This is a genomic window from Nocardiopsis synnemataformans, from assembly GCF_965343085.1.
Classification (GTDB): domain Bacteria; phylum Actinomycetota; class Actinomycetes; order Streptosporangiales; family Streptosporangiaceae; genus Nocardiopsis; species Nocardiopsis alborubida.
Window position 1 is genome coordinate 1 of sequence record NZ_CBDRFA010000069.1, and the last position, 44,395, is coordinate 44,395.

Here is a 44,395-nt window from a genome sequence, read left to right on the forward strand (position 1 = left end):
GGGGGGGGAGGGGGGGCGCTCCCCCCCCCCCCCCCCCCCCGCCGAGCAGGAGAGGGGGCGCGCCGCCCCCTACGTGAAGATGACTACCCACTGGGTATAAGTCTGGACGGCCATCGGCCCACCCAGATGGGCCTTGACCTGCACTGATAACGCCACGGGCATGGGCCACCCAAGAGTGGCCCACCCGGTGGCCAGGGCGTTGGCCCAGGCGTTGGCCAGGGTTCAGTGCAGGTTCACTGCCCCTGCGGCACCTGCGGCTCGCAGGCGGGAACCGGCCGCACAGCCCTCACCCGCGCCCCTACCGCCCCGTTCTGCTCACACCTTCGACGATCTCCTTGCTGGCGGCTGAGGGCTTTTCCCCGATGAGGGAGAGCTTGTCTTTCAGTGACCGATAGACCTGGTGTGCTATCTCAGGGCGACCACGGGATACGTGTATTTCCATGATGCGCCGATAAAGCGGTTCATTGAATTCATCGAAGAGACAAGAACGTTCCAGGAGAGCCACCTTCTCGTCTTCGCTTCGGGTCTCATCCACGATCTCCAGAAGAGATTCCACCACCACCCGAATACAGGATTTCCGCGTGGGCTCTACCCACACCTCTTCCATCCCGCTGAGGAGCTTCTCAGGATGTGCTTTGACGGCTTCGCGAAGCAGGTCGACCCGAGGCTCTCCGGATAGACTTCGTGCTTCTTTGCATACTCGCGAGAATGACCACAGGTCCACTGAGAAAAGCTCGGGGTCCAGAGCGTAACGGCCGTTGCTGTGCACGATGACGTGGTGGTCGGGATCCTCAATGGCAGCCCGCAGGGATGAGCGTATGCTGGCGATCGCGTTCTTGCGCGCGGAAACGGCCTGGGGTGAGTCCATGGCGCCGAAGCACGTCTGAACGATCTCCTCCCCGCTCGCTCCGTGCGGGTGCAGGGCCAGGTAGGCGAGGAGGGTACGGCCCACCGTGCGCAGGCCCGGCACCTCCTGTCCCTCTACCTCGACTACGAGCTGCTCGGAGAACAGGCGCAGCTCCACTCGGGAGCGCGTTCGCTCGGAGCCGGGCGATACGGGCGGCGTAGGCACAGGGGTTGCCGGTTCGTCCTCCTCCGGGCGGTCTCCGCGCTGACCGGGGACAGAGGCGTCCTTGCGGTCCTCCTGCGGCGCCTTCGCCGGGCCTCGATAGCGCAGTCGCGCACCGTTGCGGACTGCCTCGGCATCGGCGGTCACCACCCGCACCCGGTCGAGGTCCTCGCAGCAGAGGGCGGTCCCCGCCTGTGTCTGGTCGACGCGGTTTTCGAGCACGAGCACCACCGCACCGGGAACCGCAGCCACCGTTTCCCGCAGGTCCTGGCCCTGCTCCAGGTCGCTGGCCTCGCACACCACCAGTACCCGTAGGAGAGACGTTTCCCGCTCCACGACTTCCGCCGCTTCGTCCTCGTCAGCGGCACTGCGAGCGGCGGTCAGCAGCGCCGACTCCGACGCGATCCGCGCACCGTGCAGGTCGGCGGCCTCCTGTACTTCCCGGAACGCCGTATCCGTTCCGCCCAAGGCGGCCAGAAGCGCCCGGGTGGCGATGACCGGTCCTGTGCCGTGGTCGGCGACTGCGGCACGGAGCACTCCGGCGGCGTGGGTTCCGGTGAAGGAGAGCCCGTCACGGCCGTCCACCCGGACCGTGTCCGCCACGAGCACGTAGCCGTCCTGGTCGATGACGCCGTTGGCCAGCCCTCCCGGGTCGTCCCGCAGCAGACCTTCCGCAACGGGTCCCTCCAGAGTCTCAACAGCCGGGGCGTCGTCGGCTTCCGGTACGGACGCCGAGGCCGCGATCCGTGCGCGGCCACCGCCAGCGCGCCGCCGTCCTGCCGCGTATCCCGCTCCCAGACCGGCTGCTCCGGCCACGGCACCGACCAGGACGGGGTCCGGCCCGGTCTCCTGCTCGCTCGCGGTGGTCACGTCCAGTCGCACCCGCTCCGGCTCCGCCGCAGTCCCGGTGGCCTCCTCCGGTTGGGCTTGCGCGGACGGTGCTGGCTCGCTCGCGGCGGCGGGAGGTTGCAGCGTGTAGGCGATCTCGACGCGCCGGTGCTCCCCGTAGGGCGCCCGGAGAGCGGGAGGAGGCTGGGCGGACCCCACACCTTGGACCCGGAACTCGACTTCCTCCCCCAGGTGCTGGACAAGGTAGTCGGCGACCTCTTGGGCTCGACGCTCGGACAGGGCCAGGTTGTAGTCGGGGTCGCCGACCGGGTCAGTGTGCCCGGTGACCGTCACCGGAGCTCCGGGAAGGCCGAAGTCGCTGATGAGACCGACCGTGGACTCCAGCGACCGCTTCATCTCAGGGGTGAGGGCAGCCGAGTCGAACCCGAAGTAGGCGAGGTTGCGCGCGCGGTCGACCACGTCGTTCCGGCCGTCCTCCTGCTCACGCGGTATGTCCGTGCCCTGCGTGTCGGCTGCGTTCTCCGACTGCACCGGAACCTGGACCGGGACGTCCGTCTGCGCAGCGACAGCCGCTGTGTGGCTGCTGGTCGCCGTGGCACCCCCGGCGACCAGCACCCACACCAGCCGTACCAGTCCCACCCGTGGAACCAGGCCGCGCAGCAGGGCGATGACGTCGAGGGCGACCACGGCAAGGTGGACTGCCCACACCGCCCACAAGGCCACCGCCAGCGCGGCGATCACGGCTTCGTCAGGGACTCTGCCTCCGCGCAGGTACTGCCACAGCCACGTCCAGTCGGTGTGCTCATCCAGCGGCCAGCCCAGCGAGGTCGCCAGGACAGCCGGTCCCACCATCAGCACCACCGTGACCAGCGCTTCGCCCGCCATGGACCAGGGACTTCGCGGCATACCTCTTCGCTTTCCTTCTCGTCGGACTGCTTCGGGGAAGGGGAGTCCACTGCTTCACGGAGCGTCACCCCGCCGAGGGCTGGAGCACGGTGGCCGTCGCCTCGGCCTCGATCGTGCGCTCTCCGATCGGCAGCAGGACCGGGGTGTAGGCGGTGCGGGCCAGTACGACCACCCGGTCCTGCTCGACCGCCACCCGGCCGCCCATGCCCACCGATCGCAGGTGGTCGGCAGCGGCCCGGCGGGCGCCGTCGGTGTCCAGGACCGGTGCGCCCTCGTCCACGGTCGCGACCGTGTCGAGCTGGTGAGTCCCCGCCCGTGCGGCCGAGTGCGCCACGGCCAGGAGTTCGGACTTGGTGACCAGCATCTGCCCGGCCTCCCAGACCAGCGCGAACACCGCCATGACGACGGGGACGAGCATGATGAGGAACACCGAGGCGTGTCCGTCGTCCCGGTGCTGCAAGGCCCTTCGGCGTACTCGGGTCATGGCTCCTGCCCTCGGTAGGGGTCGACCGGGGAGAGCGCGGTGGCGGTCAGGGTGCGCTGGCCTCCGAACCCGCCCAGGTCGATGACAGTGACCGTGCACGCCACCCTCACCCCGACCGTTCCGCCCGGCTCGAACCCGGAGGCATCCACCACGGCGGCGAACGGGGAGCAGACCACGCCCCGGTCGGCCAGCTCCCGCTCGGCTGCCTGATGGGCCTGGATGCGTGCGGCAGAGGAGCCTCGTTGCAGGGAGGCCGCCCGGGCCGCCGCTGCGGCGGCGTCCTGGGTGATCAGCGCGGCGGAGACCTGGCGTCCGGCGATCACCATCAGCACCAGGGCCACGACGAGGACCGGAACGAGCAGGATCAGCTCCACCGACGCACTCCCCCGGTCGTCGCGTCGACAGCGCTTCCGCAGCAGTGCGTTCATGGCGCGAGGCGTTCGACGGGCCCGGACACCTCCGAGACCACGGGCAGGGCGACGCCCGGGAGAAGGCTCACCGTCCGCGCCTCCACCCTCACCCGCGCCTGGGCTGCTCCCCGACGCACGTCGACCTCCATCTGACGGAGCATCCCGCCGCCCAGCTGCTCCCGTGCTTGTCCGGCCTGCTCGTACGCCGATGCCGCCGAACCGTCGTAGGCACGGGCTGCGGCCAGGGCTTGGGAGGCGATGGCCTGGGCGCGGTGCTGGGCGTGCGCCCACAACCCTGTCTGGACCACGCCCATCAGCATCACGAACACCAGCGGCAGGATGAACAGCGGCTCGGCGCTGCCCCGGTCGCTCCCGGAAGACCTCGGACCGGGACGGTCCCGGACAGGCGTGCTCACCGGTTCACGCCCAGGTCGATGGACTCGGCCGCCGTGGTGAACTCCCCGACGAGGATCCCCCCGACCACGGTGGCGATGGTGATGGACACCATGATGACCAGAATCCAGTCCGTGGTCGCCGACCCGGCATCGGCGGTCGCCTTCCGTGGTGGAGCGGTCCAGGCGCGTACACGGTTCCGGGCATGCCGGAGAAACCCCTTCATGAAGACCTCCTCGGTCAGAATCCCGCGGTCACGTGGGCGAGGGCGACGAAACAGATCAGCAGCAGGAACCCGGCCACCAGGCCCATGGTGGGCAGGGTCATGCGCTCGGTGGCCGCGTGCGCGGCGGCCTCGGCCTCCGCGAGTCCGCGGGCTCTCAGCGAGGCGGCCTTGGCAGCCACGGATGTGCGGGTACGTGCTCCCGAGGTGCCACCCAACCGCAGCGACGCGGCCAGCTCGGCGAGCTCCCGCACCCCGGTCTCCTCGGCGAGGGCTTCGAGCCCCTCCCACGGGGGCCGGTGCCGCAGGGTCGCGGTGTGCACCGCGTTGCGGAGCCGCTCCGGGGTACGCCCTCTGCCGTGGTGCAGGGCTGTGGTGAGCGCACTGGTGGTTCCCGCTCCGGCCGCCAGCCCCATCACCACCAGGTCCGCCAGCGCGGAGGTGGCCGCACGCAGCTCGGCGCGGTACTCGGCCGCGGCGCCTCGGGCGGCCAAGTCAGGGGCCAGGAAGCAGCCGCCCGCGACCAGGGCGGCGAACAGCCACGCCACCGCAGGGCTGGGAAAGAACGCGCTGCCCACAATGGCCAGCACCGCTGCCAGCAGGATCCCGACGCCGGTCGCGGCCGCTTTCTCCGCCCGATAGGCCTCCACCGGCGTACCCGCCGCCGTCAGCGTGCGGGCCGTGGCCGGACCCGGGATACCGGCACGGACCAACAGGTGCCCTGCTCGGCGGCCTGCCCGTTGCGCCCGTCCGCCCTCGAAGGCGGGACGGGGAGCCGGTGCGTGGCGCGGCGTGAGGCGCTCGGTCAGGCTGGGGCGGCGCAGGGCGTAGGCGGCGGCGCACGCCCCGGCTCCCAACAGACTTCCGGCCGCACCCAGAACCACGGCGCTCACCGGGCACCGCCGACCGTTGGACCCGCTCCAGCCGGAACGGGGGCGAAGGGTCGCGGTCGCTCGGGCGGCGACGCGAGGCGGGCCAGCCAGAAGAACGAGACCGCCCACAGGCTCCCCACGACTCCGAGGACGAGCTGTCCGGAGAGCGTGCCGAGCGGTTCGAGGAACGCGGGGTTGAACGCGGCCATCCCCACCAGCATGAGAGTCGTGGCGGCGGCGATGATGCGCACCGAGGAACGGACTCTGGCCCGGGACGCCGAGACCCGTGCCACCGTCGTCGCCCTGTCCCGGGCGGCCTCCGCCAGGCGTGACAGCGCTCCGGCGACGTCCCCGCTCTGGCGCGAGGAGCCCATGGACAGGGTGATCGCGATCAGGTCCGCCAGGTCGGAGTCGGTCTCACACGCGAAAGCCTGCGCTGCCTGCCCCAAGGGCTGCCCGGCACGCAGCCGCGCATCCAGGGCAGCGACCTGGTCCCGGATCGGCACCGGGGCGACGGGCACGGTCGCGGTGACGGCCTGGTGCAACCCGGAGGCACCCGTGATCATGTCCCTGAGCTGCTCGGCCCAGGAGGCCAGTGCCTCGGCCAGGTCGGCCTCGGCGCGGTGGGCGGTGTCGGGCCCGAGCAGGGCGGGCATCCACCACCCGGCCGCTGCGGCGAGCGCCGCCCCCACGGGCCACCCCGTCACCAGTCCGATCACCGCACCCGCTCCTGCGGCACCGGCCGCGCGCAGCCAGGTCCCGCGTTGGCGCAGGAGTGCCGTCCAACGGCGCGGAGAGGGTCCGGCGGGGACCGTAGGCCCGGGGAGGAGGCTGATCATGTAGATGGCGCAGGCGGCCCCCGCCCCCGCCAGCGTGCCGCCGAGGGCGAGTCCGGCCACGGTCCAGTCCGGCATCACGCCCACCCCCGCACCGCGTACCCGGCACGGGCCAGGCGCTGGCCGACCGCACCGCTCGGGGCGCACACGACCGCTCCGGCGGGCTGGTCGGTCTCCCGGGTGTACAACTCGTTCGAGACGACCTGCTCCCCTTCGGACCCGGCGACCTCCCGGATGCTGGTGACCACCCGTTCCCCGCTCTGAGCGGTGTCGATGTGCACCACCAGGTGCACCGCCGCCCCGACCAGCAGCGCGGTCGCCGAGGCGCTCAACCGCTCCGGGGACTGGGCACAGTACGCGGCCAGTTTGGCGAACACCTGCTGGCTGGACGAGGCGTGGATCGTGGACATCGACCCGTCCGTGCCCATGCTCATGGCGTTCAACAGCGCGATCGTCTCCGGTCCCCGGGTCTCCCCGACGATCACCCGGTCCGGGCACATCCGCAGCGCCGCGCGCACCAGCTCCGCGAGGGTCACCTCGCCCAGGCCCTCGATGTTGGCCGGACGGCCCTGCAACGCGACCACGTCGGCACCCCGCAGATGGCGGTGCAGCCCCAGTTCGAGGGAGTCCTCTACGGTGATGATCCGCTCGGCTTCCACCGTGCCCAGCAGGGCGCGGAGTAGGGTGGTCTTGCCCGCGTTCGTGGCTCCCGAGACGATGACGTTCAGGCGTGACCTCACCGCAGCGACCAGCAGGTCGCGGGCGTTCTGGTCGACCATCCCCGACCTGGCCAGGTTCCCCAGGGTGAGGTACTCGGCGGGGTGGCGGCGGATGGTCACGGTCGGGCGGGCCGCGACCCCCGACATGACCGCTGACAGCCTCTCCCCGCCCGGCAGCTCCATGGACAGGATCGGCGCGGCCGTGTCGAAACGGCGCTCCCCGCCCGGTGCGCGGACAGCGGCCCGCTGCACCAGCGCCACGAGGTCGGTGTCCGCGTCCACCACGGCCGGACGGCGCTCGCGCCGCCCTCCGCCGAAATCGACCACGGCTTCGTCGTTCCCGGTGATGTGGATGTTCTGCACCCCCGGCTCGGCCAGCAGCTCCTCCAGAGGCCCCAGGCCCAGGATGTGGTCCAGCACGAGCTGGCGCAGCCGTACCTCCTCGTGCGGAGCGAGTGCTCCCTGCCCGCGAACCAGGGCCGTGCGGGCGCGCTCCTCCAGGAGCGCGTCCACGAGCCGCCCCACGTACTCGGCGTCCGCGGCCCCGTGGGGATGGGTGACGAGCTGTTCGGTGATCCGGTCCGCCAGGGCTACTGCCGTGCCGCGCAGGAAGTCCTCGCCGCTGCCGCTATCGGGTGCGAGAACCGGGCGCGGAAGTTCGGGAGCCGCCGTCATGCCGCGCTCACCTCCACCACGTTCCGCGCTCCGGACGCCATACCGATGCCGGAGAAGTCGTCGCACAACTCCGCCAGTGCTTTGGCAGCCCTGATCAACGGCATCCACTCCAGGCCGTCGGGGTCCCGGTGCTGGGAGCGCCACGCGGCCACGCGGTCCCGCAGGCGGGTGGGCGGACGGTGCTCTCCCCGCACCAGCGCGGCCCCCACCGCGTCGCGGGGGACGCGTGCCCACACGGGCAGCGCTGAGGCGACCCGGGACACCTCGCTGTCGGCGTGCGGGCAGGCACCGGCGACGGCCAGCCCCACACGCACCCCCTCCTGTCGCAGTGAGGCCAGCACCGGGGCGCACACCCGCAGGCGGGCCGCACTGCCCACGTCCCCCGGTTCGGTGAGGACCACGGCCGCGTCGGCGTGGCGGAGCAGGGCCGCCCCCGCGGACCCCGGCACCGCACGCCCCACGTCGACCACGGTCGCCCTCCCCGACTTCAACAGGTGGGGGTTGCGGGCGAGCGCGTCCACCGCGCGCCCCGCCTCCAGCGGATCGGCGGGAGCGGGCACCGCCTGGAGCCCTCCGGGAAGCTCCACCGCGTGGCGCAGCAGCGGCACACCGGCCGAGACCGCGTCCCGCACACCGGCCTGCGCCCAGGCCTCGGCGGAGGCCGGAGCCGGAGCCGAGGCGCGGGAGGCGGCGGCCAACGACACCAGACCCGCATCACCGTCGAGGCCGATACCGTGCCAGGAGGCGATGTCCCCGCCGGATGCGTCGGCTTCGACCAGCACCGGCACCGTCAGGGGAGTCGAGGGCCAGCAGGCCGCGAGCGCGGTGGCCAGGCTCGTCACCCCCGGAGCCCCGCTCAGTGAGCACACCGCGACGATCATTCCGCACCTTCTTCCGCGTGGGTGTTCTCGTGCGGGTTCACCACCGCGATCTGGACCTCCTGGCCTGCCGCTGCCCGGGAGAAGCGCGCGGCCTCGTCCCGGGGCAGGACCACCTCCACCACCTGCTGTCCACCCCCGAGACCGTCCTCGGCCGCAGTCACACGGTGGACCAGCCCCGTCACCACACCGGAGAGGTCTTCAGCGCCGTCGCCCCCGGTCTCCTCCCCGGGTGCGGCCAGGGTGACCAGGTCCACGGTCGTTCCCTCCGCCAGGTCGGCCGGGGCCGTGGTCACGGGCACCGCGACCACGGCCTGCCCTGGTTCCGGCCACAGGGCGCTGTCGGAGACCGAGCCCGCCACCAGCGGGGACCCTGCGGGCACAGGCCGCGTCAGCACCATTCCCTCGGCCACCTCAGGGGTGAGCAGCCGGAGCCCTTCAACCTCAGCCAGGTCCACCGAGGCCACGTCCGCAGCCGTGATCAGGTGTCCGGCGGGAAGGTCTGCGGTGAGGACCGCGACCGTGCGCGTCTCCTCTCCGGCCAGTCCGGCCCAGGCCCCCGCCACCCCTCCCGCCGTGATCAGCGCCCCGGCCAGCAGCCCCCACTTCCACCGGCGGCGCGAGGCCGCGGCCAACCGCACCGACTCCCATTCCCCGGAGCCACCTCCGGCTCGGGATTCCGAGCTTTTCTGGTGGGTTTGCTGGGGTTTTGCGAGTGCGACCATCCCTCCTCCTCCCTCTTCCATGCCTGTTCCGTACTGTCAGCGGGTGCGGGTGACCACCGAGTGGATCTCGCTCACGGGCACCGCGACGGAGGAGGAGGTCGTCAGGTCCTCCAGACCGCCGCCCCGCCCGTCAGTGGTGGACCAGGACACCCCCCACTCCCACACCGCCGTCACGTCCACCGCTGTCCCGGCCCCGCCCGGCGGCAGGACGGTGTAGGTGTGGCCGCAGTCCGGCGACCCGCCCTCCCCGGCGGTGGCGCGGGAGAAGACCGTGCCCGGTCCGGCGCACACCACCTCGTGGCCGTCCCCGGTGTCCCAGACCACGCGCTCCGGCGTCGCGACCACGGTCACCGACCCGGCGCTGACCGACGCGGTGACCGACACCGGGCTCCAGTCCTCCCCGGCGACCCACAGCCAGGTGGGCAGATTCACGAACCGGGGCTTGTCCGGCGCCGGAGCGGTACCGATCGCGGGCTCGGGCAGGCGCATGACCGCGCGCGCCTGCTCGGCCAGCACCTCGGGGGAGAAAATCTCCGACGCACCCCCACCGGCTGCCGCCCCCTCACACCTGGCCATCCCCTGCGGAAGCAGCAGAGGCCCCTCCTTGCCGGACTCCAGGAACTCGGCGCTGGTGAACACGCACGGCTCCCCTTCCTCCTCCGTTTCCCCGGCCACGCTCTCCAGGACGCTCCGCCCGCCCGAGCTGGAAGGTGCGGGCGAAGAGCTCGCGCCCACCCGGCACTCACCGCCTGAGCAATCGGTCGTGGCGAAGAAGCCGTCGGCTGCCGCTTCTCCCGCTGCGGAAGCAGCGACCAACGCGGTCAGCGCGCCGACAAGGCACACGCGCCAAGGGCGTCGGGGCCTGCGGGTCAACACGACCCGTAGTCCTCAAGCCAGAGCTCCTCGACCAGCCAGCGCTCCCCGTCGGAGACGGCGGTCGCGGTAACCGACCTCCGCCCGCTTCTGTCCTCGGAACCCGTCGCCTCCTCAGAGACGGTCCACTCCGAGTCGTCGATGCAGTCCTCGATGGACACCGAAGGCGGGTTCCCGGACTCCTCCGCCGCCTCCGGAGCCATCCGGGGCTCCCCCGTGGCGTGTACGCCGCGCAGCATGGCCGTGGTGAGTTCGAGTGCCTGCCCCGTGGCGTACTCGTCCAGGTCCGGATGGCCCGCTGCCCCCTCGTGCGAGCCCTCGACCACCACGTCCCACATACCGCGATAGGCGTCGAGCGCCAACTCCTCCGGCGACGGGCTGGCGGGCGCGGCCACAACCGGAGGCGTGCGCGCCGGAGTCTCCGCCGGACCGCTCCCCTGGGCCGCGCATCCTGTCAGCACCGCCGACGCTGCGACAGCCATCCAACGCGCCACAGGCGTACGCATACCCTCACCGCCGTTTCCACACCGGGCACGACTCCATGCCGTGCTTTCGAAAGGTGACACTAGCCATACTCAGAGTGACAACACAACCGCGCGTCGAGTACTCACAGTGATGAAAACTGTGAAGAGAACCACCGGGTTTCGATGTCGCACGTTCTACCTGCGGAAACACGAAAGGCTGCCTCCCTGAGGAGACAGCCCCGCACCCCTTGCCCGAGGTCAGGCCACCGGCACCCGCTCCCTCTGCGCCTTCCACTGGCGCACCAGGGACGTCAGCTCATCCCACTCCCCGGTGCCCTCCGGACCCCCCGCAGCCAGAACGTCCGCCCCCTGCGGCTCCTGGGAAGGAACGCGCCCGGGAGCCCTCCGCCGCTGCCGCTGCTCGTGTGCGACGAGGTAAGGGCGTACCGCGCGTATCCCCTCGTCGTCCACACACCACCCCAGCTCCGGCAGCCGCTGCGCCACACGGTTCCGCTGCGCCTCCCCGGTGCCTGCGAGGAGGTCGTCCGTCCGGGGTTTCCGTGTCCGCCCCGCCTCGTCGTAGCGCCTGACCCGCTCGGGTTCCCGATGCGCCGCCGCCGACGGACCCCGCGACTTCAGAGGTGGAGGTGACACCGCCTGTCCGCTGGCTACTCCCCGGGGAGGCCCTGCTCCGATGACGGCGGCGAGGACTGCGCCCACTGCCCACCGCACGCTTTCGGCCCATCCCCGTCGACGCCTTCGGTGTCGGCCCGTACCATGGCTCACTGATCTTCCTCCTGCTACTTCAGGTGGTGGATCACGCCCCGGGCGGTGTTCCCGCACCGCCCGGGGCGCCTTCTCTTCTCGTATTGCTTTTTCTGGTTCTGTGCCGACAGCGAACGAATCGGGACGGGTGTCATTGGCTTCGATGCCGTACGTCCTCGAAGCTGCGCTTCCTCGTCCGAACCGACGTTGTCCAGCCAGCCCTGCTACCCGGAGGTGAGGCCCTCCACCTCCGCCTCGCCTGGGGTTTTCCTCATGACGGATTCAGGCATGACAAAGAAGCCCATTTCAGGCATGAAAATCAACCAGGACAAAAAGGAACGACCGCGTTCACCCGGACTGAACGCGTTCGCGATGTTTCCCCATACTCGCGAGAAGTTTCAACCCGTTCCGTTCGGAAAAGTCATAAGCGCAGAAAAAAGGGCCGCCGGATGACAGCGCCCCAGCGGCCCGCGTGCCCGCGCTGCCCGCCGGGGCGGCCCCGACCCCCGTCCGGCGGGCGTCCGTGCCCGAGCGGGCGTCTCAGCGCCGGTCAACCGGGTCGGACGGCCGCCACGAACCGGCTGCTGTAGTAGTCGCCGCCGACCGGCTCAACGCGGATCGACTGCCCCGACCGGGGCGCGTTCACCATCCGCCCGCCTCCGACGTACATGGTCACGTGTGAGGGGGACGCACCGGTCCCGGTGTCGTAGAAGAGCAGGTCGCCCGGTTGGAGCTCAGCGAGCCCGACCCGGACACCGGCCTCTACCTGGTCGGTGGTCACCCGCGGGATCGGCACCCCCGCCACCGCCCACGCCTGCATCGTCAGCCCGGAGCAGTCGAAGGCGTGCGGCCCCGTTCCGCCCCACAGATAGGGTTTGCCGACCTGGGCCAGCGCCCACTCGGCTGCCGCCCGGCCCTGCTCGCTGGACGCTCCGGAGCCCACCGCGAGGACGTGCTCGGTCTGAGCGGCGATTTCGGCGTAGTGCCCGATGTGCTCGCGCACCTCTTCCACATAGGACTCCGAGTGGTTGTAGCGCAGCAGCGCCTTCTCCAGGTCGTCCTCGTCGGCGAAGTCGACCCCGCCTGCCCCGGGGCTGCTGACGCACAGGTACACCGCCGCGCTCCAGGCCGCGTCGAAGACGTTGTGCGGGTCGACGGTTCCGTCCCCGGTCGCGTCCAGGCCGTGGGAGGCCCACGTGGCGGGGATGAACTGCATCAGCCCCACCGCACGGTCGAACTCGGCGTCCCCGTCCCACTCCCCTGCGTCGCTGTCCCGGTGGGGTGAGGTGTTGCCCCCGGCCCCGCTGCCGTCCAGGCGCGGACCGACGATCGGCGGATCCACGGCCCCCGAGGGGGAGATCTGCCTCCCGGCCGCGTGGTTGGACTCGACCCTCCCGATCCCGGCCAGCACCGGCCAGGTCATCCCCCGGCACCCCCGGTACTCCGGTTCCAGGCGCGCGGCGGCCTGGACGTAGGCGGACAGCACCGCAGCGGGTATGCCCTCCACTTCGCGGGGGACCCCGGAAAGCCCCTGCTCGCTGGCCGCCAGCGCACCGACGAACACCGGCACCAGCAGCAGGAACGCGCCCGCGCCGACCGCGATCCGGATCACCCCTCTCCCCCGGCCCGGGCCGTGTGGCGAAGGGCGATGTCCACCGGCCGCAGCCGGTCCGGGGAGTCCACGGTCCGCCACACCGCCGCAGCAGGACCCAGCGCCCCCAGCCGGGCGTGGGTGGTGACGTACACGCCCACCCGGTCGGAGACGTCACCGGCCAGCTTCGCGGCGAGGTTGTCCTCCCGCTGGTCGGAGTGGACCGCGAACAGCACGATCGACGGCAGTCGGCTCTCCCTCGCCAGGCGCGTGTACCCCCTCATCTTGCGCTGCACCTTCGTCAGCGGCTCACTGCCGGTGTCGTACTCCCAGAACGCGTCCAGCGCGAGCCCGTCCTGGTGCCAGCACATGTAGGCGTCGGGACGGATGTGGCGGCCCCACCGGCGCGCGCACTCGCGCTCGTTGTCCCAGCGCACCAGGCGCGCTTCGGAAGTGCTCCGAGCCGACTCGGTGGTCAGGGCGAGGCACTCGACCAGGCCGAGTATGTGCCCGAGCCGCCCCGAGTGCGCCCAGGCCAGTACCCGGTCCTGCCGGAATCCCAGCTCTCTGGCCTCCATGCCACGGTTCTCGGCGACCAGCGCAGCACCGGTCTGGGTGAGTACCCAGTGGTCGGGCACCCGCGCCTGAGCGAAGAAGGGACGGAACCGGTCCAGGAGCCCGTACCGGTGGAGCATGAGCAGCCTCCTGCGCGCGCGGCGGGGCTCAGAGCCCGGGAAGTAGAGCCTGTGGATGTGGTGGGTGGTCATGACGTGGTGGTCGTACAACCCGCCGAGGATCTCCCGGTCCCTGGGCGTCACCCGGCGAGCCAGCCACACCAGAGCGCTCGCGTACTTGGTGCGCTCGGGGCCGTGCCCCACCCGTCCAGAGGCGGTCATGCGGTCCTCCCCTGCTCTCCTCGGACCTCGGAAGGAGGTGCCCCGTCCTTCGCCCCGTGGCACCGCGCCGACTCCCGTGCCTGGGTGGCCCGTCCCGCGAGCCCGGGCGGCAGCGGGCGGGTGCGCACCGTGGCCGCTCCCTGTTCCTTGGCACCCACCAGCGGGCGGACCACGGCCTGGTAGGCGCCCAGATGGGTCAGGTCATAGGCCCCCAGCACGGGCAGGGTGTGCTGTTGCAGGCTCACCGCATCGTCGGGCGAGGCGGAGAAGTACACCTTCGTGCGCGCGTTGGCCGAGACCGCCTTGCGCAGGTCGGCGGGGAGCTGGCCCAGCTCTTGGTGGGCCAGGGTCAATCCGAGCCGGTAGCCGCGGGCCTCGGCCAGCATGTCCTCCAACGAGCCCGGAAGGTTGAGGAAGTTCTGGCACTCGTCCACGTACGCGCACAGGTCCTTGCGCTGGTGCTCGGGGGTGTGGATGCGGGCGGTCACCGCCTGCCAGGTCGCCGCCAAGGCGAACGAGCCGATCAACGAGCTGGTGTCCTCGCCCAGGCGCCCCTTCGGCAGCCGGAGCAGGACCAGGTGGCCGGTGTCGAACAGGGTCGGCAGGTCCACCGTGGACGGCCCCGACGCCACCACCTGGCGCACCCACTTCCGCAGCAGCGCGGTCCGGAGCTTGTTGAGCACCGGCCCGGTCACCGCACTCCTGGCGGAGGTGGTGAGACCGGAGTACCAGTCCCAGAAGTCCTCCAGGGCCTCGTCCTCGCCGGTGCGCGCGGTGACCTTGGCCAGGGTCTCGGCCCGGAGCGCGTCGTCGGCCAGCAGGCGCGGGACATCGCCCAGAGTCAGGCTCGGGTCGCCTGCTCGGGTCAGGGTCAGCGTGGCTGCCCGCAGGATGTCGTCGGTCCTGGGCCCCCAGTACTCGGCGTAGATCCTGCGGAAGATGCCCACCACGGTGTCGCTGGTGAAATCGGGGTCGCCACCCTGGAGCAGGTTCAACCGGGGCGGCGGTGCCTGGTCGTCGGGGTCGAACAACACCACCCGGTCCACAGCGTCTTCGGGCAGGCGGGCCAGGACATCGGTGACCAGGTCCCCGCGCGGGTCGATCACCAGCCCCGCCCGACCGGCCTCGGCGTCCTGAAGGACGAGGTTGGCCAGCAGGGTGGACTTGCCCGAGCCGGTCTTGCCGAGGACGTGGGTGTGCTGGCGTGCTTCGACCACGCCCAAGGCGACCGGGCGCCGGGTGCCGGCGTCGCTGTCACCGACCACCCGGGTGTCCTCGCCTCCGCGCGGAACCGCCGGGGCCGGGGCCGCCGGTCGTGCCCCGGCCCGGGTCAGGCCGGGGACGGTGGTGTCGGTGGGCAGGTGCGCGATCCCGGCCAGCTCGGCGGTGGAGAGCAGAAACCCGTACCCCAGGAACCGGTTGGCCAGCCACCAGGTGGGCCGCAACATGAAGCGGCGGTCCAGGTAGTTGGTACCGGAGGTGAACGCGGCGAACGCCGAGGCCACCCCGTGGGCCCGTCCCCGCAGGCGTTCCTTCGCCTGGTCACTGTCGTGTGTGGTGGTGAGGATGTAGGTGATATCGCACGCCAGCCGGGGCGAGGACGCCTTGGTCAGGATCGCGCGCACGTCCTCATTCGTCCCGGGAAGGACCGGCGGTCGGCTGCGCGCAGTGCCGTGAGCGGTGGGGTCCAGGGCATCGACCAGGTATGTCGCCATCCCGGTGTGGCCGTGCAGGCGGGCCGCCGCCCGGCGGGCCCGCGCCGCCCGGCAACCCGTGGCCGGGCGGGCGGTCACGCGCACCAGGGCATGCTCGCCTTCGACCAGGTCCTCCAGCGCGCCCAGGAGCGGTCGGGCCGGGTCGTCATCGAACTTCGTTCGCAACGGGAACGCTTCAGCACGGCCCAACCGGAGAAGACCTCCGGTGGTGTAGGCCCCTGCGGGAAGCGCTGACTCACCGGGAACGAGATGGCGGGTGGAGGTGGTGGCGCCGGGCCAGGCCGAGGAGACCGCGCGCTCCACCGTCCCCGGCGGCACGATCCCCGGCACCCACACCTGGAACCTGATCCCGGCAGCCGACGCGACGACCTCCAAGGCCAGGTGGGGTTGGAGCAGCCACCGCGACCAGCGCGGTTTGAGAAGCCCCAGGGTGTGGTTCCAGAACGCGGTCGCGTTCTCCAGACTCGCGTCGGGCGGAGGCAGGATCTCCACCACCCGCGCCTGCCGGGACAGATAGCGGTGGCGGGCCAGGCGCACCCCCATCAGCGCGGCGCACACCACTGCTCCGGCCAGCGGAATGGTTGCGAGCAGCAGGAAGAATCCACCGCTCAACAGGAAGTCGGCCATCACACCAGCTCCTCGATGTCGAATCCGTCCGTATCGGGGTCGGGGACGTCGTCCTGTTGCTCGTCCTCCTCGAAGAGCTGCGCCCGCAGAGCGGCGAGTTCCGCCGGGTCGGAGGTGATCAGCCGGTGTTCAGCCGGTGAGGCGATCGGGTGGAAGCCGACCCTCTGGTGTCCGGCGACCAGCAGCGCCGAGCCCCGGGGCGCGGTACCGACCAGGTGGGCCTCTCCGGAGGAGAGGTGGAACGCCTCGGCCACCTGGTCCAGGTTCTGCGGGGCCTGTTTGAGCAGGACCTGGGTGGCGGCGTTGCCGATGACCACCCGCCCCAGCTCGGTGCCGAGCACGTCGCCCACGTCCTGGGTGATGAGGGTGAGCCCGGCCCAGTGCCTGCGTCCGGCTTTGGCCAACCGGGCCAGGTAGCGGGCCGCGGACGGGTCCTGGAGCAGCAGCCACGCCTCATCGACCACGACCATACGGGGACGTTCCGGTGTTCCCGCGGTGACGTGTCGCCAGATCGCGTCCAGCGCGATCAACACCCCGACCGGACGGACCTCGTCGGGCAGCTCCTTGAGCGAGACCACCGTCAGGTGCCCGCCCACCCGGTCGGTGGAGGGCCCGTCGAACAGGGTCGCGTGCGTTCCGTGAACGAAGGGCTCCAGGCGGCCCGCCAGCTGCTGAGCGGCGTGAGCGGGCTCCTCCCCCGTGCCGGGGTCGGTCGCGGTGTCCTCCAGCGCGGCGGCCAGGTCGGCGAGTACCGGCGCGGGCCGGGTCCAGGTGGCGGGGTCCCGGGTGATCCCGGCTCCGGCGTAGGCGGTGATGATCGCCCGGTCCAGCACGCTCTTCTCGGTCGCGGACATCTGGCCGACCATCGCGGTGACCAGGGTGTGCAGGAACAGCGCCCGCGACGTGAACGCCTGGCCCTCCTCGTCCGCTTCGGGGAGCGCGAAGGGGTTCAGCCGACCCGCCTCGGTGCCCAGACGCAGAACGGTGCCGCCGACCTCCTCGGCAAGGCGCAGGTACTCGCCCTCGGGGTCGATGACCGCGACCTCCACTCCGACCAGCAGAGACCGCAGCACCTCCAGCTTGGCGAGGTAGGACTTGCCCGCTCCCGAGCGGGCGAGGATCACGCTGTTGTGGTTGTCCAGGCCGCCGCAGAACCGGTCCCAAGCCACCAGCCCTGACGAGTGGGTGTTGGTGCCGTAGACGACCGTGGTCTCGCCCAGGTCGGCAACCAGCTCGGGTGAGGTGAACGGCAACAGGGTCGCTGCGGCGTCGGTGTCCATCGACCGGCCCATCCCCAGCGCGTCGGTGCCCAGCGGCAGGGTGGAGATCCACCCCTGCAACGGACGAAACGTGGCCGGAACCGCGTCCACGAGCAGGGACGAACACAGCGCCCTGATCTGCTGAAGTTCGGCCTCCAGGCTCTCCAGGTCGGGGGCGTGCACGGTGACGTACACCGCCACCCGGAACAACCTGCCTTGGCCGGTGGCGATGCGGTCGGCGATCTCAGCGGCGTCCATGGCCGCCGTCACCTGGTGCGGGTCCTCCACCCGCCCCTGGGCGGTGCTGGTGCGGTGGGCCGACTCCAGGCGGGTCCGGCGTTTGCGCAGTCGTGCGGCTGCGGTGGGGGTGGGCACGGGTTCCAGGTGGAAGGCGATGTCGAGCTGTCCGGGGTAGGTGAGCAGGGGCTCCGCCCATCCGGCGGCGACCTCGCGCGGGTACCCGGTGATGATGTAGGTCTGGCACACGCCGCCCTCGACCTCCACATGGCGCGCCCCCAGGCGGATGGCCGGACCGCCCAGTGCGTGCGTTTCGGATCGCGCTCTCAGGCTGCGGAGACCCATCAGTGCTCCTCCTCGTGCTCGTGTTCGTCGGTGGCGCCGGTGCCTGCGGGCTCGCAGCCGGTCGGCGCGGGGTCGGTGAGGCGGGTACCCGGGGCGGTCATCGACGCCCGCCGAACGTCTGCGGCTTCGTCTGCGTCCAGGACCTGGGTGCGGATACCGAGGGCTGCCAGACGGTCCGCGGTGTCGGCAGCCCGGCGCAGCAGAGCAGGACCCGTACGGCGGGCGGGACCGGCCGCGGTCACCACCACCAGCACCTGCTGGTGGGACAGCTCGTGCGTCGCGGTCATCTCGTCCAGGAAGTCGGCGTGCGCCATCGCGGCCTCACTCAGCGCCGGGTGCGGCAGGCGGGCCGCGTTGTCGCGCAGCATCGCGGTGAACTCGCCCAAGTCGGCGCTACGCCGCTGCACGAGGATCTGCACCGGTTCGACCGAGGCGTCCAACACCCCGGCGAAGGCCGCCAGCACCTGGTCCTGCTCACGCCCCGAGGCGAGCTGGAAGGGCAGGGTCGTGCAGGCGATCATCACCGCGCACCGGCCTTCCAGGTCGACCACCCCCTCTGGGGAGACGGCCGACGCCGGGAGTCGCAGCGGAGCCAGACGGGGCCCGCGCCGCAGACGGGGCGCCCACCGGGGCAGCGCAGGGACGTGTCCTGAAGGTGCGGGGACCAGGTGCTTGGGTGCGCGCGCCCAGGCCAGGGCGCTGGCGGCGACCTGCTCCAGGCCCCGGCCGTCGCGCTCCCCCAGAGCGAGGGCGATGGCCGTGCCCAGGACGGGGGCCAAGCCGATCGCGAACGCCCACAGCGGCACCGCTTCCCGCAGGAGCAGGTAGGCGCCCCACGCCCCCGCCAGGACCGGGGTGATGATCAGACACTGACGTGCGGTCAGGTTGAACAGGACCGGTTCGGAACGGTCGATGTCGGCGGGGATGCGCCCCCGCCAAGCGGACACCTCATCGGAGGCCACAGATACTCCTTCTGTTCGTTCGCGGCCGGATGGTCATTCCTCGTTCTGGCCGGGCCGGGGCGGTGGGAAGAGCCCGTACTGCTTCCACACCCGCCTCGGGCTGGCGAAGAGCGCCCGCTGGCCCTTGACCTGCGGCGGTTTGCCCCACGTCAGCGCAGGCATGTTGGGCAGGTGGCGCAGCCCCGCCGAGGACTGGGGCGCAGGATCCGGTAGGCCCAGGCGTTGTACGGCGCGCCTGCCGGGCACCCGGACCGGCGGCGGGGTCGGCAGGACCCCCTGGCGCCATCTGCGCTTAGGCGGCGCGGACGGCGCGGACGGCGCCGACGACGTAGCAGGCGCGGACGGCGGGGACGGTGGGGCCGGGCGTGGGAAGAGAACTTGTTGGCCGGTCCTGGGCGAACCGGGCATGTGGCCCACCTCCAGCTCGCGGCGCACCGCTGCGGGCGGGGCCGGACGCGGTGGCGGGACCGGCGGCAGGGCGCGCGGCCCGGGCAGCGCGAGCGGACCGCGTGCACGTCCTGGCGGCCACGGCGGGCCGCCAGCCGCTCCCGGGTAGCCGCCTGCGGGTCCGGGCAGAGGGCCGCCTCCAGGAGCGGTACCTCCCGGCCACGGCCCGCCGTGGCCCCCACCGGCGGGGCCATACCCTGCGCCGCCGGGGCCGGGCAGGGCCCCACCGGGTGCGGCGGGAACAGCGCCAGCCGGGTAGCGGGGCGGGTTGTAGGGCCGGTACCACCACGCCTGCGGTTGCGGCTGCTGCATCCCAGCGGGAGGTTTGGGCGTGTAGCGGGGCAGCTTGCGGCCGGGCGTGCGCGGCGAGAGGAACTGCCACTTCAGCGACGACGCCGGGGCGGACGGCAGGCGCATGCTGCTGACCGAGCGGAACGCCATCATCCACGCGATGTTCTTCAAGATCGCGGCGATGGGCGAGGTGCCCGGGTTGGGCTGCCAGACCAGCTTCATCACCCAGGAGCCGATCCGGATCTGCACATACAGCAGGACCAGGAGCAGCATGATGTTCATCAGCCAGCCCGCGTCGCCCACGTCGGCGTCGTTGGGCGAGGCGAGCACACTGCTGGCCAGCACCACGGTCGCTTCGCGCCCGAGCCCGGTATCCAGAACCAGGCCGGGATCCGCCTCCGGCGCAGCGGAGGTCTGGCGCAGCGATCCGAAGATCGTCATCTGCCCCTCGAAGAACAGCCGGGCCATGGCGATGAACACGATCGACTGGGCGATCGGGATCGCGCACAGGCCCGCCATGGACTTCCACCACAGCTCCGCGATCCGGTTGGTCTGCGGCAGGGCGTGGAAGATCAGCAGCATCGGCGCGGCGATGGTCAACACGATGGCCATGCAGATGCGCACCGCCTCGGTGACCATCCACACCACCAGCAGCACCACCACGACCACCAGGAGCAGGATGGTGAAGACCAGCGCCTCCTCCAGGATCACCTCCATGCGGTCGCGCAGGTTCTCCGCGGCCTCGCGGGCGTCGATGCCCTGGGCCCCGATGGCCGCGGAGATCTGGTTCGAGGCCCGGATCATCTCCCGGGCCACCCACAGCGAGAAGTTCGAGGCCACGAAGGCGAACACCGCCCGGGGCAGAATGTCGGCGGCCGAATAGCGGCTCTGCACCGTCTGGTAGCCCATGGCCACGATCCCGCCCGCCACGATGAGCAGCACGAAGAGCATGTTGCTGGTGGTGAGGATGCCGTCGTGCAGAGCCTGCATCCCCTCGGTCGGCTCCGGGGTGTGGAAGGCCTTCTGCGCCAGCCACCCCAGGGCCGGGTTCAGGCCGGACACGACGAAGTCGGCGAACCAGTTCGAGACGTGACAGCCCGGATCGACCAGGCCGCAGTCGAAGACGTCCTCGTCGGCCTCCACCTCCACCGGTACCTCGGACTGCTCCCGCAGCGGCGGCTCGTCCTCGCGCTCATCCTGCGGGGGCGGGAGCGGGTCGTCGGTGATCTCCGGTTCCGGAGCCGGTGCCTCCTCCGGCTCTGGCTCGGGTTCGGGTTGGGTCCCGGGGTCTTCGGGTTCCGGGAGCGGATCGTCGGTGGGCGGCGGCAGCGGGTCGTCGGAGGGGGGCGGTTCCGGGCTGGCCGGAGCCCGCCCCCACGGCGCGGGGCTCACTCGCTGGCCCCGCCCACGCTGACGATCCACTCCACGATGTCCATGAGCACCGTGGCCAGGATCGCGATGCCATAACCGACCGCCGTTCCGGTCAGGGCGCGCTTGGCGCCGTCGATGGCGCCGACCTCGCCGTTGGCGGCCAGCCACCGCACCGCCGCGATCGTCAGGAACAGCGTCCCCAACGCTGACGCGAGGGCGATGATGACCATGCGGATGCGGTTCACGACCTGGCGCAGCTCGGTGGTCTCCTCCTCAGCCGACTCCGCAGTGGCCTCGGCAGCCCACACCCACGCCGCGTCGTCACCCGCCATCACCCACCACACGGCGAGCACACCCGCCGCCACGACCACCGCCGCCCACCGGACCACGTGCTGCCCTGCCCCTGAAGCTGCTGTCACCTGTTCCCCCTCGACGTCCTCGGCTCCCGGCCGGGCACTGGACACCCGGTGCTGTGCGCCGAAGCCCAGTGCCCGTATCTGGTCCCCTAAGAAGCCACCGGCAGAGGCGAATGCGACAACGACTTCCCAAGAACCGGTGCGGTCGCCAACAGCCGCAAAGTCGCACGTTCGCGGACGTGCGGAACTTCAGAACGGACCAGGGCGTCAGCGACCACCACCTCACCCGCGTGCACCGCCGATACCAGCCGGGCTTCCGCGCGTTCGCGGCGCTTGGCCAGCGTCTTGTAGGACACCCCGGCCTGCTCCGCGACCGCGGCCAAAGGGGCGTTCTCCAACCTGGTCCGGGCGATCAGACACGCCTCCGCCCGCGAGAGGACGCCCACCCGCACCGCGGACACCAGCAACAGGTCCGGGCTGGCCTGAACCCCCGGGTCGAGGGCCTCCTGCCGTCCCGGGTCCCCAGTCGGGACCGGCGCCTGCTGCTCGTGCCTGCGTGCCGAGAGCGCGACGCGGTGCGCGGGCCGGGTCAGGTACCAGACCAGCCGGGCGTAGTTCAGGTTGATGGTGCGGACCCGGTGGACCACCTCGGACACGATCGCGGACTCCACCGCGTCCACCCCGTCCGCGGTCAGGCCCCGACAAGCCCTCCCGGCCGTGGACCGCAGAACGGGCAGGCACAGCCCGAGCGCTCCGACCATCCAGTCCTGGGACAGGCGGGCGGCGCGGATGGTGTGCCGCCAGACCGCGTCGCGCACCTCGTGCGGGGTGCCCTCATCCATCAGGACATCGCGCAGCTCGTACAAGGAGTAGATGCGGTTCTGGAGCCAGGGGTGGACGTCGGTCCCCCGCAGGGTCAGGTGGGTGGATGATAGGCGGACGAAGCCAGTCTCGACGACTGCCAGCGGTGACGGTGCAAAAACCACGGATGCCCCCTCGGATGCGAGCGAGAAATGACATCCGCATGCAACAAGGTGGCGTTCTCAGGCAGGGTTCACAACGGGTTCACCGCGTATTCGGGAGCCACTCAGTGAGCACTCAATTCGTGGTCACGAGGGCAAAGAATCAGCCAAGGGGGCGCGAGCCACACACTCGCGAGGCCCTCGCAGCACCAGCAGTGAACCTCATCTGAACCCGCTCCCACCTGCGCATACACTAGAACGGGCAGGCGGTGGGGGGTCGTCTCCGGGCAGCACCCATCGGCAGGACGGCCGGAGGACCGGCGTTTTTTCAGAACACGCTCAACGGCAGAACCCAACCGGGGACGTTCTCAAACGGGAGAGCTCTTGTTAACGCTTCTTCCTTGCGGGGCATGAGTGCGGGAATGAAGCACACCGGGACCTTTGGTCCTGGTGGGGCGCCGTGGCTTATCAGTAGCCTGGCCGCGCAGACAGAACCGCCCCCGCCTCCTGGCCTGGCGGGGGCGGTTCACTCCTCCTGGGGCTACCGGGAGAATGCAGCGCCGAGGAACGCGCTCCACTCGCCGCCGGAGAAGGACAGGCAGCCCAGGTCCCGGTTCTGCGTGTCCCTGACGAGGACAGCCTCCGGAACCGCAGTCTCGTTGACCTCGACGCACTCGCCCTGGGCTCCGCTGTAGCTGGACTTGTGCCACCCGCTGGTCAGGTCGATCACTCCAAGCCTCCCATGGCTCTCGAAATCACATCATGTGAGGCTACAGGGGGTAGCGCCCACGTTTGCAGCTCCCCGTACACGGCCAGAAGCCGCGTCACGGTGTCTCCGCCGAGCAGTTCGCCGCCGGAGGCGTGCTCGACTTCGACAAGCGTCTCGCGCTCTTTGAAGGACAGCAGCCGGAACGGGCCAGCGGCTCCCCCGTAGTACGGGGTGTCCGCTGGCAGGATCAAGATTCTCACGACCCCGGCGGAGTCCAGATCGAGGAGATGCCCCAGCTGCTCCTTCATCACCGCGGGCGAGCCGACACGGGCTCGAACGACCGCCTCAGCGAGGATCGCGACCAGACGCGGATTGTTCATCCCCCTCAGCGCGTCGAGGCGGCTGACCCTCAGGTCCACGAGCCGGTCGATTTCCTCGGACGTGTCCAGGGGACGACCGTCTCGGAAGATCTGACGTGCGTAGTCGGGCGTTTGGAACATACCCGGAACAAGGGCGGGGTTCCATATCTGGATCCCGGACGCCTGCTCTTCAGCCGTGACGATCTTTCGGTGCCAGTCGGGGTCCTCCTCGGCCCGCTTCGCATCTGTCCAGCGACGGAGAAGGTCACCGTTTGTACCGAACAAGGCCTCCGCCTCGTTGAGAAAGTCCCTTTTTGGCGACCGATAGGCGTTCTCGTATTTACTGATGGTTGACGCACCGTATCCGGTCGCCTCGGCCGCCTGCTCCAGCGTAAGCCCACGCCGGTCGCGCAGCCTGCGGAGCTCCTTCCCGAAGGTGGTCCATGCTGACAGCGTCTTCTCAGGCATGGGTAGAACTTTACAGAGGCTCTCTACATTCCTGTACGGGTTCCACCAACTAGCAGTCGATGCACGTAAAGGCATTGAGGTGGAGCATCTCGCCTTGGACGATGGGCACCCCGGCGGAAAGCGCCGGCCATAGGAAACCCCGGCGACTGTGCCACCAGCCCCGGGAACGGCTCCCACCGAACACTCCAGAGGTGAGAACGTGGCAAATCCTACCGAATCAGGGATTCCGTCCAGCACTACGCACACCCGTCTGCAAGAAGACGGAGCCCGGTTTCACGGAGAGCTTCCGAACATCTTCCAGCGGGCTAGTGAAGTGCAGCCCGCTCCGGAACTCGGCCTGTCGGCTGGTGAGGCTGTTGTGGTCACTGCCCACTCCCGGAGGGCGCAGACGGTCGCGCGCAGGTCCTTCCCCGGAGTCCCGGACTCGGTGGCGGACGTCCGCGACTGGGTTGAGCAGACCTGCGTGCAGTGGCAGGTCCACGTCCCGGAGGTGCTCACTCTGGTGGCCTCCGAGTTGACCTCCAACGCGATCGCCCATACCCACAGCGGTCTGCCGGGCGGGCAGTTCGCTACCCGTCTTCTGCTCTACCCGGACCGCATGCGGTTGGAGGTGCGCGACGCCGGTCCCCTGTCCGGCCGGACCCCGTTGCGCCGTACCCCCGCCCTCACCGCCGAGCACGGCCGGGGACTGGTGCTCGTGGACGCCCTCGCCACCGACTGGGGGCGACTGCCCGCAGGAACCGGGACCTTCGCCGAACTCACGCAAGTGCCGGGGAGGAGTGAATGAGGCTCCCGCGACGCACCCGCTCCCGCCCTCTGGTCGTCCGTGCTCCGACTGACTTCGACGACACCCGGTGGCGCGCCGCCCAGCAGGGCTATGTCCTGACCCGCCAGAAACGCTTGCTGGGAGCGGTGTACGCGCTCACCTCGCTTGACGGAGACACCGCGATCCTCCACGACCTCGGGGAGGTTCGCGCCTTCCTCGACCGGCCCTCATGACCGCGTGCGGAGGCAGCCCCGTAGCCCGCCCTGCAACCGCGCCCTCATCGACCGCACCGGACACCAACGGAAAGCGCCTCATGCCCGACTACCGCGACCTCCTCATCGACAGCCCCGACGTCCTCACCCCTGGCGAAGTCGCCGCCCTGTTCAACATCCGCACCCGCAGCCTCCACCGAGGCGACTGGGACCGCGTCCTCCAACCCTTCCGCACCCCCGGCGGAGCACGCCGCTACCCCAAGGAACACATCGCCGCCCTCCTGCACCAGCCGGAGAATTCCGTCCCCACCCCGTAGAGCCGCCACGAGCCGGTCCGCGCATCCTCGTGGGGAGCCCGGACCAGGTAAGACACATGGCAGCCGAAGAGCCACTGCCGGAGGTGACCGTCTACGAGGCGGTCGTGGTGTACCTACACGCGCCTCGGGCTCCGGGACGGAGCAGCCTTCCGCTGGAAGGTGGCATAACCAGCTGCGCCCCCGGCTTCCACCGAATCACCGCTCCACACAAACAGCGCGCGACCGTCCGCGCAGTCCGGGTTTATTCCCAGGCAGGAATATCCGGCCAGAGATTGACCGGGCCCGAACACCTCTCTAATGTGAATTCCGTTTCGACCCTTTCGGAAAGGGCCATGCCATGAAGTTCGAGAAGCTCTCCGGCGACTGCAACCGGGATGACTGCCCGGGAATCTACTCCACCGACAACGGGACCGTCGTCGTGCAGGGCGCGCTCCTGACCGACACCACCGGCCTCACCCCCTCACAGGGAGAGGCCGCGGTCGAGATCCCCACGCACCTGATCGAGGAGGCCGCCCGTGCGCTTGGAAGGTGACGCCTGGCGGGAGTTCTTCGACTCCTTCCAGCGCGAGGCGTTCCGGCTGGAGACCCTGCCCAGCTACACCGTGCCCGAGGAGGAAGAGGAACTGCGCCGGTTCCTGGCCGGGGAGACCCGACCGGCCGAAGAGCTGCACACCGACAGCTACCTGCTCCGCGTGCGCAACCACGTCGAGTCCGGACGCCGGATCCGGCGGGTCCACACCCTGACCAGTCCCCTCGGCGACCACCTGAGGTTCCAGTTCGAGTGGGGGTACGCCTTCAGCGTGCAGGCCGGTGAAGAGGTCAACATCCTCGACTTCGTCACCACCCCCGACCCCGGCCTGCCCCGCCAGGACTTCTGGCTCTTCGACGACACCCGCGTGGTGCTCATGCACTACGCTGCCGACGGAACCCAGACCGGCCGGGAACTCCTGGAGGGGGCCGATCCCGCCCCCTACGTCGCCTACAAGAACCTGGCCCTGGAGCACGCCGTCCCCTTCACCGAGTACTACAAGGCCGACTGATTGACGCTTGAGCCCGACCGTGCCCAACAGCCGCGCAGCGAGCTGGCGGAGGCCCTTCGCAGCCTCCGCCGCGCCTCGGGGCTGACCGGCGCGCGGCTCGCCGTCCGCAGCGGGATGAGCCAGGCCAAAGTCAGCAAGATCGAGAACGGCCGCGTACTGCCCTCCGCGCTGGACGTCGAGCGCATCCTGCATGCGCTCGACGTTCCGCCCGGGGAGGAGGAGGCCGCGCGCCTACTGGAGCTGGCCCGTGTAGCCAACACCGACTACCAGGGTTTTCGTACCGCGCTCCAGCGCGGTCTCGGGGAGACCCAGCGGGACCTGGCCGCGATCGAGGCCTCGGCGTCCACCATCCGCTTCTTCCTGCCCTGCATGATCACCGGGCTTTTGCAGACCCCGGACTACGCGCGTCAGACCCTGTCGCACACGCTGGTGAACCGCGGTGCGAGCTGGGAGACGGCGCTCGCTCGGCGCCTGGAGCGTCAGACGGTGCTCTACGACGAGGGCAAGCGCTTCGTGTTCGTCCTGACCGAGGCTGCGCTGCGCTGGCCGCTGTGCCGTCCGGAGGCGATGGCGGTGCAGATGGACCGGATCGCCTCGCTCAGCGAACTGCCCAGCGTGGACATCCGCGTCGTGCCCGCCGATCCTCCCGTGCCCAGCGGCCCTCTCAACGGGTTCACCGTCTACGACGACCGCCTGGTGACCGTCGAGGTGTTCACAGGCAAGCTCGCCCTGCGCGACCCGAAGGACATCTCCTACAGCATGGAGATATTCGCCTTCTTCCACGAACACGCGCTCGAAGGCGAAAACACCAGGTCATTCCTGCGCGGTCTCGCCCAGGAATACCGCAACCGGGCATAACCGGCACCACTGCGGACGAATTTATTCCCTGGCGGGAAACACCTTCACCTGTCTCTTGCGGGTCCCTAATCTGAGCTGTGCTCACAGGCCCCCATGAGAAAGGAAAGACCTGTGCAGAACACGCAGGACAGCCCCGGCCAGGAATCTCCCTTCGCCCTCGACATCCGGCTGATCGAGAACAGCGACTCCCTGGCCCAGCTGATCAACCTCACCGACGACGGCTGCGGAACCAGCTGCCCCACCACGTGCGTCACCAGCACCTCGGCCTGAACGACGCTTCCCCGACTCTGCCGGGCCCCTGATCCGTTCACCGTCGCCAGCACTCACGGGAGAGTTCATGCACCTGACCGAGCCCCTCAACACCGAACCGTCCGAGCCGCTGTCCCTGGACCTTCGCCTCATCGCATCGGTCCCCTCCATACAGCCGTTTCCCGCCAGTGACGACGGCTGCGGCTCCAGCTGCCCGGACGCGTGCGTCAGTACCGCGAACTGATCCGCACGGTCGGCACCGGTCCCGGACGCCGGTGCCGACCAGCGCTCCTGGGAGGAGGGGAGATGGCTTCCGGCGAGGAGCAGCACGTGGGTTGGCGTGTGGTCGGCCGACCGCTGGTGCGGGCGAGCCTGCTCGACGACCTGCCGACGGACGGTGTACCGGACCTGAGCGGCAGTGACCCGCGTCCGTGGTTGGCATGGCTGCACCGCGCGCGGAAGCACCTGGGTCTGGCCGAGGCGATCCGGCACGCCTCGCCCGACCTGGCGGCCGGTGTGGAGGCTCTGCTCGACCAAGATCCGGCCGCGGTGCGGATACGCCGGGTGCGGAAGGTGACCGCTTCCGTCCTGCGGTACGTGCTGCGGGCCGACGGCCGCGCCACTCCCTTCGGGCTGTTCGCCGGCGTGGCCGCCGCGACCTTCTCCGAACGCTCACAGGTGGTGTGGGGCGGCGCGCACCGGAAGGTGGTCTCTCCGGGCGGGGCATGGGTGGCCGAGGTCGTCAGCGCGCTGGAGGCCCTGCCTGCGGTGTGCGACCACCTGCTGGTCGTCGCCAACAACACCGCCGTCGAAGAGCGCGGACACCTCGTCGTGCCCCAGTACGCGCGCCCCGACCCGGGTGCGCCGGGAGCGGACACGGAGCAGGTCGAGGTCCGTATCAGCAGCGCCGTACGCCTGGTCCTGGAAGCAGCACGTCAGCCCGTGTCATGGTCGACGCTCCGGGCCAAGCTGGCCGCTGAGTACCCCGATGAACCTGCCGTGAGCACTAACGCCATGCTGGCCCGACTGGTCCAGGCGCGGGCGCTACTCACCTCTCTTGCCCCTGCGTCCACCGAAACCGACCCCCTCGGTTGCCTCGTCTCTTCCCTCGCTCAGAGCAACAGCTGCGCTCTGCCCGAAACCCGACCGCTGGTGTCGCTTCTCCAGGAGGCTCACACTGCGGTGGAGGAGCACAACCACGGTGGCGGGTCTAGCACGTTGAGGACGGCCGACGAGGCGGTCGGGCGCGTGTCTCGGGTCCAGCCGTTGGGGGTGGACGTGCGGGTGGACGCCGGCCTGGCTCTGCCCGTGGCGGTGGCGCGCGCGGCAGAGCAGGCCGCGCACATGCTGACCGTCCTGTCCCCTTACCCGGACGGGCTGCCCGCGTGGCGCACGTACCGAGAACGCTTCGCCGACCGGTACGGCGACGCGCTCGTGCCCGTCCCCGAGGTCGTGCACCCCCAGACGGGGCTGGGTTTCCCTTACGGCTACGCCACCGCTGACACCGAAGGCCGCGCCAGGCCCCTCACTGACCGCGACCGTTGGCTGCTGGAGCAGGCCCAAGCCGCCGCTCTGGACGGTCGGCGGGAGATCAGCGCAGACGCGCTCCTGGACGAGCTGGCTGCCCGACACTTCGCGCCGCCTCCTGGGCACACGGAACTGAACCTGCGCGTGGAGTCACCCTCACGAGCCGCGCTGGACAGCGGCCGGTTCCGCGTCGCGGTGCTGGGCGCCTCCCGCAGCGCGGCCACCATGGCGGGACGCTTCGCCGCCCTGGCCGGTATTCGGAACGACCTACGCGAAGCCGTCTCGCACACCACCTCCGCCGGGGCGGTTCCGGTGCAGTTGTCGTTCCCGCCGCTGCGAGCCCGCAGCGCCCATCTGGTCCGCTCGGGGAGACTGCTCGATCACGTCGTCAGCGTGGGCGAATACCCCGGTCCAGGACCAGGGCAGCTGGGTGTGGACGATCTCGCGGTCGGGTGCGATGACGACGGTCTCTTCCTGTTCTCACGCGCCCTGGCGCGCAGGGTTGAGCCTGTCGTGCCGCACGCGTTGAACCTGCGCTACGCCCCGCCGCTGGCCCGGTTCCTGGCCGAACTCCCCCGCGCCGGACGCGCGGTGGTCATCGGGTTCGACTGGGGCACCGCCTCCACGTTGCCGTTCCTGCCCCGTGTGCGCTCGGGCAACGTGGTCCTGGCCAACGCCCGGTGGCGCGTCAGGGCCGCCGACCTTCCCCCGCGTACCGCGTCGTGGCCGCGGTGGCGGCGAGAGTGGGCGCTCTGGGCTGAGCGCCGCAATCTGCCCGGCGTGGTGGATCTGGGCAAGGGCGACCAGCGTCTGCGCCTGGACCTTGCCGAGCCTGCGCACCTGTTCCTGCTGCGCGCCCAGGTGGACAAGGAAGGCGGCACGGTTCTCACCGAGGCTCCCGACCCGCGCTCGTCCGGATGGTGCGACGGGCGGCCGACCGAGGTTCTCGTTCAGCTCTGCCGGAAGGAGGCCGCGTGAACACCACGATCACCGAAGCGACGGAGATAGCGGGACTGGTGGCTGACCGCCTGGCCACACCTGGGCAGGGCCGTGCTCTGGTCGGAGACCGGTGGTGGCCCCAGTCCCTGGCGCACGGCGCGGTCGGGGTGGCGCTGTTGCACATCGAACGCGCCCGCACCGGTCACGGTTCGTGGGAACGCGTCCAGCGGTGGCTGGAGTGCGCGGTCGCCGAGGACGTGGACTCCTCCCCCAGCGCGCACCTGTACTACGGCGCACCTGCGGTGGCGTTCGTCCTGCACCGGGCTTCAGCGGTCCGCCCTGGGTATGAGCGTGAGCTTGCCCGGCTGAACAGGACCGTGGACCGGATCGTGCTCTCCCGCCTGGAACAGGCGCACGCGCGGATGAACGCCGGTGAGCTTGCGCTGCTTTCGGAGTTCGACACCATCCGAGGCCTGACCGGGCTAGGCGCCCTGCTCCTGGCCCGCGACCCGCAGGGCTCGCTCCTCCGGGACCTGCTGGCTTACCTGGTGCGGTTGACCGAACCGGTCACCGTCCACGGCCGTATGCTTCCCGGCTGGTGGAGTCCGGTCGGCCCGGGAGGAAGGGTCGATGCTGCTTTCCCTGGCGGGCACGCCAACACCGGCATGGCCCACGGCATCGCCGGTCCCCTGACACTCCTCGCGACCGCCCTGCGGCGCGGGATCGAGGTGGACGGACACGTGGAAGCGATCGAGCGCATCCTGGGCTGGCTCGACACCTGGCAACGCTCGTCTCCGGCCGGGGCGTGGTGGCCGTACTGGATCACCCGCGCCCAACTCGACGGAACCTGCGGCCTGGTCGGCCCACAGCGGCCGTCGTGGTGCTACGGCGCTGCGGGCGTGGCCCGCGCGCAGCTGCTCGCGGCTGACGACCTGGGGGACCAGCGGCGCTACGCCGTGGCGCAGAGCACTCTCGCCCGCGTCTTCACCGACATTTCCACGTCACCGACGGCGCTGGACTCTTCGCTGTGCCACGGCCGTACCGGTCTGGCGGTGCTCGCCCACGCCACCGCGCTGGGCAACGCCCCCGGGCTGTGCGCTTCGTTCTCAGACGGTGATGCCGCTTCGGTGGCGGACGGCTTGCTCACTGGAACCGGAATCGGCCTGCTGGAGGGGGCAGCCGGTATCGCCACCGCCCTGCACACGCTGCACACACCCTCCCCCGACATGGGTTGGGCCGTCTTTCTTCTCCTCGACCACTAGGAGCACCACGTTGACGGGTGACGAGCAGCCGCAGATCCTCATCCAGTGGGCCGACTGGGCCGCCGCCGAACACTGGGGCGTTCACGGCCTGGGCCCGGCTCTCGAAGGAGCGCGCAAGGAGGGGCTCATCCCGGCGTGGTGGTTCGTCCGTAAGAAGCCCCACTGGCGGCTGCGCTACGCCGGAGGCCGCCCGGCCCGGCAGTTCCTGGACACCGAACTACAGCGCCTCCACCGCGAGGGCGCCGTGGCCAGGTGGGTGCACGGCATCTACGAGCCCGAGAACGAGGTTTTCGGCGGAGCGGCGGGGATGGCTCTGGCTCACGCCGTGTTCTGTGAGGACAGCCGCCACCTCCTCGCCTACCTGAGGCGCCGCGACGCGACGTCCGGCACGGAACTCGGCCGCCGTGAACTCACCCTCCTGCTCGGCAGTGCCTTCCTGCGCGGAGCACGGCTGGACTGGTTCGAGCAGGCCGACGTCTGGGCCAAGGTCACCGCTCTACGCGCCCTTCCCGAGCCCTTCCGTCCGGAAAAGGAGCTGCTCTCCTCGGCGCGCACCCTCATGACCCTCAACCCGCGCCCCCTTACCGTTTCGGGACCGCTGCACCACACCAGCAGCTGGGCGCAGGTATTCACCGCGGCCGGAGCCGCCTTGGCCGACCTCGCCGCCCAAGGCAGGTTGAACCGGGGCCTGCGCGCGGTGTGTGCCCACTACCTGATTTTCGCCTTCAACCGGTGGGGCCTGCCCTACCGGGACCAGCACATCCTGTCCACCACCGCCAGAGAGGCCACCATGACCGACACCACCCACCGCACCACGCCCGAGTCCGCGGAGATCCTGCGCGAGGACCTCATCCGGCAGCTACGGGAGAACGGTGTCCTCACCACCCCGGCGGTGGAGGAGGCGTTCCGCTCGGTACCGCGCCACGCCTTCGTCCCCAACGCCACCCTGGAGGAGGCCTACACCAACGCCCCCGTGCACATCAAGCACGACGACAACGGCGCCTCCATCAGCTGCGGCTCCCAACCCGGAGTCGTCGCGACCATGCTGGAACAGGCCCAGCTCGAACCCGGCATGCGCGTACTGGAACTGGGTGCGGGCACCGGCTATAATGCCGCCCTCATCGGTCACCTGGTCGGACCGACCGGATCGGTCACCACCATCGACGTCGACCAGGACCTGGTCGAGGGTGCCCGCGCCCGGCTGAAGGAGAACGGCGCCACCAACGTCACGGTGGTCTTGGGCGACGGTGCGCTCGGCCACCCCGACGCAGCCGCGTTCGACCGGGTGATCGCCACAGTGGGATGTCACGACGTGCCCCGCGCCTGGGTGGACCAGCTCGCCCCCGGCGGCAGGCTCATCGCCCCGGTGCGCATCGCCGGAGACGTCTCCCGCTCCATCGTCTTCGAAGCCCGCGGCGACCACTGGGTTTCCGTGGACAGCCAGCTGTGCACGTTCATGCCCCTGCGCGGCGGAGGCGTGGGTGACGACCCGCGCCGCATCCTGGCTCTGGACGGCGACGGGACGGTTCTGCTCCAGTCCAACCAGGACCAGAGCATCGCACCCGAGCAAGTGGACCACGTGCTCGCCGAACCCTCCGCCACCACATGGACGGGGGTGGACTTCGGCAAGGGCCAGCCCCTGGACCCGATGTGGCTGTGGCTGGCCACCCGTTTGAACAACCGCGTCTCACGCATGCCGGTCCAGCCTCAGGCCGTGACCAGCGGCCTGATCTCCCCCGGACTGCCTTGGGGTGACATGGCCAGCGTCCCCGTGGGCGAGCGGGGGCTGGCGTACTTGACGATGCGCCCGGTGGATGGCCAGCAGGGGCGTCACGAGGTCGGCGTCATCGGACACGCCCCCGCCGGGCAGAAGCTGGCCAAGCAGATGGCCGAACACATCCGGGCCTGGGAACCCCACCGCACCGAGGAACTCTCCTTCGCCCTGCATTACAGCCCTGTCCCGGAACCCTCCACCGTGACCCGACGGGTGCTGGCGCGGACCCACTCCACCCTGATGGTCTCCTGGGGCGAGCCCGCATGAGGTTCGCGCACTGGTTCCCGCTCATCCCCCGGCCGCGCCCGCCCGCGGACAGCCTGAACGCGCGCGTCGAACGCCTCACCGCGGCGGGACGGACCGCGCGGTTCGGTTCGGGTGAGGAAGCCCTAGCTGCCGCCGCGCAGGTCTACAACGGCGCAGCGCTGCTCGCCTCCGACGTCGGACTGCCCGAGCTGGCTCGCGACTGGTGCTGGGAACATGCCCAGGCATGCCTAACGCACCTGCCGCTGAACGCCGCCATGGCCCAACGCGCTCTGGAGCCGGTGGTCAACCTGGCCCGGCTCCGTATCCGAGCGGGCAACGGCACAGAAGCCTTCGCGATGCTCATCGCCCTGCGCGAAGGGGTGCGCACGGCCACGACCACCGTGATCGACGGACATGAACTCCCCCTGGATCGGATCACCGCCTCCGGCAAAGACCGGGCGGAGCTGCACCGCTGGCTGTGGACGGTGTTTCTGGGAGACGGGATGCGGGCCCTGGCTACTGAAGGCAGATGGCAGGAGGCTGCTGAGCAGGCTCGGCAGCACGGCGGGATCGGTGACCGTCTTTTTGACGGCCGCCAGGTCGCCGTCATCGCCGCGCTCACCGGGGGTGATCCGAGAACTGCGCTGGCCATGGCCGAGGACAGCGAGGTTCGGGAACCGTGGGAGAGAGCCGTCCGGGCGAATCTCGTCCTGTGGTGTCACAGGGAATCCGGCGAGGCCACGACCACCGACGCTGATGCGGTCCTGGGTCGTGTCCGTGACGTCGACAGCAACCAGGCCGTGTTCACGACACGACTCGGGATCGTCGCAATGGAACTACTCGGGGATCTCCAAGGGGATACTTCCGAACTCGCTTCACAGCTGGTTGTCGACATCGTCCGCGCACAGGACGGCTACCCGGCCCGGGATCTGCTCACCGCGTGGAAGGGAAAGCTTTCATCCGATCAGGTGGGCAGCTTGATCCCTGTACTCAAATCCTCCGGCCTTGGCCAGCAAATCTTTCCTAACCAGCTGTTCCACGAGCTCCACACTGCGATCAATGAAGCGAGCCGAAGACTCGGCGATCACTCGGTTCTTACATGACAGACGGTCCCCGTAGCGGAAAAGCTACGGGGACCTACCTTTATACGGAGGGCAGAGAACCTCGAACCCGACGTCCGTGCGTTCCCTGGCTAACCCAAAAACTCCAGGACCTGACTCTGCCCCGGGTCTACGCGGCCCGTCCGGAGTGACTCTCTCAACGGCTGGATCAACTCTGCCTTCGACCTAAAGCATGCTGAGACACTCAAGGGCAGGAAGCTCATCTCCTTGGCAAGCCGGGGAAGCAACTTCCAGAGTTAATTACTCTACGGTTACTGTAGACGCGAGAAGACCAGTCCTGGACTCGAGCTCACGTGCAACTTGCACACGACGCTGCGCCTGGGATGGCTTGGGAAGAATAGATTTCAACTCAGTCTGTACATTTCGAAGCCACCCCCCCCAAGCTTCATTCCAGTTGCTCACAGCAGCTGCAACAACACTGGAGTCAACCGGGATCGCGAACTCCCCAGTAAAATTTGGATTAACAGTCAATAGGGCAACTAGAGCCTGAGAATGCGCTTCACTTGGAGTGTCCATCAGCTTATTTGAACCAATGAGAACGTCTCCCTGGTCAAGCAGGGTCTCGCCAAGAGTTACTGGAAGCACTTCATGGGCAGGCACATCTAGGATGATGGTCATCTCCATCGATCCCTCCTCAGCTGGGAGAAAATCTCCAATCTTAGGTGGGATCCCATGATCAATCAGGATACGCGCCGCGATAGGCGCAGGATCAAAAACAGTCCTGCGAACTGCCTTCTGCTGCTGCTCTCGACCACTCACCGTGCGCTGAGTGCGCTCCATGACCAGGTCTCTGATAGATCGTTCGACAGCACGAGCAGCATCATCGGCATCAGGACCAAATAGGTACCTCATCGCCCACGAATCAAATTCTTGGCGATCAGCTTGACGGAGTTCATCGTCAATTGGTAGCACCGGACGGGCAGACAAGCGTTCGAAGAGTTCAACCAGATCCTCCGCTTGCGAATTTGTAAATTTCAACGGATTGATGATTGGCATCTGCTCAAGTTCGCGGATATATGTGTGAAGGACTCCGTCCCCGCCTCCTCTCCGTCCATACACCTCTGCCATAAGATTTGTCCACGTAAGATTAGCAACCGCCGCGAAGGCACGAGGAACGGAAAGTTCCGCAGGTGGGGCTGAGTAAATAAAGTTATCTGGGATCAGAATATCTGCTGCAAGCGTTGGCGCATAGTGTCGCTCTCCCCTGCCCTTGACCCAACAAACCCTTCCTGGACCAGTGGAGATCCTGGGCACTTGGAACCACACGGGCCTAACGCGAACTTGAGAGCGCTGAGCAGGAATACCCCCAGCTCGCCGGCTTCCTTCTTTAGCTGGAAAGTCGGTAGTCTCACCATAGTGAATATAGGAAAGCACATGAGCCCACCGCTTGAGTTCTATTTCGCTCTTCGTCTCCTGCAGATAAAGCATTCGCCAGGGATCAGTGTCCTCGACTTTAACATCGATTCGCCCTTCCAGGATCCCTGGGCGGCGGACCATAGGTTTGAGGGCCTCACGTTCAATAACGTGTAGAGCCTGCCTACCATCCCGAACAACTGTGAGGCGCTGTCGATCTCGTTGAGACCTCAGGCCCATTCGGGCCATGATCGTTGGATCAGCAATTTCCTCAAGGCAAAAATAACCTACAACCCGGGTGGGAATTCCGGACTTGGCAGGCGCAATATCGCCTAGGCGAATGAGCTTAGAATCTGCCTTGCGGCGCAACGCTCCAATACTCGGCGGTTCGACGAGACATGCACCCCAGAATGAACCGAGTTTACCAGGGAATGCATGCTTAGCACCAAGGATTCGAAAATCCACTCCGCCAGACATTATTTCTCCTCGCTAGAATTACCAGCATCGCGCCCAGAATCCACCAATTGAGCCTGCGGAAATACTCGGATATCCCACCGGAGATCCTCGCCTACATCAAAAGTAGTTTCCAGAATCTCATCGATTACATCCTCTCCTCGCTTGCCACGCGAAAAGTCCATTTCCAAGAGATCAGACAAAGGCTGCTTAAAGCGCACGAAACGAACCAGGTGATCTTCTGGCATGTTCGGGTTTGGCATATGCGAGAACCTTGCAGTAGGCTCTTCTACCTTTTCCGCAAGGATGATTACGGTATTCTGCTTCGCAGCAAACCATCGTTCCACCCTGCTATCGATAATAGCATGCACCTTGAAATATCGAGAGAGGAAGGCGAGCACAGCATCTCCATATTCAGAGGCCAGCAGGCTCCATGAAACAATAAAACCCAGCCGCCCACCAGGCCGCAAATACATATGCGCACCCGCGATGAAAAACGCCCATATGTCAGCCTTGCCAGTGAAATTTGGATAGGTCGTTTGAGTCTTATTAAAGTGGTTCTGAAGGAATTCAAGAACCTCCTGACGCTCTTCAGGGGTGCGGTTTTCGAATCTGATATATGGAGGGTTTCCGACTACGGCATCTACGTGCTTCGGGTACTTAAGGCGACCCACTGAAGGGAGAGTCAGCGGGCTCTGATATCCGGGGTAAGTATCAAAAAAGTCGGCGCGAAATACACGAGGATAAGCAGACGTTGCTGAGGAGTCAGCAAGCGTCAAGTTGAATCCAGTTAGGGAAGCAGCAAACTCCGCCAGCTCAACGGCGTAAACTTCCTCAAGCGCCTGTTCATGTGTTGACCCAAGAGCCCTTTTTCGATCGTAACACATTGTAACGAATGTACCGGCACCAGAAGATGGATCTAGAACAACGTCTGCAGGCTCCCGCACAGCATATGCAGTAATCAGCTCTACGACTGTATCAGGGGTGTAATGAACTCCCATGACATGCCTGTGCTCGTCGTCAAGGAGAGACTCATAAAGTCCCGGAACATAGGATGCTGGGGCTTCCCAATCAGCACCTTTAACTACATCAATTAGCTTACCCCAGCGTTCTCCGGTGTCGCGAGTGGAACTTTCGCCATCGACAAACACGATGTCATCGAGGTCTGTGGAAGAGAATTGAACTTCAAAGTCGCCCGTCTTTCGTCGTGCGTGCTCGTACAAACTTCGCAGATCGCTAGCGACTCTCCTGGGATCAGACGTGTTTCGGGCGATCTCCAGGGCATCCAACTCAAAGCTGGTTCCATCCGGGCGTGTAGCTGTTGCCAAGGCTTGGTAAAGCATAAGGCGCGTGGAGATAACAAACGCAGATATGGTTGCTACCTGCTCGGATTCCGAAATGAAATTATCCACGTTCCCGTGCGGGTCAAGTGAAATTTCAACACCAAACTGGGAACGGAAGATATCCAGAGTTTTCTCTCGGAAGTCGTTATCCTTCGCCGATTCACGGATTCGCTCGGACGCCTCTTCCGCCACGTCAGCAATGGAGCTCTTCAGTTCGGAAGCTTGTGGTGGTAGTTTCTTCTCTCCCTTCTTACGATACATCTTCTTTCGATATATTTCAGAAAATTCATCCAGAAATGCCCGCCAATTCGTGCGCATTTCATCTCGGCGAGCATGGGCAAAGCGGGAATGACTCAGGTCATGAGCTATTTCAAAACTCAGAATCGGATCGGACTGACTAGGCCCTTTTTTCGTTTCCCAGAGTATAATTTCACGAAAGTTGCATGTTAGAAAAAAGGGAAGACCCCGACCAACTGCTTTCTTCCAGGCATCAACTAGAAGCTCTGGGGAATTTGCCTGAGCCACCTCTGGACGCTTCATTTCCACGCTTGCCAGCGCAGATTTCTTTGATCGAATAGTCAGATCACATCGTTTGGTTCCACCAGAACTCTGATCGAATACGTGCTCTTCAACGTCGGCGTGATAGAAGATGGGGTCAATTCCATCACTTTCGAGCTTCTCCGCCCTGGATTCCGTTGGCGCACTAAACCAGCCCGCAAGAGTACGTTCGTCAGTAATTGCCTTGGCTTTTGCCACGCCGACTATCCTTACTTCCTAGTACAGCCGTTCGCTGCCTTGCCCTCGCATCGACTCGTGTTGCGCCAGGCTTCTGAGACAGCTTCCACAGGTTGTCGGAACCAGGGGCTCCACTACCGTCGTTACAGCACTAGGATAGCCGTCTCACCTAGATGAGACGATCCCCTAATCCACATAGGCGCCTTTGCCTCCGTCTCAACCCCAGTTTGATCACAGCCGACGCCACTGAGGTCCAAGCCGAACAGACCGACCGGCTCCTCCACGCCCACCTTCTCAGGTGCAAGAGACTGTTTTTTAGAAGTGGGGAACGGTTAGGAGGTCTCCAGGTCGCTGGTGGTGCGCACCCCAGGCTTGTGCAGAGCAGCCAGTGACACATACCGCTGTCCCATCGTCCACGCCCACGGACGACCGGAGGAGGCCACCGTGTCATTGACCACCGGCGCCTCCAACACCACAGTCTCGGCATCCTCTGGGCCGGAGAGCAGGAACACCATGTACTCTTCGCCCTCCTCCCGTTCCCCTGCCTCCAAGGCTCTACGGATCACAGCCCCGATACGCGCATCGGTCCCGCTGTTGGCCTCACGCCGGTCGGCCTCGGCGTAAGTGAACGGCACTCGGTCCTCGCAGGCTTCGATACGGGCGATCTCGGGCTTGATGGCCTGCTGGGCGTAGAAGCCCATGTGGGTCAACCCGTCCCGGAAGGAACGGCGGGGCTGGCAGATGTAGGCGCCGGTGTCCAGGTACTCGTCGTAGGCCAGGTCGGCGGCGACGATGACCACCTCGTCGGTGGTGAGCAGGCCGTCGTTGTCGAACAGGGCCTGCAGTTCCCGCAGCAGGAACCGGTCCCGCTCCGACGGGGCGAGCAGGGCATCGTCCAGGACCGCAGTGATGGCATCGTGCAACGCGGCGAAGTTGAACCACACCACCCGCTGATCCGCCAAGGAGGCGGTCACCGGCGGCTGTGTCGCATCGGGGGTGAGGACGAACAGCAACTGTCCCGGCCCCTCCCCCAGGGCCTTCAGATGGGCGCGCAGTTGCTTCTCGTCGACCGTGCCGCGGGCGGTCTTGACCTCGAACAGGTAGGTGAAGTCAGCGGAGATCCGGGCGTCGGGGACCGAGCCCGCGCCGGTCGCGGGCTGGTTAGTGAAGGCGACCGTCTCCAGGGTGGACTCGCCGGAGGCCCGGGAGAGGATCTCCTCGGTCAGGGACAGGCCGACGCGTTCGAAGACCGCGAGCATGGAGGAGGTGATGCGGTTCTCGCCCTGGCGGTAGGTGGAGAACAACGGAGTGAACGACATGGGCACCATCTCCTGGGGGTGTGGGTAGTCATCTCTTCACCGTGTGACGGAAGATGGCTTCCCGCTCGTGAGGACCTCGCGAGGTGCCATCGGACGCCGCCACGGGCCCGTGTGTGCTCCGATTATGCTCCGCTGTTCCGGACTGGGACGACACCGGGCGGCACCTCTTGACACGAAACGATGGCGATGGTCGGATGGATAGGGACGAAACGGCACCGTGTGGCACGTATAGGCACGAAAGCACCGGACTTCTAATCCGATGGTCGCAGGTTCGAATCCTGCCGGGTGCGCCACAAAACCCCAGGTCAAACGGGGTGCGCGAGTCGAACAGGCGAGGCGCCGGTCCCGGATCGGGGCCTGAAATGCTCCCCGTGTGCTCCGCAGTGCAAGGTCCAGTACAGGTGGGCACCCACCTCGCGGAGCACTTTGCCATCCCGTGACCCTACGGGCCCGAACCAAGGAACGCCCCCGGGTCTGCCCGCCAGCGCCCCACAGCCGCCGCAGGACCGGCGATCCCGGCCCACGGGACCTGGGGCCGCCCACCGGCCGGATACGGCCAATGCGGCCGAAGCCCTTACCCCACCGAGCCTCGCACGCCACAATCAGATGGCATCAACAAAGCATGAGAAGAACGAGGCGGCGTCGCCAACACCGCGGACGAAGACACCCTCCGGTGGTGCTGTTGTCCAGAGCCCGAACGTACACGTAGTCCTCCCTGCGGCTCACCAGGTGGACTGGCCAATTCGCGTCAGTGCCCTCCACCCGAATCAGCAGCGCATGAGCAGCCCGACATCCCTCGCCCGATGGGTGTGGGCCCCACCGGCTCGTCCGGGATCATCAGGCTCATGGGCGTATGCAACTGTGGGCCGTATTCGACGGGGAGAACGCCCTCGAACTCACATGATCCGCCTCGCAGCGATTTGACACCTACGCCGCGAGTTCGGCCCACCCTGGTTCCAGAAGGTACCGCCCACATCGAGATCCGACTCCAAAAGGAATTCTGGACTCGGGAGACATCCGACATGGTGGGCAACCCCATCAACGAACACCAGGATGACAGGATCACGCTTCCACCGGAGGGGCCTCCGGCGCGCGATCCCAAGCCTTCCGCAAGGCCGTCGAGTACCACACCCAAGCGATCCTCGACGGCCGGGAGCGCCCTTCCGAACGCGGATAGTGTGATGCCTTTGACTTGCCCACAACAAACCGCCGATGGGCCAAACAGATCCTCAAGGCAGCAGAAGCACGCGCGAACGAGCACGACACCATCACGCTGCCGCATCCTCAATTTTTCTCCACCTGGGCGCAAGACTCTGATCGACTGGCGTTCGGAGTCTTCCACTGCTTCAATGCCCGCTATCCAGTGAGAAATAACCCTAGGAGAACAGCCAAACAAGAGAAAAGAGGAAACACATAACGAAAGAGGATCCGATTAGCAAGTCAAGCCATTTGGGTGCTGTTGAGTTACGACTGACAAGAAAAACTTTGGCCAGTAGGGCGATGGCCCCGATGGCCATGAGTGCGAAGGTTGCGGGGACTATCAGCATCTCTCCTAAGGGTCACCAGGGAAGCTTCCTGGTGACCCACTTTTTCCATCAACAATCTAGAAGATCAGTATCCCAGGGACATCCACAAGACATAGGACCAACCACTCAGCAAAAAAACGGAAGCAATCAGCCAAAATCCAATCTCTGCTTTCTCTATTTCCTTCCCCTGGCTCGACAAACGACGCACACGCACCGTGCAGACGAAAGCGAACACGATCAAAAAAAATGAAGCGATAGAAATCATTCTTACTCGTTTTGTTGTGGGCAACCGACGGGGAAGCCGGTTGCCCTGCCTGTGGTATCAGATCAGCACGACATCATCCCGTGGATCGATCCGCCGATTCCTACAATCGTGATTCCCAGCATGATGGCAGGGAGCGCAACACCACCCGTAGCAACTCCGGCAGCGATCGCTGCCACGCCATAAGCTCCATACGCGTACGACGCCATACCCCCGACAAATCCAGCGATTCCCCACCCGCAGGAAGCGTTAAGGCCCGTAGGGTCCATCTTGTTGATCGGGTCGCAGGCCGCGTAGGCGTAGTTGTTGAGTTCCTGCCGGGACGGGTCCGGCTGGGTGAAGCCCAGCGTGAACGTGCTGTGGAACCGGTGGTTCAGATGCACCGTGCCGTCCTGGAACTGGTAGGCGCCGGTGAATCCGAACGGACTCAACGCCGCCGCCTCGGTCCCCTCCAGGCTCTCAGAGGCGCGCTCGCCGTAGGGGCTGTAGTCATAGACCACGTCCGGGGACTCAGCCTCCGACCCCTCAGAGGTGAGAGCCAGCACGGTGTTCTGGTGGTCGAGGGTGTAGTGGAAGCGCTCGTTGCCGTCCCAGGCCACCATGGAGACCAGACGGCCCTCGGGGTCGCGCACGAAGCTGGTGCGCTCGCCGGCGGAGGCGATGTTGGTGACCCCCAGGGCGGTGTTGGACAGCTGCCGCTCCACCCGGGTGCCCTCGTGCACGTCGGTGACGCCGCGCATCTGGGTCTGGTCGGTGGTGTCATAGCTCAGCCACGAGGCCAGCTCGCCCTCACCGTCATCAGAGCGCAGCGTCTGGTTGGTCACCGAGTACTCATAGACGTACTCACCCCGCGAGGTCATGTTCCCGGCCTCGTCGTGGCCCACCTCGGCCCCGCGAGCGCTGGTGGGCTGGTCGGCGTCGTTGTAGGCGAACTCCTCGGCCCCGGCGGTGAGCAGGTTGCCAACGTCGTCGTAGGTGTAGTCGGTGGTGCCGTCACTGGTGAGGCGGTCCAGACCGTCGTAGGTGAAGGTCTCGGTCTCACCGCCGATGGTGCGCGACTGGAGCTGGTCGCTGTCGACTCCGTCGTCGTCGTAGGAGTAGACAGCCTCCACCAGGGCCTGGTCGGCGGCTCCGGTGGTGGTGATACCGGTCAACCGCCCCGAGTCGTCATAGGCGCGCTCCTCCACAGCTCCGTCCGGGTGTTCGATGGACGTGCGGCGGTTGTTCTCGTCGCTGGTGAAGGTGGTCTCAGCACCGGTGTGGTCGGTGAGCGAGGTCAACCGGAACGCGGCGTCGTAGCCATACGTCGTGGTCTTACCGTGTTCGACCATCTCAGTGACGTTGCCCGCGGCGTCGTAGGCGTAGGTGGTCGTCTCGCTCCCGCTGCTGTCGGTGCGCACGGTTTGGAGCAGGTCACCGCGGCCGTTGTAGGAGTGCTCCACGCTCGCCTGGTCGGTGTGCGTGGCCACCTGGCGGCCGTTGCCGTCGTAGTCGATGGCCTGGAGCAGGTCACCGCCCTGGGAGATGGACACGATCCGGTCCAGCCGGTCGTAGCCGTACTCCAGCCTCACACCGTTGCCGTCGGTGACCGAGGTGACCCGCGACAACGCGTCGTAACCGTACTCGGTGGTGCCCATCGGCCCCGGCTCGTCCATCGCCGTCATGTTCCCGGCGCGGTCGTAGGAGTAGCTGGTGGTGTTGCCGCCTGCGTCGGTGACCTCGTCCACCAGCCCGTTGGAGTGGTAGGCGATGTCGGTGACCTCGATGTCCATCTCCTCCTGGACGGCGGAGGTGAGGTTACCAGCGTCGTCGTAGGACATCTCCAGCGTGTCCCCGTCCGGGGTGGTCACGCTGGTGGGCTTGGCCGGGTTGGCGGTGTCGGTGAACCCGACCGAGGTCGCGGCTCCCGTGGGCAGTTCGGTGCCGATGAGGTTGTTGAACTCATCGTGCTCGTAGGTCACCGAGGCTTGCAGGGCGTCGGTGGTGGTGGCCACGTCCGAGTTCGCCGTCCAGGTCTGGGAGCGGGTGTTGCCGACCTGGTCGGTCGCCGAGGTTTGCCGTCCCCGGTCGTCGAACTCCAGGGTGGACTCGCCACCTTCGGGGTCGGTGACCGTGGTCTGGGTGTTGGACGAGGATTCGTCGGCGTAGGAGTAGGTGGTGGTGGCTCCGTCCTCGCTGCCGTCGGGCACGGTCAGGCTGGAGACCTGGTCGTTGTCGTTGTAGGCGATTTTCCACACCGCGCCGGTAGCGTCGGTGACCGACGTCAGGAGTTTGCCATTGAGACCGCTCTTGCCTTGTCGGTAACCGAACTCCAGCTCTTGGCCTGCTCGGTCGGTGAATGCGATCAAACTGTTGCTGACCTTGTCGTCCCAGGTACGGGATACGGCGGTCTCACCGGTGGGATCGGTGATGGTGGGCAGAACCCAGCGATCCCAGGTGAAGGTAGTGATCCGCTCCTGGGTGTCCACGATCGAAACCAGTTCGCCGTCGCTGTCGTAGCGCATGTGGTTCGTGTTGCCGTTGCGGTCGGCCTGGGAGTGCAACCAGCCGTTGGTGGTGAAGGTCCACACTTGGTCTTCGTACTCGCCGCGGTGGAAAGTCAACTCATAGCGGCCGTTGTCCAACTCCTCCAGATCGGCGTTGACTCCCGAAGGCGGAGTGTAGGAGCCGTTTTCTTCGAGGGTGAAAGTCGCGCAGTAACCGGAAGGCCCCTGGAAGATAACGTCGTCTCTGAAAGTTGACAGTCCCACGTCTTGGCCGTGGGACAGGCTCCAGCCACCGTAAGAGAGCTCGGAGTTGTAGAAACTGGAGATTGACAGATCCAGTCCAGTGCCAGCCATGGTCAGGTCGCGGTGACGCAGGACGAGGTTGCCGCCCTGGGTGTTGACCGTCAGTTCCATGCGGTCACTGATCTGGTGGCGCTCCAGGGGGTACCAGGACTGGATGCCACGGTTGCTACCGTCGTCACAGGTAAATGCCTGTGCCTCGGAATTTTCAGCGAACGACTCTGCTTCAGAGTCGGCTCCGGGCGGGGTCCAGGGTTCGTTGGGCGGTTCTCCGCCGACGGGTTCGGTGTTGGCCTCGCCCGGCTCCCAGGTGTCGGGGACCGGAACGGTGCGATCACGCGGGGAGTGGGGGTCGGTGTCGGCCAGGGCCGGGGGTGCGGACAGCAGCCCCAGCACGAGGGTGGAGGCGGCCGTGGCGGCCGTCAGGGACCAGGGGATGTGCCTTCTCACGAGGGGGATCGCTCCCAGGGGTTGGGATGTGCACGGGTAACACCCGGACACACGACCCTCAAGAGTTGGGGCGGTCTCCGGGTGATTCAGGCACGGTGACGTTACGTTCAGCGGCAGCAAG

38 protein-coding genes and 1 tRNA gene are annotated in these 44,395 nt (G+C 67.8%); 13 read left to right on the forward strand and 26 right to left on the reverse strand.

What is annotated here, in order from left to right:
• Positions 1–298: 298 nt before the first annotated feature.
• From ACSIH6_RS30115 to ACSIH6_RS30220, 22 genes are all read right to left on the reverse strand, one after another.
• Positions 299–2,824, reverse strand: a complete 2,526-nt coding sequence (locus ACSIH6_RS30115; RefSeq protein WP_435111716.1) for an OmpA family protein — start codon at positions 2,822–2,824, stop codon at positions 299–301.
• Positions 2,825–2,888: 64 nt separating this feature from the next.
• Entirely contained in the window at positions 2,889–3,308 is a 420-nt protein-coding gene (locus ACSIH6_RS30120; protein ID WP_435111717.1) for a pilus assembly protein TadG-related protein, read from the reverse strand.
• Positions 3,305–3,736: a TadE/TadG family type IV pilus assembly protein gene (locus tag ACSIH6_RS30125; RefSeq protein ID WP_435111718.1), complete on the reverse strand. Its 432-nt coding sequence runs from the start codon at positions 3,734–3,736 to the stop codon at positions 3,305–3,307. Before ACSIH6_RS30125 ends, ACSIH6_RS30120 begins: the two co-directional genes overlap by 4 nt.
• A complete protein-coding gene (locus ACSIH6_RS30130; protein WP_435111719.1) occupies positions 3,733–4,134 on the reverse strand; it encodes a TadE/TadG family type IV pilus assembly protein in 402 nt (133 codons plus the stop codon). Before ACSIH6_RS30130 ends, ACSIH6_RS30125 begins: the two co-directional genes overlap by 4 nt.
• Positions 4,131–4,337, reverse strand: coding sequence for a hypothetical protein (locus tag ACSIH6_RS30135; protein WP_435111720.1), 207 nt, complete (start codon positions 4,335–4,337; stop codon positions 4,131–4,133). The genes ACSIH6_RS30130 and ACSIH6_RS30135 overlap by 4 nt, the downstream gene beginning before the upstream one ends.
• A gap of 14 nt (positions 4,338–4,351) precedes the next feature.
• Positions 4,352–5,227: a type II secretion system F family protein gene (locus ACSIH6_RS30140; RefSeq protein WP_435111721.1), complete on the reverse strand. Its 876-nt coding sequence runs from the start codon at positions 5,225–5,227 to the stop codon at positions 4,352–4,354.
• Positions 5,224–6,120, reverse strand: a complete 897-nt coding sequence (locus ACSIH6_RS30145) for a type II secretion system F family protein (protein ID WP_435111722.1) — start codon at positions 6,118–6,120, stop codon at positions 5,224–5,226. The genes ACSIH6_RS30140 and ACSIH6_RS30145 overlap by 4 nt, the downstream gene beginning before the upstream one ends.
• Positions 6,120–7,436: a TadA family conjugal transfer-associated ATPase gene (locus tag ACSIH6_RS30150; protein WP_435111723.1), complete on the reverse strand. Its 1,317-nt coding sequence runs from the start codon at positions 7,434–7,436 to the stop codon at positions 6,120–6,122. The genes ACSIH6_RS30145 and ACSIH6_RS30150 overlap by 1 nt, the downstream gene beginning before the upstream one ends.
• On the reverse strand, positions 7,433–8,317 hold the full coding sequence (locus ACSIH6_RS30155; protein ID WP_435111724.1) for a CpaE/TadZ family protein: 885 nt from the start codon (positions 8,315–8,317) through the stop codon (positions 7,433–7,435). The genes ACSIH6_RS30150 and ACSIH6_RS30155 overlap by 4 nt, the downstream gene beginning before the upstream one ends.
• A complete protein-coding gene (locus ACSIH6_RS30160) occupies positions 8,314–9,039 on the reverse strand; it encodes an SAF domain-containing protein (protein ID WP_435111725.1) in 726 nt (241 codons plus the stop codon). Before ACSIH6_RS30160 ends, ACSIH6_RS30155 begins: the two co-directional genes overlap by 4 nt.
• A gap of 36 nt (positions 9,040–9,075) precedes the next feature.
• Complete coding sequence (locus ACSIH6_RS30165; protein WP_435111726.1) at positions 9,076–9,714, reverse strand: hypothetical protein; 639 nt, start codon at positions 9,712–9,714, stop codon at positions 9,076–9,078.
• A 194-nt stretch (positions 9,715–9,908) separates the two neighbouring features.
• Complete coding sequence (locus ACSIH6_RS30170; RefSeq protein WP_435111727.1) at positions 9,909–10,307, reverse strand: hypothetical protein; 399 nt, start codon at positions 10,305–10,307, stop codon at positions 9,909–9,911.
• A 1,384-nt stretch (positions 10,308–11,691) separates the two neighbouring features.
• Positions 11,692–12,753 (reverse strand): C40 family peptidase, encoded by a 1,062-nt coding sequence (locus tag ACSIH6_RS30175; RefSeq protein ID WP_435111728.1) that lies wholly within the window; start codon positions 12,751–12,753, stop codon positions 11,692–11,694.
• Positions 12,750–13,628, reverse strand: coding sequence for a replication-relaxation family protein (locus tag ACSIH6_RS30180; RefSeq protein ID WP_435111729.1), 879 nt, complete (start codon positions 13,626–13,628; stop codon positions 12,750–12,752). Before ACSIH6_RS30180 ends, ACSIH6_RS30175 begins: the two co-directional genes overlap by 4 nt.
• Entirely contained in the window at positions 13,625–15,970 is a 2,346-nt protein-coding gene (locus tag ACSIH6_RS30185; protein ID WP_435111730.1) for a type IV secretory system conjugative DNA transfer family protein, read from the reverse strand. Before ACSIH6_RS30185 ends, ACSIH6_RS30180 begins: the two co-directional genes overlap by 4 nt.
• Entirely contained in the window at positions 15,970–17,811 is a 1,842-nt protein-coding gene (locus ACSIH6_RS30190; RefSeq protein WP_435111731.1) for a VirB4 family type IV secretion system protein, read from the reverse strand. The genes ACSIH6_RS30185 and ACSIH6_RS30190 overlap by 1 nt, the downstream gene beginning before the upstream one ends.
• Entirely contained in the window at positions 17,811–18,773 is a 963-nt protein-coding gene (locus ACSIH6_RS30195; protein ID WP_435111732.1) for a PrgI family protein, read from the reverse strand. Before ACSIH6_RS30195 ends, ACSIH6_RS30190 begins: the two co-directional genes overlap by 1 nt.
• 33 nt (positions 18,774–18,806) lie before the next feature.
• Complete coding sequence (locus ACSIH6_RS30200) at positions 18,807–20,903, reverse strand: hypothetical protein (protein ID WP_435111733.1); 2,097 nt, start codon at positions 20,901–20,903, stop codon at positions 18,807–18,809.
• Positions 20,900–21,301, reverse strand: coding sequence for a hypothetical protein (locus ACSIH6_RS30205; RefSeq protein ID WP_435111734.1), 402 nt, complete (start codon positions 21,299–21,301; stop codon positions 20,900–20,902). The genes ACSIH6_RS30200 and ACSIH6_RS30205 overlap by 4 nt, the downstream gene beginning before the upstream one ends.
• Before the next feature lie 86 nt (positions 21,302–21,387).
• On the reverse strand, positions 21,388–22,224 hold the full coding sequence (locus tag ACSIH6_RS30210) for a sigma-70 family RNA polymerase sigma factor (protein WP_435111735.1): 837 nt from the start codon (positions 22,222–22,224) through the stop codon (positions 21,388–21,390).
• 517 nt (positions 22,225–22,741) lie between these two features.
• Positions 22,742–22,930, reverse strand: coding sequence for a DUF397 domain-containing protein (locus ACSIH6_RS30215; protein WP_370012067.1), 189 nt, complete (start codon positions 22,928–22,930; stop codon positions 22,742–22,744).
• Positions 22,927–23,736: a Scr1 family TA system antitoxin-like transcriptional regulator gene (locus ACSIH6_RS30220; RefSeq protein WP_435111736.1), complete on the reverse strand. Its 810-nt coding sequence runs from the start codon at positions 23,734–23,736 to the stop codon at positions 22,927–22,929. The genes ACSIH6_RS30215 and ACSIH6_RS30220 overlap by 4 nt, the downstream gene beginning before the upstream one ends.
• 358 nt (positions 23,737–24,094) lie before the next feature.
• Between ACSIH6_RS30220 and ACSIH6_RS30225 the strand changes: the two genes are divergently transcribed.
• The 12 genes from ACSIH6_RS30225 (at position 24,095) to ACSIH6_RS30280 (ending at position 34,029) form a co-directional block, all read left to right on the forward strand.
• Positions 24,095–24,523 carry an ATP-binding protein gene (locus ACSIH6_RS30225; RefSeq protein ID WP_435111737.1) on the forward strand — a complete coding sequence of 143 codons (429 nt, stop codon included), beginning with the start codon at positions 24,095–24,097 and terminating at the stop codon, positions 24,521–24,523.
• The gene (locus ACSIH6_RS30230) at positions 24,520–24,735 is read left to right on the forward strand and encodes a hypothetical protein (protein WP_435111738.1); all 216 of its coding nucleotides are present in this window, start codon (positions 24,520–24,522) and stop codon (positions 24,733–24,735) included. The genes ACSIH6_RS30225 and ACSIH6_RS30230 overlap by 4 nt, the downstream gene beginning before the upstream one ends.
• An 80-nt stretch (positions 24,736–24,815) precedes the next feature.
• Complete coding sequence (locus ACSIH6_RS30235) at positions 24,816–25,031, forward strand: hypothetical protein (RefSeq protein WP_435111739.1); 216 nt, start codon at positions 24,816–24,818, stop codon at positions 25,029–25,031.
• A gap of 337 nt (positions 25,032–25,368) precedes the next feature.
• Entirely contained in the window at positions 25,369–25,563 is a 195-nt protein-coding gene (locus tag ACSIH6_RS30240; RefSeq protein ID WP_435111740.1) for a hypothetical protein, read from the forward strand.
• Positions 25,547–26,071: a DUF6879 family protein gene (locus ACSIH6_RS30245; RefSeq protein WP_435111741.1), complete on the forward strand. Its 525-nt coding sequence runs from the start codon at positions 25,547–25,549 to the stop codon at positions 26,069–26,071. The genes ACSIH6_RS30240 and ACSIH6_RS30245 overlap by 17 nt, the downstream gene beginning before the upstream one ends.
• Positions 26,072–26,929, forward strand: a complete 858-nt coding sequence (locus ACSIH6_RS30250; RefSeq protein WP_435111742.1) for a helix-turn-helix domain-containing protein — start codon at positions 26,072–26,074, stop codon at positions 26,927–26,929. It begins immediately after the preceding gene.
• Positions 26,930–27,040: 111 nt separating this feature from the next.
• Complete coding sequence (locus ACSIH6_RS30255; protein WP_435111743.1) at positions 27,041–27,199, forward strand: FxLD family lanthipeptide; 159 nt, start codon at positions 27,041–27,043, stop codon at positions 27,197–27,199.
• A gap of 67 nt (positions 27,200–27,266) precedes the next feature.
• The gene (locus tag ACSIH6_RS30260; protein WP_435111744.1) at positions 27,267–27,422 is read left to right on the forward strand and encodes an FxLD family lanthipeptide; all 156 of its coding nucleotides are present in this window, start codon (positions 27,267–27,269) and stop codon (positions 27,420–27,422) included.
• Between the two features lie 62 nt (positions 27,423–27,484).
• Entirely contained in the window at positions 27,485–29,683 is a 2,199-nt protein-coding gene (locus ACSIH6_RS30265) for a lantibiotic dehydratase family protein (RefSeq protein WP_435111745.1), read from the forward strand.
• The gene (locus tag ACSIH6_RS30270; protein WP_435111746.1) at positions 29,680–30,906 is read left to right on the forward strand and encodes a lanthionine synthetase C family protein; all 1,227 of its coding nucleotides are present in this window, start codon (positions 29,680–29,682) and stop codon (positions 30,904–30,906) included. The genes ACSIH6_RS30265 and ACSIH6_RS30270 overlap by 4 nt, the downstream gene beginning before the upstream one ends.
• A gap of 10 nt (positions 30,907–30,916) precedes the next feature.
• Complete coding sequence (gene fxlM, locus ACSIH6_RS30275; RefSeq protein WP_435111747.1) at positions 30,917–32,947, forward strand: methyltransferase, FxLD system; 2,031 nt, start codon at positions 30,917–30,919, stop codon at positions 32,945–32,947.
• The gene (locus ACSIH6_RS30280) at positions 32,944–34,029 is read left to right on the forward strand and encodes a hypothetical protein (protein WP_435111748.1); all 1,086 of its coding nucleotides are present in this window, start codon (positions 32,944–32,946) and stop codon (positions 34,027–34,029) included. Before fxlM ends, ACSIH6_RS30280 begins: the two co-directional genes overlap by 4 nt.
• A gap of 258 nt (positions 34,030–34,287) precedes the next feature.
• Here the strand turns inward: ACSIH6_RS30280 and ACSIH6_RS30285 are convergent, their stop codons facing one another.
• From ACSIH6_RS30285 to ACSIH6_RS30295, 3 genes are all read right to left on the reverse strand, one after another.
• Positions 34,288–35,877, reverse strand: coding sequence for a hypothetical protein (locus ACSIH6_RS30285; protein WP_435111749.1), 1,590 nt, complete (start codon positions 35,875–35,877; stop codon positions 34,288–34,290).
• Positions 35,877–37,952: an Eco57I restriction-modification methylase domain-containing protein gene (locus ACSIH6_RS30290; RefSeq protein WP_435111750.1), complete on the reverse strand. Its 2,076-nt coding sequence runs from the start codon at positions 37,950–37,952 to the stop codon at positions 35,877–35,879. Before ACSIH6_RS30290 ends, ACSIH6_RS30285 begins: the two co-directional genes overlap by 1 nt.
• Positions 37,953–38,263: 311 nt before the next feature.
• Entirely contained in the window at positions 38,264–39,250 is a 987-nt protein-coding gene (locus ACSIH6_RS30295) for a hypothetical protein (protein ID WP_435111751.1), read from the reverse strand.
• A 212-nt stretch (positions 39,251–39,462) separates the two neighbouring features.
• On the opposite strand from ACSIH6_RS30295, the gene ACSIH6_RS30300 reads away from it, so the two are divergent.
• Positions 39,463–39,543, forward strand: a tRNA-Arg gene (locus ACSIH6_RS30300).
• A gap of 1,560 nt (positions 39,544–41,103) precedes the next feature.
• Here the strand turns inward: ACSIH6_RS30300 and ACSIH6_RS30305 are convergent.
• Positions 41,104–44,274, reverse strand: coding sequence for an RHS repeat domain-containing protein (locus tag ACSIH6_RS30305; RefSeq protein WP_435111752.1), 3,171 nt, complete (start codon positions 44,272–44,274; stop codon positions 41,104–41,106).
• Positions 44,275–44,395 lie beyond the last annotated feature (121 nt).

What these genes read in the sequence shown, in the direction of transcription:
- ACSIH6_RS30115 (WP_435111716.1), bottom strand. Translation starts at nt 2,824, where the DNA reads ATGCCGCGAAGTCCCTGGTCCATGGCGGGCGAAGCGCTGGTCACGGTG.
- ACSIH6_RS30120 (WP_435111717.1), bottom strand. Translation starts at nt 3,308, where the DNA reads ATGACCCGAGTACGCCGAAGGGCCTTGCAGCACCGGGACGACGGACAC.
- ACSIH6_RS30125 (WP_435111718.1), bottom strand. Translation starts at nt 3,736, where the DNA reads ATGAACGCACTGCTGCGGAAGCGCTGTCGACGCGACGACCGGGGGAGT.
- ACSIH6_RS30135 (WP_435111720.1), bottom strand. Translation starts at nt 4,337, where the DNA reads ATGAAGGGGTTTCTCCGGCATGCCCGGAACCGTGTACGCGCCTGGACC.
- ACSIH6_RS30145 (WP_435111722.1), bottom strand. Translation starts at nt 6,120, where the DNA reads ATGCCGGACTGGACCGTGGCCGGACTCGCCCTCGGCGGCACGCTGGCG.
- ACSIH6_RS30150 (WP_435111723.1), bottom strand. Translation starts at nt 7,436, where the DNA reads ATGACGGCGGCTCCCGAACTTCCGCGCCCGGTTCTCGCACCCGATAGC.
- ACSIH6_RS30155 (WP_435111724.1), bottom strand. Translation starts at nt 8,317, where the DNA reads ATGATCGTCGCGGTGTGCTCACTGAGCGGGGCTCCGGGGGTGACGAGC.
- ACSIH6_RS30160 (WP_435111725.1), bottom strand. Translation starts at nt 9,039, where the DNA reads ATGGTCGCACTCGCAAAACCCCAGCAAACCCACCAGAAAAGCTCGGAA.
- ACSIH6_RS30180 (WP_435111729.1), bottom strand. Translation starts at nt 13,628, where the DNA reads ATGACCGCCTCTGGACGGGTGGGGCACGGCCCCGAGCGCACCAAGTAC.
- ACSIH6_RS30185 (WP_435111730.1), bottom strand. Translation starts at nt 15,970, where the DNA reads ATGGCCGACTTCCTGTTGAGCGGTGGATTCTTCCTGCTGCTCGCAACC.
- ACSIH6_RS30190 (WP_435111731.1), bottom strand. Translation starts at nt 17,811, where the DNA reads ATGGGTCTCCGCAGCCTGAGAGCGCGATCCGAAACGCACGCACTGGGC.
- ACSIH6_RS30220 (WP_435111736.1), bottom strand. Translation starts at nt 23,736, where the DNA reads ATGCCTGAGAAGACGCTGTCAGCATGGACCACCTTCGGGAAGGAGCTC.
- ACSIH6_RS30230 (WP_435111738.1), top strand. Translation starts at nt 24,520, where the DNA reads ATGAGGCTCCCGCGACGCACCCGCTCCCGCCCTCTGGTCGTCCGTGCT.
- ACSIH6_RS30235 (WP_435111739.1), top strand. Translation starts at nt 24,816, where the DNA reads ATGCCCGACTACCGCGACCTCCTCATCGACAGCCCCGACGTCCTCACC.
- ACSIH6_RS30240 (WP_435111740.1), top strand. Translation starts at nt 25,369, where the DNA reads ATGAAGTTCGAGAAGCTCTCCGGCGACTGCAACCGGGATGACTGCCCG.
- ACSIH6_RS30260 (WP_435111744.1), top strand. Translation starts at nt 27,267, where the DNA reads ATGCACCTGACCGAGCCCCTCAACACCGAACCGTCCGAGCCGCTGTCC.
- ACSIH6_RS30265 (WP_435111745.1), top strand. Translation starts at nt 27,485, where the DNA reads ATGGCTTCCGGCGAGGAGCAGCACGTGGGTTGGCGTGTGGTCGGCCGA.
- ACSIH6_RS30280 (WP_435111748.1), top strand. Translation starts at nt 32,944, where the DNA reads ATGAGGTTCGCGCACTGGTTCCCGCTCATCCCCCGGCCGCGCCCGCCC.
- ACSIH6_RS30285 (WP_435111749.1), bottom strand. Translation starts at nt 35,877, where the DNA reads ATGTCTGGCGGAGTGGATTTTCGAATCCTTGGTGCTAAGCATGCATTC.
- ACSIH6_RS30295 (WP_435111751.1), bottom strand. Translation starts at nt 39,250, where the DNA reads ATGTCGTTCACTCCGTTGTTCTCCACCTACCGCCAGGGCGAGAACCGC.